At 42.7% G+C, this 49,819-nt stretch carries 36 protein-coding genes and 1 pseudogene; 22 read left to right on the top strand and 15 right to left on the bottom strand.

Going from position 1 to position 49,819, the window contains the following annotated elements:
- Nucleotides 1–170: 170 nt before the first annotated feature.
- From CHA01nite_RS16865 to CHA01nite_RS16855, 3 genes are all read right to left on the bottom strand, one after another.
- Nucleotides 171–818, bottom strand: coding sequence for a hypothetical protein (locus tag CHA01nite_RS16865; protein WP_146943507.1), 648 nt, complete (start codon nucleotides 816–818; stop codon nucleotides 171–173).
- Between the two features lie 317 nt (nucleotides 819–1,135).
- Nucleotides 1,136–1,879 (bottom strand): glycerophosphodiester phosphodiesterase, encoded by a 744-nt coding sequence (locus tag CHA01nite_RS16860; RefSeq protein WP_146943504.1) that lies wholly within the window; start codon nucleotides 1,877–1,879, stop codon nucleotides 1,136–1,138.
- Nucleotides 1,880–2,054: 175 nt separating this feature from the next.
- Nucleotides 2,055–5,156 carry a TonB-dependent receptor gene (locus tag CHA01nite_RS16855; protein ID WP_146943502.1) on the bottom strand — a complete coding sequence of 1,034 codons (3,102 nt, stop codon included), beginning with the start codon at nucleotides 5,154–5,156 and terminating at the stop codon, nucleotides 2,055–2,057.
- Nucleotides 5,157–5,394: 238 nt separating this feature from the next.
- Between CHA01nite_RS16855 and ligA the strand changes: the two genes are divergently transcribed.
- The 6 genes from ligA to CHA01nite_RS16825 all read left to right on the top strand — a co-directional run bounded on the left by ligA (nucleotide 5,395) and on the right by CHA01nite_RS16825 (nucleotide 16,070).
- Complete coding sequence (gene ligA / locus CHA01nite_RS16850) at nucleotides 5,395–7,401, top strand: NAD-dependent DNA ligase LigA (protein WP_146943500.1); 2,007 nt, start codon at nucleotides 5,395–5,397, stop codon at nucleotides 7,399–7,401.
- Nucleotides 7,402–7,496: 95 nt separating this feature from the next.
- Nucleotides 7,497–9,962: a DUF7619 domain-containing protein gene (locus CHA01nite_RS16845; RefSeq protein ID WP_146943498.1), complete on the top strand. Its 2,466-nt coding sequence runs from the start codon at nucleotides 7,497–7,499 to the stop codon at nucleotides 9,960–9,962.
- A 125-nt stretch (nucleotides 9,963–10,087) separates the two neighbouring features.
- On the top strand, nucleotides 10,088–10,732 hold the full coding sequence (locus CHA01nite_RS16840; protein WP_146943496.1) for an MgtC/SapB family protein: 645 nt from the start codon (nucleotides 10,088–10,090) through the stop codon (nucleotides 10,730–10,732).
- A gap of 953 nt (nucleotides 10,733–11,685) precedes the next feature.
- The gene (locus CHA01nite_RS16835; RefSeq protein ID WP_146943494.1) at nucleotides 11,686–13,824 is read left to right on the top strand and encodes a S46 family peptidase; all 2,139 of its coding nucleotides are present in this window, start codon (nucleotides 11,686–11,688) and stop codon (nucleotides 13,822–13,824) included.
- 183 nt (nucleotides 13,825–14,007) lie between these two features.
- Complete coding sequence (locus CHA01nite_RS16830) at nucleotides 14,008–14,994, top strand: polysaccharide deacetylase family protein (RefSeq protein WP_146943492.1); 987 nt, start codon at nucleotides 14,008–14,010, stop codon at nucleotides 14,992–14,994.
- Nucleotides 14,991–16,070, top strand: a complete 1,080-nt coding sequence (locus CHA01nite_RS16825) for a GNAT family N-acetyltransferase (protein WP_146943490.1) — start codon at nucleotides 14,991–14,993, stop codon at nucleotides 16,068–16,070. The genes CHA01nite_RS16830 and CHA01nite_RS16825 overlap by 4 nt, the downstream gene beginning before the upstream one ends.
- A gap of 30 nt (nucleotides 16,071–16,100) precedes the next feature.
- Here the strand turns inward: CHA01nite_RS16825 and CHA01nite_RS16820 are convergent, their stop codons facing one another.
- Complete coding sequence (locus tag CHA01nite_RS16820) at nucleotides 16,101–18,968, bottom strand: M16 family metallopeptidase (protein WP_146943488.1); 2,868 nt, start codon at nucleotides 18,966–18,968, stop codon at nucleotides 16,101–16,103.
- 278 nt (nucleotides 18,969–19,246) lie between these two features.
- On the opposite strand from CHA01nite_RS16820, the gene CHA01nite_RS16815 reads away from it, so the two are divergent.
- The 16 genes from CHA01nite_RS16815 to CHA01nite_RS16740 all read left to right on the top strand — a co-directional run bounded on the left by CHA01nite_RS16815 (nucleotide 19,247) and on the right by CHA01nite_RS16740 (nucleotide 36,295).
- Nucleotides 19,247–20,572: a sigma-54-dependent transcriptional regulator gene (locus CHA01nite_RS16815; RefSeq protein ID WP_146943486.1), complete on the top strand. Its 1,326-nt coding sequence runs from the start codon at nucleotides 19,247–19,249 to the stop codon at nucleotides 20,570–20,572.
- 693 nt (nucleotides 20,573–21,265) lie between these two features.
- A complete protein-coding gene (kdpA, locus tag CHA01nite_RS16805) occupies nucleotides 21,266–22,960 on the top strand; it encodes a potassium-transporting ATPase subunit KdpA (RefSeq protein WP_146943484.1) in 1,695 nt (564 codons plus the stop codon).
- A 76-nt stretch (nucleotides 22,961–23,036) separates the two neighbouring features.
- Nucleotides 23,037–25,076 carry a potassium-transporting ATPase subunit KdpB gene (gene kdpB / locus CHA01nite_RS16800; protein ID WP_146943482.1) on the top strand — a complete coding sequence of 680 codons (2,040 nt, stop codon included), beginning with the start codon at nucleotides 23,037–23,039 and terminating at the stop codon, nucleotides 25,074–25,076.
- A 294-nt stretch (nucleotides 25,077–25,370) separates the two neighbouring features.
- On the top strand, nucleotides 25,371–25,919 hold the full coding sequence (locus CHA01nite_RS16795) for a potassium-transporting ATPase subunit C (protein ID WP_146943480.1): 549 nt from the start codon (nucleotides 25,371–25,373) through the stop codon (nucleotides 25,917–25,919).
- A gap of 351 nt (nucleotides 25,920–26,270) precedes the next feature.
- Nucleotides 26,271–27,356 (top strand): porin, encoded by a 1,086-nt coding sequence (locus CHA01nite_RS16790; RefSeq protein ID WP_146943478.1) that lies wholly within the window; start codon nucleotides 26,271–26,273, stop codon nucleotides 27,354–27,356.
- A gap of 203 nt (nucleotides 27,357–27,559) precedes the next feature.
- Nucleotides 27,560–28,669 carry a sensor protein KdpD gene (locus CHA01nite_RS16785; RefSeq protein WP_146943476.1) on the top strand — a complete coding sequence of 370 codons (1,110 nt, stop codon included), beginning with the start codon at nucleotides 27,560–27,562 and terminating at the stop codon, nucleotides 28,667–28,669.
- A 6-nt stretch (nucleotides 28,670–28,675) separates the two neighbouring features.
- Nucleotides 28,676–30,391 carry a HAMP domain-containing sensor histidine kinase gene (locus CHA01nite_RS16780; RefSeq protein ID WP_146943474.1) on the top strand — a complete coding sequence of 572 codons (1,716 nt, stop codon included), beginning with the start codon at nucleotides 28,676–28,678 and terminating at the stop codon, nucleotides 30,389–30,391.
- A gap of 29 nt (nucleotides 30,392–30,420) precedes the next feature.
- The gene (locus CHA01nite_RS16775) at nucleotides 30,421–31,290 is read left to right on the top strand and encodes a hypothetical protein (RefSeq protein ID WP_146943472.1); all 870 of its coding nucleotides are present in this window, start codon (nucleotides 30,421–30,423) and stop codon (nucleotides 31,288–31,290) included.
- 58 nt (nucleotides 31,291–31,348) lie between these two features.
- A complete protein-coding gene (locus CHA01nite_RS16770; RefSeq protein WP_146943470.1) occupies nucleotides 31,349–31,996 on the top strand; it encodes a hypothetical protein in 648 nt (215 codons plus the stop codon).
- A gap of 18 nt (nucleotides 31,997–32,014) precedes the next feature.
- Nucleotides 32,015–32,578, top strand: coding sequence for an STM3941 family protein (locus CHA01nite_RS20560; protein ID WP_307725999.1), 564 nt, complete (start codon nucleotides 32,015–32,017; stop codon nucleotides 32,576–32,578).
- Complete coding sequence (locus CHA01nite_RS16765; protein ID WP_146943468.1) at nucleotides 32,529–33,086, top strand: YdeI/OmpD-associated family protein; 558 nt, start codon at nucleotides 32,529–32,531, stop codon at nucleotides 33,084–33,086. Before CHA01nite_RS20560 ends, CHA01nite_RS16765 begins: the two co-directional genes overlap by 50 nt.
- 2 nt (nucleotides 33,087–33,088) lie before the next feature.
- On the top strand, nucleotides 33,089–33,481 hold the full coding sequence (locus CHA01nite_RS16760; RefSeq protein WP_146943466.1) for a hypothetical protein: 393 nt from the start codon (nucleotides 33,089–33,091) through the stop codon (nucleotides 33,479–33,481).
- 26 nt (nucleotides 33,482–33,507) lie between these two features.
- Nucleotides 33,508–34,257: a DUF6000 family protein gene (locus CHA01nite_RS16755; RefSeq protein WP_146943464.1), complete on the top strand. Its 750-nt coding sequence runs from the start codon at nucleotides 33,508–33,510 to the stop codon at nucleotides 34,255–34,257.
- Between the two features lie 169 nt (nucleotides 34,258–34,426).
- Nucleotides 34,427–34,819: an immunity 22 family protein gene (locus tag CHA01nite_RS16750; protein ID WP_146943462.1), complete on the top strand. Its 393-nt coding sequence runs from the start codon at nucleotides 34,427–34,429 to the stop codon at nucleotides 34,817–34,819.
- A gap of 78 nt (nucleotides 34,820–34,897) precedes the next feature.
- Nucleotides 34,898–35,632, top strand: a complete 735-nt coding sequence (locus CHA01nite_RS16745; RefSeq protein ID WP_146943460.1) for a protein phosphatase 2C domain-containing protein — start codon at nucleotides 34,898–34,900, stop codon at nucleotides 35,630–35,632.
- Nucleotides 35,633–35,638: 6 nt separating this feature from the next.
- Nucleotides 35,639–36,295 carry a hypothetical protein gene (locus CHA01nite_RS16740; RefSeq protein ID WP_146943458.1) on the top strand — a complete coding sequence of 219 codons (657 nt, stop codon included), beginning with the start codon at nucleotides 35,639–35,641 and terminating at the stop codon, nucleotides 36,293–36,295.
- A gap of 288 nt (nucleotides 36,296–36,583) precedes the next feature.
- Here CHA01nite_RS16740 and CHA01nite_RS16735 read toward each other — a convergent pair whose 3' ends face one another.
- The 11 genes and pseudogenes from CHA01nite_RS16735 to CHA01nite_RS20555 form a co-directional block, all read right to left on the bottom strand.
- Nucleotides 36,584–37,378 (bottom strand): hypothetical protein, encoded by a 795-nt coding sequence (locus CHA01nite_RS16735; protein WP_146943456.1) that lies wholly within the window; start codon nucleotides 37,376–37,378, stop codon nucleotides 36,584–36,586.
- A gap of 165 nt (nucleotides 37,379–37,543) precedes the next feature.
- Entirely contained in the window at nucleotides 37,544–40,381 is a 2,838-nt protein-coding gene (gene polA, locus CHA01nite_RS16730) for a DNA polymerase I (RefSeq protein ID WP_146943454.1), read from the bottom strand.
- 308 nt (nucleotides 40,382–40,689) lie between these two features.
- The gene (locus CHA01nite_RS16725; protein WP_228458440.1) at nucleotides 40,690–41,121 is read right to left on the bottom strand and encodes a hypothetical protein; all 432 of its coding nucleotides are present in this window, start codon (nucleotides 41,119–41,121) and stop codon (nucleotides 40,690–40,692) included.
- Nucleotides 41,122–41,509: 388 nt separating this feature from the next.
- A complete protein-coding gene (locus CHA01nite_RS16720; protein WP_146943452.1) occupies nucleotides 41,510–41,860 on the bottom strand; it encodes an immunity 51 family protein in 351 nt (116 codons plus the stop codon).
- Between the two features lie 110 nt (nucleotides 41,861–41,970).
- Nucleotides 41,971–43,242 carry a DUF4280 domain-containing protein gene (locus tag CHA01nite_RS16715; RefSeq protein ID WP_146943450.1) on the bottom strand — a complete coding sequence of 424 codons (1,272 nt, stop codon included), beginning with the start codon at nucleotides 43,240–43,242 and terminating at the stop codon, nucleotides 41,971–41,973.
- A gap of 26 nt (nucleotides 43,243–43,268) precedes the next feature.
- On the bottom strand, nucleotides 43,269–43,793 hold the full coding sequence (locus CHA01nite_RS16710) for a hypothetical protein (RefSeq protein WP_146943448.1): 525 nt from the start codon (nucleotides 43,791–43,793) through the stop codon (nucleotides 43,269–43,271).
- A complete protein-coding gene (locus CHA01nite_RS16705; RefSeq protein WP_170234759.1) occupies nucleotides 43,790–44,830 on the bottom strand; it encodes a LysM peptidoglycan-binding domain-containing protein in 1,041 nt (346 codons plus the stop codon). The genes CHA01nite_RS16710 and CHA01nite_RS16705 overlap by 4 nt, the downstream gene beginning before the upstream one ends.
- An 8-nt stretch (nucleotides 44,831–44,838) precedes the next feature.
- On the bottom strand, nucleotides 44,839–46,995 hold the full coding sequence (locus tag CHA01nite_RS16700) for a type VI secretion system Vgr family protein (protein ID WP_146943444.1): 2,157 nt from the start codon (nucleotides 46,993–46,995) through the stop codon (nucleotides 44,839–44,841).
- Between the two features lie 215 nt (nucleotides 46,996–47,210).
- The gene (gene tssD / locus CHA01nite_RS16695) at nucleotides 47,211–47,624 is read right to left on the bottom strand and encodes a type VI secretion system tube protein TssD (protein ID WP_174771836.1); all 414 of its coding nucleotides are present in this window, start codon (nucleotides 47,622–47,624) and stop codon (nucleotides 47,211–47,213) included.
- 1,094 nt (nucleotides 47,625–48,718) lie between these two features.
- Complete coding sequence (locus CHA01nite_RS16690; RefSeq protein ID WP_146943440.1) at nucleotides 48,719–49,048, bottom strand: hypothetical protein; 330 nt, start codon at nucleotides 49,046–49,048, stop codon at nucleotides 48,719–48,721.
- A 1-nt stretch (nucleotide 49,049) separates the two neighbouring features.
- Nucleotides 49,050–49,819: pseudogene (locus CHA01nite_RS20555) on the bottom strand (hypothetical protein); the annotation flags it as partial.

Here is a 49,819-nt window from a genome sequence, read left to right as displayed (position 1 = left end):
ATTAATACTATAATCTTTAGTTGACCTATTTGAGTAAAGCAATATAATAACCATAACAAGAAACGGAAAAAGACTACCTTTTCAGATAGTCCTAATGTTCTAAATATTTAATTATTTGTCATATTTAAAAGTTGAAGTAAATAAATTTACAAAAACGTAAAAATTGTGAATTACTTATTTTCTTCAATCACCTTACCGGTCTTTTCATCATATATAAAACCTTTTGGGAGTTTAGATAATTCTTTAGAAAAAAAGGTATTAATATCTATTTTTGTCTTAGGAATTTCTATTTTATCCAAAATATTACTATTATTCTTTGATAATGACTCTACAAATTGATTAGGATAAAAATTATTATTAAAAAAAACAGTGCCCTGAATATAATATTCTGTTTTTTCCATAGGTTTAAGTGGTTTTGTAGGAAGCCCAAAAGCTTTTAACTTTAAAATTTTCGTGCTCTTAGGAGATATCATAATTTTGCATTCGATATATTTTAAAAAATAGAAAGCCTGCTTAGAATCAATATTGTATTTCTTCATAGTGTTCTCTATTAATTGTTGATTAATATCATTATTAATGTTATAAGCATCATATGTTTTACCTACAAAAGTATCATATCCAATCGGTCTTTCACTATTCCATAATTCAAACTTTGTATATAAAGAGTTTTCATAAATCAGAATCTTTTGGTTAGTAGTATTTTTATATTTCAGAAGTAAATAACCTTGAGGCTCATTAATACTAATAATTTGTATTTCTTGAGCATAAGCTGTCGCTGCTCTAATAGCAAACATGAAAAAAAAAAGTAGTGATCTCATTATCTAAAATTCATAAGTGATTTAAAAAAATATTCAGGATAATATGTAGTAAAAGCAGGAGAGAACTTCAAATTTTCGCCAACCATAATATCTGATTGAAGATGAGCAAAAAATTCTGTAACATTTTGAGCCATTTTCATTGCCTTATCTCCAAATCCAGTATTGACATAATAAAAATATAATGCTTTTGTAAAACCTTTTACAGCATGTATATAAAGCAAAAAAGCGAAGCAAAAATGTTTCTGCTTCGGTTTAATTAATCTATTTTTTACCTATAATATGTATTGGATTTTTAGGACGTGACATTAAAAAGCGGATTATTTTTTAAGCTGATCCGGAATATTGGTCGTGATGAATCCAATCCCCTGCTTTTTCAGTTCGTCTGCAGTGGCCACATCATTTACCGTCCAGGCATTGGTGATCAGTCCCAAAGCTTTTGCATCGGCAATCCAGGTCGGGTTTTTCTGGAAAATGCTGAAATGGTAATCCAGGCCGTCCAGTCCCTCGTCTTTGATCTGCTGCGGAGAAAGCTCCCCTTTCAGGTACTGTACTTTAAAAGAAGGCTCCAGCTTCTTGATTTCCTTACAGATGTTCAGGCTGAAAGAGATGAATTCGCATTGGGATCCCAATTTCATGTCCTTAATCATTTTAATCGTCTTTGCCGTCAGCTCGTCTTCTTTTTCCTTGGTCTTATCCGGCTTTATTTCAACGATCAGTTTCAGGGCCTTGTCTTTTTTCCCCTGCTTCAGGTAATCTTTTAAAGTAGGAAAATCTTCGCCATTGGATAATTTCACCTGTTCAAGCGTTTTGAAATCCGTTTCGGATATTTCCATTTTGGCGTGGTGTTCATCATGGTTGATGACCAGGATGCCGTCTTTCGTCATCCGTACATCGAATTCGGAGCCATAGATTTTTAACTTCTGTGCATTCTCCAGCGACTTCAGGGAGTTTTCCGTTGTCGGCGGCTGGGTCTGCCAGTACCCTCTGTGGGCGATAACCCGGGTTTGTGCCTTCATAACCACTGTGCTTAAAACTGCTAACCCTAAGATAAAATTTTTCATAATATAAATTAAATATTAAACTCGAAAGCTTTTCAACTTTCAGATAAAGGTATATAAATTTATGTGAATGGTGAATTTTGCTTCGCAAGCCAATGGTGAATTTGATTAATTTACTTTTTAAAATTTCATTGTTAAACATTCATCATTCACTATTGACCATTCACCATTCACATGATCAGAACGTGTACTTTGCTCCGATCTGGATCTGGTACGGGTTTCCGCTCAACGGCTCCAGACCGCTGGTATTCAGGTTGTATTTAAACTGCCTGGTTGTCTGGTCGAACCCGGTGATCCTGTACAATGACATATTGCTGTAGGATTTGTTTACGCCCCATTCTTTGTTCAGCAGGTTTGCCACGTTGAAAATATCCACCGAAAGTTCAAAGGCTCCAATTTTGTCAAATTTGATTTTTTTTGCGACACGCACGTCCCAGACTCCGTAGAATCCGTTCTTTCCGCCGTTTCTTTCCGCAATCTTATTGTTGTAATCGGTGATGTAATTTTTAAGTGCCGTTCCTACTTCAGGGTTGTCGATCAGCGTCTGGGTGAGGTTCGGGAAAATGTAGGCCAGGTCATTGGAATCCACGAAATCCCCGTTTACATTTCCGCCGGCCAGTACGGAGAAACGCGTACCGCCCATTCCGGCATAGCGGATTCCCAAGATGAACCCGGCAATTGTAGGTGAGTTTCCATAGATCACCACCTTATTCCTGAACTGGTTATCGGAATACGACATTCTCAGGTTTCTCGGATCGCCGGCTACCGGTGTGGATAAAGTGGCCGAATTGGCGACGTTCCCATTATAGGACGTATTGTCTCTGATATCCGCCCAGGTATAACTTGCCGTAATTTCCCCGTCTTTCCAGTAGCGGTAGCTGGTATCTGCCACAAAAGAAAACTGGGTGACTTTTCCGTCACTCACCAATTCCAGAACCCTTCCGAAGTTTTTGTTGATCCTTCCCTCCTTCCAGTTCAGGGTTCCATTAGCGGCGATGGTTGTTGCGGGAACATATACGCCTCTTCCACCTTCGTTATCCAGTGTAAAACTCGGATTGGCCACCATATTCCGGTCGTAATAAAAATAGTTGTTTCTTCCCAGAGCCATGTAAGCCCCGAGGCCAGCCCTGAATCTTTCGTTAAAGAAGTGGGTGTATGATACATTTGCTTTGTAAACCACCGGGATTTTAGCATCTTTCCCTGTATAGTTAATCGTTGGAAGCTGGTTCTGGGCCAATGTAGGAACCGTGCTGTAATCATTTCTATAGCTATTGAAATCCGGAACAGGAACATCTTTACCGGTCACATCCACCGTTGCCAGATGCCTGCCATCAAACACCAGGTTATTGATGATCATATAATTGTTGATATCTGATGAAAATATCCCGGCGCCGAATTTCAGGAAGTCTTTGTTTCCTTCGTTGATATTCCAATCGAACTGGAATCTCGGCTGAATAATGAATGATTTGATCTGGTTATCTGTCCTGATTCCCATTTCATCATACAGCTTCTGGTTTAATCCCGCTTTCGGATAACCGCCGTAGTCCAATCGCAGGCCGGCCATTAAATCCAGGCCTCTGGCTACTTTCGTCTGGATCTGCCCGTATACCCCCAGGTTATAAATATTCGATTTTACGGACGGATCGTCCATCAGAGGAACCTCCCTGTAAAAACGGTACGCGATCCGGTTGTCGAAATTATACAGGTTATCGCCGTTCTGTGCCGGATTTTCCCGGAAATGAAACCTTCCGTTCACCTCGCTTCCGTATACCGATCTGGCCATGGTGTACATGAGGTCTGCCCCGAAAGTGTATTTGATTTTATCGGTATTGTAATATAAATTGTCTACCAGCTGGAACACATTGTTTCTGAAGCTTTCCTGAGCGAAACGGTGCCCTCCGATCTGAATAGTGGTTGCCTTGTCGCTTCCGTCAATTTTACTTACGATATTTTCAACGATGGCTCTAGGTACCGGATGCCCGAGCTGATCGTTCTGGTAGCTATCCTGGGACGTATAAAGATACTGCGCCTTCAGCTCGTTGGTTATATTAGGCTTCAGATTCGACCGTAAAGTAAGCAACAAACTGTTATCCAGGTTTTTATCATTTCCATACGATTCATAAGCGGTGATGGCCGTATTGTCTGCCAATCCGATTTTATTTAAATCATACGTAAAGTTATTTCTTAAAGTCAGTAAGTTTTTATCGTTGATCTGCCAGTCCAGGCGTAAAAAGGCGGCATCGGAATTCCTTATCTTATCGAAGCTTCCGAACTGAGGGCTGTTGGAAACGCCGTATTTTGCCCTTGCCACATCCAGGAATTTATTCAGAGTTGCTGTGGTGGTATTTAACCTTAATTCATCCTCGTGCGACTGGATGTCGGCAATCTGTAACGGCCGGGAATCCAGCTGATGATCCCACGCCGCGAAGAAGTGCAGTTTGTTTTTAATGATCGGTCCGCCCAAGGAGAAACCGAACTGTGAAGTCGAGAAATCAACGTTCCTTTTGTTTCCGCGGATGTCATACGGGCTGGAAAGCCAGTTGGTCCTTAAATATTCCCATGCACTCCCGGAAAACCTGTTGGTCCCGGATTTCGTTACGGCACTGATGGTTCCGCCCCCGCTTCTCCCCAGTGTAACGTCATATTGGTTGGTAGTCACCTTGAACTCCCGTACCGCTTCGATTGAAATGGAAAACGGGGCGCCGCTCCGGCTTGTGGTTGCACCGGCGGAAGTCGGGTTTTTGGCCGTCATCCCGTCGATAGTAAAGTTGGTGGAAGAACCCAGCTGTCCCGAGATGCTTCCGTTTTTACCGCTTAAAGGGGATAATTCCGCAAGATTGGTGAAATTCCTCCCGTTTACCGGTAGTATCCCGATATTTTTTGTCGTGATGGCGGTTGCCGCTCCTAAATTTCCTATTTTATTCTTCAGGTTTCCCACGACAACGACTTCTTCGATGGACTTTTCATTGGCAAGATCCATATTTACCGTTACCTGGTCGCCGAAGTTGACGTTGTAGCCTTCCCTCTTCTCATCATTTACGATCACAGTGTAAGGTCCGCCCAGAGGAATTTCCTTGAAGATGTACTCACCTCTGGAATTGGTTTCCGTTTCCGTTTTAAAGCCGGTGGATTCATTTACGATCGTTACTTTTACTTTTTCCTGCGGGGCTTTCCCAATGCCGGTTACCTTCCCGGTGATCGAAGCCTGCGTGGTCTGCGCATAAGCCAAAGTCCCGAAACTGAGGAACAACAATCCCAATACAATTTTTACTCTTTTCATATTTTTCAAATTAGCTGCATGCAAAGGTACCCTCCCTTACAGATCCCTCTGTTTAAGGGAGTTTTAACATTTTTTAAACTTTATCGGAATATTATGTTAAGTAAATTTTAACACCGGATTTATCCGGTAGATAGTCAGCCCGTTAAAATATGTTACGGTTTTTTAATTTTCTCAGAATGAGTAATTGTCGTATTTTTTACATCGGATTTAGCTATTTTTGCTGAAAAGATAGAAACCGATGTCCGAAAATATCCAACAGAAAATAGAAGACCTCCGTAAAGAACTTCATCAGCACAATGAAAATTATTATCTCCTCGATATGCCGACGATTTCAGATTATGATTTCGATATGCTGCTGGAGGAACTTCGCGACCTGGAAGCCAAATATCCTGAATTTTACGACGAAAACTCTCCTACGGTACGCGTAGGCGGCGGCATTACCAAAGTATTCCCGACCATCCGTCATCAGTTCAGAATGTATTCCCTGGACAATTCCTATGATTTTGACGATCTTGAAGACTGGGAAAAGAGAATCATCAAAACCACCGACGGTCCGGTGGAATTCGTTGCCGAGCTGAAATACGACGGGGCCTCGATCTCCATCCTGTACGAAAACGGAAAGCTGGTACAGGCGGTCACCCGCGGCGACGGTTTCCAGGGGGATGAAATTACGGGGAATGTCCGCACGATTTCCGATATCCCGCTGAAGCTGAAAGGCGACTTTCCGCAGCAGTTTTTTATGCGGGGCGAAATTTATCTCACCCGGAAAAATTTTGATAAGATCAATAAACAGCGTGAAGAGGACGGCCTGGATCCGTTCATGAATCCACGGAATACCGCCAGCGGCAGCCTGAAGATGCAGGACAGCGGCGAGGTGCGTAAACGCGGACTGTCTTCGGTGCTGTACCAGTATATTTCAGAAGAAGTTCCTGCCGAATCGCACTGGGAGCTTCTTGAAAAGGCCAAATCCTGGGGCTTTAAAACCTCCCGGGAGGCCAGATTGTGCAAGACCATGGCCGAAGTACAGGAATTTATCACCTTCTGGGATCTGGAAAGACACAACCTGCCGTTTGAAATCGACGGGATCGTGCTGAAAGTAAATTCTTTGAAACAGCAAAGGCAGCTTGGCTACACGGCAAAATCCCCGCGATGGGCCATGGCTTATAAATTCAAAGCCGAAAAAGTGGAAACCCAACTGGATAAAGTAACCTATCAGGTCGGGAGAACGGGAGCGATCACTCCGGTGGCCAATCTAAAGCCTGTCCTGTTGGCCGGAACTATTGTCAAGCGGGCGTCGCTGCACAACGAGGACATCATCAAAAAGCTGGATCTGCATGAGCATGATTTTGTGTACGTTGAAAAAGGCGGCGAGATCATCCCGAAAATCGTTGCCGTGAACCCGGAAAAAAGAACGGAGGACAGCAAAGAAGTCGAATACATCAGAAACTGTCCGGAATGCGGCACCGAGCTGGTAAAAATCGAGGACCAGGCGATCCATTTCTGCCCGAACGAACTGCACTGCCCGCCGCAGGTGGTCGGAAGAATGATCCATTATGTTTCCCGGAAGGCGTTGAACATCGAAAACCTCGGAAGCGAAACCATCGAGCAATTATACCGGGAACGCCTGATCGAAAACCCCGCCGACTTCTATGCCCTGACCAAAGAACAGCTTCTGCCGTTGGAAAGGATGGCGGAGCGATCGGCCCAGAATATTATTTCAGGAATCGAAAACTCGAAAGAAATCCCTTTTGAAAAAGTGTTATACGGTATCGGCATCAAGCATGTAGGGGAAACCGTTGCCAAAAAGCTGGTGAAAAACTTCCCGACCATCGACGAGCTGAAAAATGCCACCGTTGAGGAACTTTGCCAGGTGGAAGATATCGGCACCAAAATCGCCGTCAGCCTTTACGATTTCCTCCATAATTCCGAAAACATCCTGATGCTCGAACGGCTGAAATCTTACGGCGTTCAGCTCGAAAAAGGGGAAAGCACCAATGAAGTCCTGTCGAACATTCTGGACGGGAAAACGTTTCTCTTCACCGGTAAATTATCTTTGTTCACCCGGGAAGCTGCAGAAGAAATGGTGGAAAAGCACGGCGGAAAGAATATTTCGGCCGTTTCAAAAAACCTGAACTATCTGGTGGTGGGCGAAAAGGCCGGCAGCAAGCTGAAGAAAGCGCAGAGCATCGGAACCATCGGGATCCTCGATGAGCAGCAGTTTCTGGATCTGATAGAAAAACAATAGATCTTAAAAATATTTATAGATAAACCATTGGAATTCGTTTTCAATGGTTTATTTTTGTTTTTTTTTTAAATCAATAACAACTAAACTGATAATCCATGAGAAAAAATCTTCTGATCATTTTCCTGATGATATTTGCCGTATTTCAGGCACAGATCGTGAATATTCCGGATGCCGCCTTCAAAGCAAAGCTGCTTTCTGCAGATGTCACTAATTCTATTGCCACCGGAATTTCCAGTGGAGGACTCAATATAAAAATTGACGCCAATAATAATGGTGAAATTGAAGTTTCCGAAGCCCAGCAGGTAAATATTCTGAGGCTTTATGGCGGAGGAATAACGGATGTTACAGGAATAGCGGCTTTTTCAAATTTAGGAATGCTTGATATATCCGGGAACAATATGACCTCCCTGAATTTAAGTTCCAATACCAGTCTTGGGGAATTAAGCATCGATGCAAGTAATCAGCTGACTTCCGTGAATCTCACCAACTGTAATTCATTAGTCCGGATTTTTTGTAATTCTCTGAGTCTTACTTCATTGAATCTGGAAAATAAACCTCAGCTGAAATATGTTTATATCTTTAGTCCACTTACTACTTTCAGTGTATCCGGATCTACGCAGATTATCGAACTGAATGTTGAAAATACACAGCTTACAACATTTGATGCATCAAACCTGCAAAAGATTTTCGTGTTTTATGTCAGAAATAATCCTTTGCTTTCAAATATCAATTTTACCAATGCGAATATGGAAATTATTGATATCAGTAAAAATAATCTGTCATCAGTAAGCATTCAGAATCAGAGTTTTCTCCGTGCTGTAGACTGTTCACAGAACCACCTTACAGGTTTTTATGCTCCCGGTTGCCCGGATATGAGAATAATCACGTGCTATAACAATCTGTTAACCGGTTTAAATCTTTCGGCCTATCCGCTTTTAAATACACTGGATTGTCATAATAATATGATCCCGAGTCTCGACTTATCCCAGAATCCTGAATTTTACAGTATTAATTGTGCTACCAACGGAATGACTTTTCTGAATCTGAAAAATGGCAGATCCCAACAGAATAATTCCACAAGCGTAGGCTATAATCCGAATCTTGTGATCTGTTGTGATGAGAGCGAACGTACCATGCTGCAAAATATGATCAGCGGCAATCCTTCTTTTTTCCCAAATTATCAGGTAACCTCTTACTGCTCTTTTACACCGGGAGGAACTTTCTATACCATTCAGGGAAACACAAAATATGACAGCAACAATAACGGTTGTGATGTAAATGATCCCAACAAGTCATTTCAAAAATTTAATATAACAAACGGAACCCAATCTGGAAGCTCCATCGGCAACGGCTCAGGAAATTATTCCATTCCTGTAGGCGCAGGAACTCATACCGTAACGCCGGTTCTTGAGAATCCTTCTTATTTCAATATTTTACCTTCCACGATTACCGTTACTTTCCCAACACAGTCCAGCCCTTTCACCCAAAACTTCTGCTTAACGGCAAACGGGACACATCATGACCTTGAAGCGGTAATCATTCCGGTTACGGCGGCAAGTCCCGGCTTTAACGCAAAATACAGAATCGTTTATAAAAATAAAGGGACCGGCACACAATCCGGAACGGTTTCATTTAATTATAATGATAATGTGACTGATTATTTATCTTCAACAGTATCCCCCAATTCACAATCAACAGGATTGCTGAACTGGAATTTTGCAAATCTGCTTCCTCTTGAGACCAGGGAAATTACAGTGACTTTAAAATTAAATACCCCGACACAAAATCCTGCAGTGAACGGAGGAGACATTCTACATTATACGGCACAGGTAAACGGAGCAGTTGATGAAACCCCTTCGGACAACATTTTTACCCTGAATCATACCGTAGTCAATTCTTTTGATCCGAATGACAAAACCTGTCTGGAAGGAACAACCATTGCCCAGGCCCAGGCCGGAGATTATGTTCATTATGTCATCCGGTTTGAAAACACGGGAACGGCCAATGCGCAGAATATTGTCGTGAAAGATGAAATCAACACTTCGAAATTCGATTTATCCACCCTCATCCCTTTAAGTGCAAGCCACAACTTTGTGGCAAGGGTTACCAGTCCGAATGTCGTGGAATTTATCTTTGAAAATATTCAGCTTCCTTTTGATGATGCGAACAATGACGGATATGTTTCATTTAAAATCAAAACAAAATCGACACTGAACGTCGGAGACAGCTTCAGCAATCTGGCAAAAATTTATTTCGATTATAACGCACCGATTACCACAAATACCTATACGACAACCGTACAGAATATACTCGCTACAGCAGAAACCGGTAAGGAAAACATCAGGGTTTCCATTTATCCGAATCCGGTAAAGGATGTCCTGAATATTCAGTCAAGAAATGAGATCATAAAAGCTGAAATCTACGATGCCGCAGGAAGGGTCGTGATGGCTGTTCCGGTGAAAGGAAACGCCATCGGTGTTTCCAGGCTTGCCAAAGGAAATTATCTCATTAAATTATCTTCAAAGGATAAAACATCCACTCAGAAATTTATCAAAAATTAAATTTCAATTCATTAATTTTAAAGACTGTCTCTCGTAAGGCAGTCTTTCTTTTTTCCAAAGATAATTACAGTCATAAAAACATCTCTCTTTTTCATGTAACTTTAGGTTAAAAGAAGATTTTAACAATGGAATTTCTAAATGACCACTCGATTCAGAACGAATTGCTGCTTATTTTCATTTCCGTGGTTCTCGGAATCCTTATCGGTGCGGAGCGCGAATACCGGAACAAATCGGCGGGGCTGCGCACATTTATCCTCATCTGTTTCGGATCCTGCCTGTTTACCGTTCTGTCGATCAAAATCGGCATTGATGATCCCGACCGGATCGCTGCCAACATCATTACCGGCATCGGATTTCTGGGAGCCGGCGTTATTTTTAAAGAGAATAATAAGATCGACGGCATCACCACGGCAACAACGATCTGGGCAACAGCATCCATCGGGATGGCCGTGGGTTCGGGCTATGTCTATCTTGCTGTCCTGGGCACCCTCCTGGTACTGGTGATTTTAAGCTCCCTCACTTATTTTGAAAAGCTGATCGACCGCGAACATAAAGTCCGGGAATATAAAATAACGGTTGCCGGTTATCACGACTTCGCTTATTGTGAGAAAATGTTCAGGGAGAACCATCTGAGGTTTATCATTTCCAAACAGAAATATACCGGTGGCAATCTTACCGGTTTATGGATTGTTACCGGGAAAAGCATCCATCATCACGTCTTACTGGAAAATTTAATCAGGGACGAGAGGATCATCAGCTACGAATTCTAAGCGCTGAAGCTTTCTTTATTAAATACCTCTTACATTTGGCTCAATGTTTAAGGTTTAAAGTTTAAAGTTTAAAGTTTAATAAAGATAAAACTTCTACGGAGTTCGTTGCTTCGGCATCCTGACGATCCGCTACACCGATATTACTCCTACGGAGCAAAGTAAATCACTGAACAACCAACTTGATATGAATTCAGTATGTCCATTTAACATAAAATTAACGTGAATCCGACTGTATTTAATTTACAGTCAGATATTTAATTAATCCAAAAGATCCTTCGTAGGATAAATCAATGATTCATACTTCCCGACAGGATTTTATCCTAGCCTGTAACAAGCCGTCCTTCCAGGACTTTAAGACTATACCAGTTTGATTGTTTTCAATTTATATTCAGTCTCTTATTTAATTAAAAATAAAATTAAGGCGATTTTTATTCAGAATTTCAGATAGAATGACTTTTGACAGAATGATAAAAGATGCGGTTTGATCATCATGAACTTTGATCCTTTTTTGAAAGAAGAAACTTCCGGCATCCGGCATCCCTCTTCCAGCCTTTTCATCCGAATTTTACTTCGGGTTTACGTTAAATACTTAAAAATAAGAAAGCCCGATAGTCAGGGTTTTGAACAGGCCTTTTTTTGCCGAAGCAGCTTGGTGAACCTTAAATCAGCCTGCCTTAAAAAATCATGAGCCTTTCTGTTCAAAAGTATTAAACGGAGTTGTTCCCGTTGAATCATAATTATAAATATTCCGATCAGGGCTGCTGCAAACTTCACCATTCACTATTGACCATTCACCATTAAAGCTTCCGGCCTCCATCATCCCTCCTCCAGCCTTCTGCTCCGAATTCTATATCGGTTTTACCGGGCCCGTAAACTTTAAATCCAAAACTTTAAACCTGAAACTTTAATTTAAACCTGAGATTTTCTTCGTAAATTGGGACAAAATTTTGATTATGACAAAAAAGATACTCTTATCTGTATTTCTTTTGCCGGCGGTAATGACGTTTGCACAGCAATACGGCGGAATGTGGATTCCGACAGAGCTTAATGAAAAGGAGATGAAAGATTTAGGAATGAAGATTTCTGCCAAAGACATTTTCAATCCGCAGAAGCCCAGCATCAAGGATGCCGTGGTACAGTTCAACGGCGGATGTACGGCCGAAATTATTTCGCCGAAGGGCCTTCTGCTCACCAACCACCACTGCGGATACGGGCAGATCCAGGCGCATTCAACCGTTGAAAACGACCTTCTGTCCAACGGGTTCTGGGCCAAAAATATGACGGGTGAACTGTCGAATCCGGGACTAACCGTAGATTTTATTGTAGACATCAAAGAAGTCACCCCTCAGATCCTGCAGGGAACGGACAATCTTCAGGAACCGGAACTGGCCAAACAGATTGCAAAAAATATCGAGGTTTATAAAAATGCCCAGAAAACCGAGCCGTACCAGTCGGTTTCCGTAAAATCCATGTACTATGGGAATAAGTTTTATGCGTACACGATAGAAACCTTCAAAGACATTCGTCTGGTAGGGGCACCACCGCAAAGCATCGGGAAATTCGGTTCCGACACGGACAACTGGGTATGGCCGAGACACACGGGGGATTTCTCCATGTTCAGGATTTATGCCGATAAAAACAACAAGCCGGCGGAATATTCCAAAGATAACGTACCGTATGTTCCGAAGCACTACCTTCCGGTTTCCATCAAAGATAAAAATGAAAATGATTTCACCTTTGTTTTCGGATTCCCAGGCAGAACCACGGAATACCTTCCTGCGATTGCCGTTGAAAAAATCATGACGGAAATCGATCCTGCAAGAATTGCGGTACGGGATGTTGCGCTGAAAACACTGGACGAAAAAATGCGTACCGATGCGGCAACACGGATCCAGTATGCTTCAAAATATGCTTCGGTAGCCAACTATTGGAAAAAGTGGATCGGCGAAGCGGAAGGATTGAAAAAATCCAATGCCGTGCAGAAAAAAGTAATGTACGAAGGGACTCTGGCGGCCAAAAACCCGGAGATCAAATCCACCATCGACCAGATGAACAGGTTGTACGCCGAGCAGGCACCTTATGCCTTAAACAATGCCTATTATTCTGAAACCGTCAGAAATGCGGAAACGCTGATGCTGGCCAACCTGTACTACGGGTATATTACTGCAGTGGAAGCCGGAAGAGCCGACGAAAAAAGCACGGCGGCCTTCAAAAACAGGCTGACTTCTTTCTATAAAGATTACAATGCGGAACTGGATGCCAAAGTGACTGCCAAACTGCTGGCCCTTTACGCCAAAAAAACGGCACCGCAATTCCTGCCGGCAGGATTCGATAAATATAAAAACGAAGCTCAGAATATCCAGGCCATCGAGGAGGTTTCTAAAAACTCGGTGATTACGGGAAGAAGCGAAGTAAACGGTGCTTCATTAAGCAAGGATATTGATAAAGCATTCTCCAACCAGGACAAGCTGATCAAATCCATCAAAAAAGATCCGGCTTACCAGCTGTATGTAACCATGAGAGACACATACATGACAAAAGCGGATCCACAGTTCACAGGTCTGCAGACGAAGATCGACGCCTTACAGAAAACCTATATGGCGCAGCAGATCAAAACGGATAAAGACCGTAAATTCTTCCCGGATGCCAACTCTACCCTGCGTGTAGCCTACGGAAAAGTAAAAGGTTCTTCCCCGAGAGACGCCGTTTCCTACAACTACCAGACGCACCTGGCGGGGGTAATGGAAAAATATGTTCCGGGCGATTACGAATTCGATGTTCCGAAAAAGCTGATTGACCTGTACAGCAAAAAAGATTTCGGCCTGTATAAAGACAAAACGGGTGACGTTCCGGTAGGATTTACCGCGACCAACCACACCACCGGCGGAAACTCCGGAAGCCCGGCGCTAGATGCCTACGGAAACCTGGTGGGGCTGAACTTCGACCGTCAGTGGGAAGGTACGATGAGCGACATCAATTACGATCCGCGATTCAGCCGGAACATTATGGTGGATACCAAGTACATTCTTTTCATCATTGATAAATTTGCCGATTCCAAATGGCTGGTAGATGAAATGAAGATCGTGAAATAATATCCCGAGAATGGGGTTGAACTCCGTCCCTATTGATATAAAACCAAAAGAAAGTCCTGAAATTCAATTCAGGGCTTTTTATTTTTCGGCGATCTTATCTATGTCTGTTAACTACGCTGTTTCAGAAAGAAGCTGTTGATTTATGCAGGATTTAACCGGATTCTTTTTAATTTTGAATCATCAATGAAAAAACACGTCATCAATTTTTTATCGGGATTCGAAAAAGAAAATATTGGGGAAACATTTCCCTTAGGCTATTGCCTGCCGGTCTACCACTGTGTTTCGGATGAAAGCCTGCCCCACCTTAAAAATATCATTCCGTATAAAAACACCAGGCAGTTTGTGCAGGACCTGGATTTCTTAGCCCGGCACTTCCAGTTTGTCAACTGGGATGAATTCAAAGAATTCGTCAACGGAAGTTTCCAACCCCAAAAAAAAATTGCCCTGCTGACTTTTGACGACGGTTTGAGGGAATTTTACGATACCGTGATGCCGATCCTGGAACGGAAAGGAATCTACGCCATTAATTTCATTAATCCGGCTTTCATTGACAATACCGGTCTGATGTTCCGGTGCAAGGCAAGTCTTCTGGCTGAAAAAGTAAAGTCAGACAAAAACATCCATCCTGATCTTTTCAGTATTCTGCCATCAAAAGAAGATCCCGTTCGGCAAATTTTAAAGACCGGTTATTTAAAACAGAGCCTTCTCAACCGGCTGGCAGAGCTTCTGGAAATTGATTTCAATGAATTTTTACGGAAGCATCAACCGTATATGACACTTGGTCAGCTAAAAGGTGCTGCACAAAAGGGATTCGGGATCTCTTCCCACAGCTGGGATCATCCTTTATACCATGAATTATCCGTCGGCAAGCAGCTGGAGACCACCGGCAAAACGTTTGGTTACCTGAAACAGCATGGTTTTTTGTATGAAAGTTTTGCTTTTCCTTTTACCGATTTCGGGGTGAAAAAAGATTTTTTTGATCAAATGTTTCAGAATGAAGAGGTTTTCTGTACGTTCGGATGTGCAGGCATCAAGCTCGACAGTGTGGAAAGGAACTTCCAGAGAATTCCCATGGAAAATGGTGAACCGGCCGAAACAATCCTGAAAAAAGAGATGGCTTATTTCAGATTAAAAAAGCTGCTGAATAAAAATAAAATCGAAAGGCTATGATCCGTCTGAAAACATTCAATAAAAAACAGCTTGAAGCATTTGTATCATCCGGCGATTACAAACAATATGATTTCCTTCCGATCACCCGCCACCGTGCCGTTTCCCATATCAGCAACCCGAAGGCAAACGAAGATCAGACGTTGCTTATTCTTGCTTTTGATGATGATAAATTAGCAGGTTACCTGGGCTGCTTTCCTGATCATTTTATGACGGACGGAAAAGCTTTCTGCTATGCCTGGCTCAGCACCCTGTTCATCAGCAACGAATTCCGAGGAAAAAAAATTGCCCAAAGCCTTTTGAATAAAGCTTTTAAAGAATATCAGGGAAATATTGCCATCACGGAATTTACGAAAGAAGCGGAAAGTTTATACAACAAAATCGGTGTTTTCCGGTACATAAAGCCCAAACACGGGAAAAAATATTATTTCAGGACGGATCTGGCGCAGATTATTCCGTCCAAAAAACCTCAGACAAAGCCTCTGAAGTCTATCTTCCGGCTGGCAGATTCGGTAATCAATACTTTAATTTCGGTAAAAAGCAGCTTCGTTCAAAACCCGGGATTCCGGTTTGAGATCCTGGATCAGGTTGATCAGGAAAGCAAAATTTTCCTCTCCAATTTTAAAAGCAACCGGAATGCGGAAGAGATCAACGGGATCATCAGCCATCCGTGGGTTCTGGAAGGCGGATCTCAAGATGAAAAGTACCTGTTTTCAAGCTATTCGGAGCAGTTCCGGTATTTCTGGATCAAAATTTTCAGTGAAAACAATGAGCTGGTTACCTGTTCGCTCCTGCTCTTACGGGATGGACATTTAAAAATCCCTTATGTATTTTCAAAAGCAGTACCGGACCGGTTGATCGATTTTCTCGGTTATTTTATCCTGAAAAATAAAGTGATTACACTGACCAGCTATCAGACTGACGTAAATCGCCGGATCGAAAATTCAAAGAAATTCCCGGCCATCCACAAACGGGATATCGAAAGAAGGTATATGTTCCACCGGGACCTCATCGCCCATCTTCCCGGATCCTTCGATCCCGGATTCCAGGACGGCGACGGCGACTGTGCAATGACGTAAAACAAAAGAGGCTTTTTCAAGCCTCTTTTTTTAATGTCCGAAAATATCCTTCAGACTTACTTCTTTAAAGGTTCCCATCTGGCCGACGGCTTCCCTGTTCAGGTTTTCTTTCTTCCCGATAATGGCGGTATTGAAATCTACCGGTTTGATGTAGTGTGTATAAAATGCTTTTAAATCCTCGAATTTCAGGCTTTCGATCTGATGGTAAATGTCTTTCCTGAAATCGTGGTGAATGTTCAGCTTTCTCAGTCTTAAGGTATTGAAGAAAATATTGGTTCTCGTTACCCGTTGGGAAGCGATCTGCTTCAGGGCCGAATTCCTTGCATTTTCAAACTGCACCGTTACTTCCGGCAGCTCGGCCATGAGTTCCGTCATGGTATCCACGGCAATCTGAAGCTTGTCCGGCTGTGTTCCCACGTAAGTCGTGATGTAATCGGGATGGTTGAGTTCAGAATTGGCCGCGTAGGAAACATACGCAGAATACGCCAGGCTCTTGCTCTCCCGGATTTCCTGGAAAACGATCGATGAAAGGCCGCGCCCGAAATATTCGTTAAAAACATTGATTTTTCCGAAGTTCTCCGGATTAACGTCTTTTCCTCTTCCCACTTTGCTCATTTCCATCTGCACCATATCGTAATCGGTAAAGTAGACATTCCCTCCGGTTTCCGGCTCAGGATACTTCCTGGGTTCCGGGATCCGAAGCGTTTCCGGCTCCGTATATTTGCCGATATAAGCCATGAAAGCTTCTGAATTCCGGCCGTAGAAAAAGATTTCATAAGGAAAGCTGAATAATTTTTTTACCCGGCCGGTAAACACCTCAACATGGCTGCTTTCAAGTTCTTCTTTTGAAATCACATCCGTAAAGCGCGAAAAGGCTCCCAGCTTCGTATAGTTTGTCAGGGCCGTCATAATCCTGCCTTTATCCTTCTTCATCGCTGCACGGTTTTCCAGCACGGTCTGCACGAAATCTCTGTAAATTTCCTGGTCGGGCTGTACCTCTTCCATCCAATGACGGAGCAGTGCAATGCCTGTTTCGATATTTTCTTCCAGTCCTGTTAAAGAAATCAGAAGCTGGTCGTTCGTGGTTTTGAAATCATTGGTTATCCCGATTTTAAAGAACTCCTTCTTCAGTTCTTCAGGAGCATACCGTTCTGTTCCCAGGTATTGCAACACCTGCATGGAAATTCCCAGATCACGGTCGTTATCGCTGCCGAAAGGGAAAATGAAGTGGACCTGGGCAATATCGTTGTACCTGTTTTTAACGAAGCTTATTTTTTTTCCTTTTACCGCATCGGTCTTAATTTCTTTCTGGTAATCGATAAATTCAGGCTGAATATCTTCCGTTTTCTCCGCCAGGATTTCCTTCAGGAACTCCGATTGGGCTTCGCGGTTTATTTTAACCGGCGTGATGCCCGGATTTTCCACCCGGATCAGTTTCTCGTTGATGCCTTTTTCTTTGTAAACGATAACATAATTATCTTTAAAAAATTCATTGGCAAAAGCCACCACATCCTCTTTTGTAAACTGTGCGTAGTCGTCCAGCTCATTCAGTTCCTGTTCCCAGGTTCTGCCTTTGATGTAGGTATCGTAAAGATTGGTGGCGAGTCCGTCCGCTGTTTCCAGGGACTTCATGCGCTGCACCCTGAAATCGTTGATGATGGCAGGAAGCATCCAATCCGGGAATTCCCCTTTTTTCACCAGTTCCACCTGTTCCAGTACCAGGTCTTTCGCCTCATCCAGCGTCTGGGTTTCTTTAGGAACGGCAACTATGGAAAAATAGCCGTACTCTTTCAGCCCTACCGAATACGCCTGTCCCCAAAGCAGTTTCTGGGTCTGGTTGATATTTAAATCCAGTAACCCCGCTTCACCCCTGTTGCTTAAAATATTGGCCACAATATCGGCCAGTATGGCTTCCCGGGTTCCGTAGCTTTCCGTTCTCCAGGCCAGCTGGACGCGCGGTGTCGTCGGGCTTTTTACCGTCCTTGTACTCATTCCGGTCAACGGCTGTTCCGCAACGGGTGTTTTCTCCGGCAGTTCCCGGTAAGGAATTGTCCCGAAATACCGGTCCACCAGCTGAATGGTTTCCTCAAAGTCAAGATCCCCTACCAGCACCATGGCGTAATTGTTGGGAACGTAATATTCATCAAAATATTTATGGATGGCCTTCATGGAAGGATTTTTCAGGTGCTCCGCTTTCCCAAGGGTGGTTTGCTGCCCGTTGGCGTGTGTCGGGAAAAGGGCATCCATCATTTCGTACTGTACCAGCCTCGAATCATTATCCTGTGCCCTGTTGAACTCTTCATAAACCGATTCCAGTTCCGTATGAAAAAGCCGCAACGTCAGTTCCGAAAAGCGTTCCTTTTCGATCTTCAGCCATTTCTCCAGCTCATTGTTCGGAACATTATTCTTGTAGACGGTTTCATCAAACCAGGTATGGGCATTGGTACCCGTAGCACCAAGTGACGAAATCGCCTTATCGTATTCATTCGCAATGGCATACTGGCTGGCTTCCTGGGAAACCTCATCGATTTTACGGTAAATATCTTTCTTTTTCTCCGGATCCTGTTCTGCTTTATGGGCTTCATATAAGTCTGAAATCCTGTTCAGCAGTTCGCTTTCCTTCTCCCAGTTCCGGGTTCCGAGCCTTGAAGTTCCTTTGAACATCATGTGCTCCAGATAATGCGCCAACCCGGTGTTATCGGCAGGGTCGTTGTTGCTTCCCGTTCTTACCGGGATGTAAGTCTGTATTCTCGGCGCGTCTGCATTTTGGGCAAGGAATACCTTTAATCCGTTTTTTAAAGTATAAATCCTTACTTTATTTTCGTCATGGGAAACTGTGATATATTCGTAATTGTTTTTATCTGTATGAATTTCTTCCTTAAATCTTTTTTCGATCATAAATTTCATTTTGCACCCTTACAATTCAGAGTGAATACAAAGGTAAGCAATCGTGAAATAAGAATGCCTGATTTCCTTATTATAACGTCTATAGTTTTGATTTATATTAAAATTAAATAACAGATTCCGCAGAGTTAAATGCTGCCTAAAAAAACGAAGGGATTCGGCAGAATCCAAACAATTCCGGTAAGCGAAGAACGCAATCTTTCCTTCTTGGATTTCTTCATCTGAATCCGGAATAAATTCGATAAGTTTGTACCGGTTTACAAAATCGCACCATGCACGGAAACATTCTGATCATCGATGACGAGATCAAGCTCCTGAAATTATTGGGGATGATCCTTTCCCAGGAAAATTTTAACGTCAAACAAGCCTCCACCGCCCGCTCGGCCCTGACGATGCTGGAACAGCACGACTTCGATATCGTCCTGAGCGATGTCCGGCTGCCCGATGCCTTCGGGGTTGACCTGGTAAAATCCATCAAGGCCAAATACCCGCATCTGGAAATTATCCTGATGACGGCTTTCGGGAATATCACCGATGCCGTTCAGGCCATGAAGAACGGAGCCTACGATTACCTGGTGAAGGGTGATGACAACGATAAAATTATTCCGCTGGCCTACAAAGCCATGGAAAAGGCGAAAGACAACCGCTCTAAAACCGTTCATAAAAGTACCGCTGCAAAGGGTTTTGAAAGCATTATCGGAAATTCCCCGCTGATCCTCCAGGCGAAAAGGCTGGCGGAAAAAGTAGCCTTAACGGATGCTACCGTCCTGCTGACCGGTGAAACGGGAACCGGAAAAGAAGTTTTTGCCAATGCCCTCCACGAAGGCAGCGACCGGAAAAAGAACAGCTTTGTTGCCATCAACTGCTCCGCCTTCAGCAAAGATATTCTCGAAAGCGAACTGTTCGGGCATAAAGCCGGGGCATTTACCGGAGCCGTCAAGGACAAAAAAGGACTGATTGAAGAAGCCGACGGCGGAACCCTGTTCCTGGACGAAATCGGTGAAATGCCAATTGAGCTGCAGGCCAAATTGCTGCGGGTCCTGGAAACCAGAGAATTTATCAAAATGGGAGAAACCAAAGTCTCCAGATCCGACTTCCGGCTGATCGCTGCCACCAACCGCGATCTGGAAGAAGAAATAAAACAGGGGCATTTCCGGGAAGACCTTTATTTCAGGCTCAATATTTTTGAAATCCGGCTTCCGGCACTCCGTGAACGAAAAGAAGACCTGAAAGCCCTGGCTAAAAATTTCGTGAACGTTTTCGCCCAAAAGCTTCATCTCGACTCTATTCAGGTAAGCCCGGATTATTATAAAACCCTGGAGAAAAATGACTGGAAAGGAAATATCCGTGAGTTGAGAAACACCGTAGAACGCAGCCTCATCCTGATGAACGGAAATATCCTGGATGCCGAAAGCCTTCCTCATTATTCCGAAAGAACACCGGCGGAAAAAGACTCCCTGAGCATCCGCTCCCTGGAAAAAGAACACATCCATAAAGTTCTGGAATATACCAAAGGCAACAAGGCGGAAGCTGCCCGGCTGCTTGAAATCGGGATTGCGACGCTGTACCGTAAGCTGGAAGAATACCATCTGAGATAGGATAAGGATAAGGTTGAGATTCTAAAAGGCATATATGATCTGTAGAAATCCGTGGAATCCGTAGAAAATTTTACCGCAAAAGTCACAGAAGATATTGATGCAGCTTAATAAAGTTAAATGTGATATGCTCAACAAGAACACAGAAGTTAAAAAAAACTTTGATTTTTACGTCCTGCTAATGAATGAAACGACGACCGGTGGCTGAACCGTGCCGAAGCCACTGTGATGGAATCTCAGCACTTTTTAATCTACCTATCCTCTCATTTTAATAACGGGCCTATCATTTTGATAGGCTTTTCTGTTTCCATACCCTTCCCCAATACAACACAACTATCTAATATTCAATAAATTAAATTAAAATTAATCCTATTGGACCTTTTTTTGGCATTACCGGTTCAGAATAAAATATTTAAAAATGACCATTCCAAAAAAAATGTCCCGCAAACCTGAGCACGCCAAACTGAGCCTGCTGATGAGGTCTTATGCAGTTTTCACTTTATTAACCCTAATTGTTGCGCTATGATGCTGACCGGTTTAATCGCACTGAGTGCCGCACTGTTCTGGATCTCGTATAAATCCGTTGATTTTTTTGATAAAATATAAAACCATGTGGAGTTTATTTTTCCTTTCCGTCCTTGCCTTCGGGTACATCTGCTACGTCCTGATAAAACCCGAAAAATTTTAACCTGAATCATGAATACAGAAATTTTAGGCCTTGTGGTCATGTTTGCTCTGACTTTGGTAATCGGTATTTTCCTCGGAAAATATATTGCTGATGTATACGGCTATAAAAAAACCTTTTTGGATAAAATTTTCCAGCCGGTTGAACATCTCATTTATAAGATTTCAGGCATCAACCCGGCTCAACAGATGACCTGGAAACAGAATATGTTTGCCATGCTGGCCATCAACCTGGTCTGGTTCATCCTTGGATTCTTCATCCTGATGAACCAGTCCTGGCTTCCCCTGAATCCCGACGGAAACCCGGATATGTCGCCGGACCTGGCCTTCAATACGGCTGTTTCGTTCCTGGTGAACTGTAACCTGCAGCATTATTCCGGTGAAACGGGCGTCAGCTATCTCAGCCAGCTGTATCTGATGTTCCTTCAGTTTGTAACGGCGGCTACGGGAATGGCGGCCATGGCTGTGCTGTTCAGAGCTTTTAAAGACAAAACCACCACAGAACTGGGGAATTTCTACGATTTTTTTACGAAATCCATAACCCGGATCCTCATCCCGATCAGCATTATCGTGGCTTTCATTCTCTCAGCCAACGGAAGCCCGATGACGTTTGAAGGCAAAGACCACATCACAACGCTGGAAGGGCAGAAAGCCGACGTTTCCAGAGGTCCGGCGGCGGCTTTCATTGCCATCAAACATTTAGGAACCAACGGAGGCGGATTTTTCGGAGCCAATTCGGCGCATCCGCTGGAGAACCCGAATTACCTGACGAATATGACGGAAATGGTGACCCAGATGATCATCCCTTTTGCCCTGGTGTTCGCGCTTGGATTTTATTTAAAGAAAAGAAAGCTTTCCTGGACCATCTTTACCGTGATGACCATCGGTTTCCTGGCCCTGACCGTTCCGAACGTTATTAACGAAACCAACGGGAATCCGCTGATTACCCAAATGGGCACCGACCCCCATCTTGGAGCCATGGAAGGTAAGGAAATCCGCTTCGGAAGTGCGGCCTCCGGTTACTGGAGCATTGCCACCACGGTGATTTCAACAGGTTCCGTAAATGCGATGCATGACAGTACGATGCCGCTTTCCGGGATGAACCAGCTGCTGGCCATGATGATCAACTGCTTTTACGGCGGCTGCGGCGTCGGGATCCTGAACTATTTTATCTTCATCATCCTGGCCGTATTCATGAGCGGACTGATGGTCGGAAGGACCCCGGAATTTTTAGGCAAGAAGATCGAAGCCAAAGAAATGAAGATTGCCATGATTGTGGCTTTGTTCCACCCGTTTTTAATTCTGGCAGGAACTGCTTTAACGGCTTATCTTCCTGAATTCGGGGCAAAGACCTTAAACAATCCCGGATTCCATGGCTTCAGCGAAATGCTGTACGAGTTCACTTCTTCTTCTGCCAACAACGGATCCGGATTTGAAGGGCTGGGCGACAACACCCCGTGGTGGAACATTTCCACCGGAATTGTCCTGCTGCTTTCCAGATTCATCCCGATCATCGGTCCTGTTGCCATCGCCGGACTGCTGGCCCAGAAAAAGTACATCCCGGAAAGTGCAGGAACCCTGAAAACGGATACCGCTACTTTCGGATTCATGACCCTGGCCGTCATTCTTCTGATTGCCGCACTTTCCTTCTTCCCGGCCCTTACGCTGGGACCGATTGCAGAACAATTACAGTATTTTTCAAAATAAATTAAAATAAGAAAACCGTTAAGATCTTTTTACATCCATCTTAAGGTTTCAGATAAAAATAAAATCATTCAAAGCAATGAAAAATCAATCACAGACATTGTTTCAGAAAGATCTGGTTAACGAAGCCATCCGACAGTCTTTCGTTAAGCTGAATCCGAAAATCATGTTTAAAAATCCGGTCATGTTCCTGGTGGAAATCGGAACGGCGGTGATGCTTACCGTAAGCCTCTTCAGTCTTACCGGAGACCGATCTCAGGGAAGCTTCGCTTATAATTTTCTGGTCTTCATCATTCTGTTTTTCACGGTCCTTTTCGCCAATTTTGCCGAAGCCATCGCCGAAGCAAGAGGAAAAGCCCAGGCCGATACACTGAGAAAGACGCGTGAGGAAACGCCGGCAAAAGTAATCACTGAAAACAGACAGGGGTTCCAAATCGAAACCGTCCTTAGAAAATCAGCCGACATGAAGCTTGGTGATATCTTCCTTTGCGAAGCCGGAGACCAGATCCCGATGGATGGGGAAATCATCGAAGGGCTGGCCACCATCGACGAATCGGCCATCACCGGTGAAAGCGCTCCCGTAATCCGGGAAGCCGGCGGTGACAAAAGTTCCGTGACCGGCGGTACCAAAGTCCTCTCCGACCGCATCAAAGTGAAAGTTACCACCCGCCCGGGAGAATCTTTCCTCGACAAGATGATTGCGCTGGTAGAAGGCGCGTCAAGACAGAAAACACCCAACGAAATCGCACTCACTATATTATTGGCCGGTTTTACGCTGACGTTCATCATCGTAACCGTTACCCTGAAACCTTTTGCAGATTATGCGCAGACGCCGATCACCATCGCAGCATTTATTTCACTTTTCGTTTGTCTGATCCCGACAACGATCGGCGGTCTGCTCTCTGCTATCGGAATTGCGGGAATGGACCGTGCCCTGAGGGCTAATGTGATCACCAAAAGCGGTAAAGCCGTAGAAACCGCCGGCGATATCGATGTTCTGCTATTGGATAAAACGGGAACGATCACGATCGGGAACCGTAAGGCCACGCAGTTTCACCCTTCCCATACGGTTGAGATAAACGACTTCATCAAAGCTTCTGCTCTGAGCTCAGTTGCCGATGAAACCCCGGAAGGAAAATCCATCATCGAACTCAGCCAGCTGAAATCCGAAGATCTATTGGTTCCCCATCCCACTTACATCGATTTCACGGCAGAAACCCGGACTTCAGGCATCGATTTTGAAAACACAAGAATCCGTAAAGGAGCGTATGATACGATTAAAAAACTGACGGAGAAAGCAGGAAATATTTTCCCGCAGGAAACCCAGGAAGCCGTCACCAAAATTTCCGAAAACGGAGGAACGCCGCTCGTAGTTTCCGTGAATGAGAAAGTATGGGGCGTGATCGAACTTCAGGACATCATCAAAACCGGGATCCAGGAACGTTTCCAGCGGCTCAGAAAGATGGGTGTGAAAACCGTGATGGTCACCGGTGACAATCCTTTAACCGCAAAATTCATTGCTGAAAAAGCCGGTGTGGACGATTTCATCGCCGAAGCGAAACCGGAAGACAAAATGAACTACATCAAAAAAGAACAGCAGGAAGGAAAACTGGTGGCGATGATGGGAGACGGAACTAATGACGCGCCCGCCCTTGCCCAGGCCGATGTGGGGGTCGCCATGAACAGCGGAACCCAGGCAGCCAAAGAAGCCGGAAATATGGTGGATCTGGATAACGATCCGACGAAACTGATCGAAATCGTGGAAATCGGGAAGCAGCTGCTGATGACCCGTGGAACACTGACTACCTTCAGTATTGCGAATGACGTTGCCAAGTATTTTGCCATCATCCCGGCATTGTTCATTACCTTCATCCCGGCTCTTCAGAAGCTGAATATCATGAACCTCCACAGCCCTGAATCTGCTATTTTATCAGCAATTATTTTTAATGCGATAATCATTCCGATCCTGATTCCGCTCGCTTTAAAGGGGGTTGCTTACAAACCGATCGGTGCCAGTGCCCTGTTAAGAAGAAACCTGCTGATTTACGGTTTAGGAGGGATTATCGCTCCGTTTATCGGCATCAAGCTTATTGATCTGGTGATCAGTCTGTTTTTTTAATAAAGCCGGAAGAGGGAGGCTGGGTGCCGGAAGTTTGATTGCATGCCGTTTAATTTAAAAGAGCTGGAAGAGGGATGCCGGATGCTGGAAGTTGATAATATGCCGTTTTAATTTATTAAAAGATAAAAGGCTTCCGCATCTCAATTATAACTGAAGTGGCTTCCATCATTCCGCTCCCAGCACCCATCCTTTAAAACTTAAGAATACCTGAAGTTGATAATGGAACTCCTTTAACACCCATCATCCCGCTTCCAGCTCCCATCCTTTCACCCACAACAACAAAAATTTACTCCAATGAAAAATTATATTTTATCCGCTTTTCGACTGACTTTGGTTATGCTGGTCATTGTCGGAATTTATTCAGGCATTGTCTATGCAGGGTCCAAAGTCTTACCGACTCAGGGAAATGCCGAAATCATCAACTATAAAGGGCAGAAGTTTTACGCCAACATCGGCCAGGAATTCAAATCCCCGGAATATTTCCACGGCCGCCCTTCTTCGGTAAATTACAACGCCGCCGGGAGTGCCGGGAGCAATAAAGGACCGAGTAATGAAGAGTACCTGCAAACGGTTCAGAAAAGGATCGACACCCTGAAAATGCAGAATCCTGAAATGCAGAATGTAAAAGTTCCCGTAGAGCTGGTGACCGCCAGCGGAAGCGGACTGGATCCTGACATCTCACCTGAAGGAGCCTTGTACCAGGCCAGAAGAATTTCGAAACAAAGAAATATCCCGTTGGATAAAATCGAAAACCTTATTGCCGGACAAACGGAAACCTCAGCTTTCGGTCCTTCAAAAGTGAATGTCCTGAAACTGAATATTGCACTGAACGAGTTGAAGTAAGTAGTTGCCGTATTTATTTTATAATCGATCTTGTCTTAAAGGTGAAAAGACTAAATATTTTAAGGCATTACCTAGCTGTTTTTTAACGCAAATTTTTCAATTGGCGAGGCATAATATGAGGAGGCAAAAAAAAAGATCAGCAGGCTGATCTGATGAAGCGCACATATTATTCCTTTGCTTCATCAGCAGCTTTGCCGCCCTGCTTTGCTCCCTTTAAAATATGCGGAAACAAGTATCAGCTTTTGCGTCAATTACCAATAGAACGGATCTGAAAAATAAACTTTTCAAACCATTTAAATTAATTTAAATTAATCCAATTATGTACAGTATTTGCTGTACTTCCATCAACCCATGAAAAAATATATAGTTGCCGCCATCCTGTGCGGGATTTTCTTCCCGAAGGCACAGTCGGCAGATTCCGTAAAAACGAATAACAAAATCACCTTTTCCGCTTATGCCGAAATATTTTATACCTATGATTTCAACGAACCGTCAAATCATATCCGCCAGAATTTCCTGTACTCATACAACCGCCATAATGAGGTGAACCTGAATCTCGGATTGATAAAAGGTTCTTATCAGGATGATCATTTCCGGGCCAACCTGGCTTTAATGGCCGGAACCTATGCCCAGGACAATATGGCGGCGGAGCAGGACGCCTTGCGTTACGTGAACGAAGCCAATATCGGCGTGAAGCTTTCCAAAACGAAAAACCTCTGGATCGATGCCGGGATCATGCCGTCGCACATCGGCTGGGAAAGCGCTATCGGGAAAGACAACATCAACCTGACCCGGAGCCTGGCTGCCGAAAATTCACCGTATTTTGAAACCGGCGCCAAGATTTCCTATACTTCGGATAACGGCAAATGGTTCCTGAGCGGACTGATACTCAACGGATGGCAGCGGATTGCCAAACCGGAAGGCAACCAGACCGTTTCCTTCGGCCATCAGCTGACCTATAAACCGAATGACAAAATTACCCTGAACAGCAGTTCCTTCATCGGAAACGATAAGGCAAAAGCCGAAAAAAGAATGCGCTATTTCCATGATCTTTTCGGAAGCTTCCAGCTGACGGATCGGTTTTCCACCACCATCGGATTTGATATCGGTGCCGAACAGAAAGAGAAAGGCAGCAAAAGCTACAACCTCTGGTATTCCCCGAATATCCTGTTGAAATACCAGCTGGACGACCGTTGGGCACTGGCCGGAAGACTTGAGTATTACAACGATAAAAACGGAGTGATCATCAGTACCAAAACCCCGAACGGATTTCAGACTTTCGGCTATTCCCTGAACGTGGATTATGCAGTTTCCAAAAACGTTGTGTTCCGTACGGAAGCGAGAAGTTTCAGTTCCAAGGATGCCATTTTCATGAAAAATGAGGCGCTTCAAAACAACAACTTTTTTATAACGACGAGTTTGGCGGCCTGGTTTTGATAGGCTGGATGATGGGTGCTGGATGCCGGAAGTCAATAACCGTATGTTTATTAAGCCACAAATTTCCAGAGGTGATTGCGTGACTTCGGTTCCGCTTAGCTAACCATTTCTTTAAAGCTGCTTTCTAAGAGCTTCCATCTCCCGGCACCTATCTTCCAGAATGTAATTCAATGAAAAAATTCCAACTCAAAAAAATAAAATCCATGTCAGCAGCCACTGATTTTTTAGCACTGATCCAAAAGTCCCGGAAGGGGAAATTTAAAATTTACATCGGGATGAGTGCCGGTGTGGGAAAGACTTTCCGGATGTTGCAGGAAGCGCATGCCCTTTTGCGGAATGGCATCGACGTTAAAATCGGCTATATTGAAACCCACGGCCGTGAAGAGACCGTCGCTTTAACGGACGGCATTCCGGAAATCCCGAGGAGATCCTCTTTCTATAAAGGCAAAAACCTGGAGGAAATGGATCTTCAGACGATCATCAATACGCATCCCGAAGTGGTCCTGGTGGATGAGCTGGCACACACCAACATCGAAGGTTCCAAAAACAAAAAACGATGGCAGGACGTCCTGGAAATCCTCGACAACGGGATCAATGTGATCAGTGCCATGAACATCCAGCATATCGAAAGCCTGAACGAAGAAGTAAAAAAAATTACCGGCATCGAAGTTTCGGAACGGGTTCCCGATAAAATCCTCGCTTTGGCCGATGAGGTGGTGAATATCGATCTAACCGCCGATGAACTGCTGACCCGGCTTAAAGAAGGAAAGATTTACAAAAAAGAAAAAATCCAGACCGCCCTGAACCATTTTTTCCAGAGCGGGCACATCCTTCAGCTCCGGGAGCTTGCTTTAAAGGAAGTTGCCACCCATGTGGAAAGGAAAGTGGAGACCGAAATCAAGACCGAAAGCTTTAAGCCCGTCAAATTCCTGGCCTGCATCAGCAGCAACGAAAGAGTCGCCAGAAATATCATCCGTAAAACCGCGAGGCTGGCCAGCTATTACAACAGTCCGTGGACAGTGCTGTACATTCAGAAGCCCTCTGAAAATCCTGAAAAAATCGCCCTGAACAAGCAGCGTTTTTTGATTAATAATTTTAATTTAGCACAGGAATTGGGCGCCAAGGTCGTGCGGCTGAAAGACAGCAGCATCCACAACGGCATTCTGAATTATGTAACGGAACATCATATGACGACCGTCTGTATCGGGAAGCCTCATGAAAACCTTTTGCAGCGGATCTTTGGGTACAGCTGGGTGTATACGCTGATGAACCGGCTGAATGAAAGACAGATCGATATTATTATTTTATCTTAAAAGAGAATGAAGCTTAAAACAAAACTCACCCTCGGCGTAGGTCTTTTATTCGTGCTGATCGTTCTGCTTTCAGTGATCGGTTCGGTATACATCAATAAATTAAAATCGGATACGGAAAAGATCCTTACCGCCAATTACAACAGCATCGAATTTTCCAAAAACATGCTGCTGGCCCTCGACAAAATACAGAATGACAGTGCGGTAGCCATTAAGGATTTTCAGAAGAATTCGGTACTGCAGGAAAAAAACCTGACGGAATTCGGGGAAAAGGAAGCCACCCAGAACCTGAACCTGCATTTTAAAAACTATCTCCTGCAGCCAACGGGTGAAAAGGAAAAGCTGATCCGCGAAGACCTGGTGACCATTATGTCGCTGAACATGAAGGGGATCGAACGGAAAAGCGATATCGCCATCATCACTGCGGGAAATGCCACTTTCTGGATTGTCAGCCTCGGAACCGTCTGCTTCCTGATCGCTTTCATCCTCCTGTTCAACCTTCCGCGGACTATTGCCGAGCCGATCAGTCAGCTCACTTCCGGTATCCGCCAGATTGCCAACAAAAATTACAATGAAAGGGTCTATTTTAAAGGCAGTGAGGAATTCAGCGATCTTGCCAACTCTTTTAACGTAATGGCGGAAAAGCTTCAGGAATACGAGAGCAGCAGCCTTTCGGAACAGCTGATGGACAAAAAGCGCATCGAAACCCTGGTGAACAATATGCATGACGCCGTGATCGGCCTGGATGAAAACAATTTCATCTACATGATTAATGATGAAGCCCTGAAAATCACCGGACTGAATAAAGATGACATTATCGGGAAAACCGCACATGAAGTCGCCATCACCAATGACCTGATCAGGGAATTGCTGAAAAATGCAGACCATGCGAGCGAAGAACCCATTAAAATCGTTTCGGACAACAAAGAGAATTATTTCGACCAGGACATCATTCCGATCAATATCGTGAAAACCGGCGAAAGGGAGAAAAAATACATCGGCCGGGTGATCCTCCTCAGGAATATCACGCCTTTCAAAGAGCTGGATTTTGCCAAGACCAATTTCATCGCTACCATTTCCCACGAGCTCAAAACACCGATTTCAGCCATTAAAATGGGGGTCCAGCTGCTGGAAAACCAGAAATTCGGCGACCTGAACGGTCAGCAGAAAGAACTGCTGAGAAGCATCAATGAGGACGGGCAGAGGCTGCTGGATATTACCGGCGAGCTGCTGAATTTATCCCAGGTGGAAACCGGGAACATCCGCCTGACGATCGAAAAATGCCGGCCGAAAGAAATGGTTGCCGCCGCCATTAAAAATGTGGAAAAACTGGCCGAACAGAAAAACATTTCCATCATACCTCACTTTCTTATTGATGACCAGGATCTTGTCCTGGCCGATTTCGATAAAACCGTATGGGTAATAAACAATTTCCTGAGCAACGCCATCAAACATTCCTTCCAGGATGAAAACATCCGGATTGCCGTGGAAAAAGCGGGATCGAAAATCAGATTCAGCATTACCGATACCGGCAGAGGGATCGATGAAAAATACCACCGCCAGGTTTTTGACCGTTATTTCCAGGTACCGGGCGAACACCAGAACGGTACCGGACTGGGACTGGCCATCTCCAAGAATTTCATCGAAAAGCAGCACGGCGAAATCGGCGTGAAAAGTTCACCGAATCAGGGAAGTACTTTTTATTTCCTGCTGCCTTTGGTTTAGATAATTTTATATTTTTGTAAAAAATATCCATGGGGACGATACCTGAAGACTTCACTGAATTTTTATATTGGGTAAAAGATACCTCGGAAAAGTGTTGGGCTGATGATTCCAATACTGATGACTGGAGCTATAAAGCCCGTTGGCAGGGCCTTACGGAAGATCAGATCGAGCAAATTGAGCAGAGATACCAAATCAGCTTTACTCCGGAGCACAGGGCATTTTTAAAAATCCTGCATACTTTAGACAGAAAAGAAAAAATAGAATATACCGATGGTTTTGGAGAGGAAGCAGAACAGATTATTGAAGAAACCTCTTTCTTTATCAACTGGCTGGAAGATGATGAAGAAATCAGGCAAAAATTGGGATGGCCTTTCCGGGAGGTCCTTCGTGATGTCCTAAATGAAAAACAACCGTTCTGGAAACATTCGTGGGGAAATAGGCCGGAAACGAGAGAAGAGGTCAAAAAAGTATTTGCTGACATATATAAACATTCTCCACCGCTTATTCCTATAAACTCTCATCGTTTTTTGGTAAGCGATCTTAATCTAAAGTACAGACCTGTACTATCTATCTGGGGTACAGACACCATTGTGTATGGATGGACACTCAGAACATACATTCTGAATGAGATCGGACAGCAATATCTAGGGACCACAGAACCGGTATTTAATGAGGAGGAGCAGAAATTCTATCCTGAATCTACAGCTGAAGCCAGAAAAATCCATGAGGACGATTATAAATATGATGCGTCTAAAACCATTCCTTTCTGGCAGGAAATTATCCTGTCCTATAATACCGGATGGTCAAGTTTCGGAATGCAAAGTCCTCCCAATCCTTATCTTGAGTCTTTAAAAAAGAGTAGTTCTACAAATGTTGATGGAAATAATAATGAAGATTAAAATGCTGAAACTTTCCGTATCAGAAAAATACTTAAATTAGACGATCTTATTAAAACCTATGTTAACGGACCTGGCCCAACAACTAGCCGACTTCTGCGAAAAATTTAAACTCAGAGAAAAAGCTTTTGAAAGTTTCGAAGAGCTTTTTCTCAAAAACAATGAAGATGACAGCCATCTCAGCGGATATAAAAAGAGTGAATTAAAACCGATTTTCGATGGCCATCGATTCAATATCCGGCATTCATTTCTTCCGCCTACAGTTGATACAAAAATCAGTCTGTACACTGAAAACGCTCTTGTTCCGGTAGGTTATTATATCTTAGAGACCGATTACAACGGAGAAATCGTTGATGACTTTTTTGTCATTGAAAAGGAGAAATATGTGGACTCGATTAATATGGCCAGTCATTTTCAACATATAAATGAGAGCCTGCCGGCCGGCTATTTGAAGAGAAACCATATCCAATATCCGTTGGTCTCCTATCTTTCTCTGGCGGGAACCTTATTTATGAGTAAAAAGTATGAATCATCAGGCCGTTTTGTGCTCCGCGCTTATGTAAATCTTGAAGAGACAGGAGAAGCGTATTTTGAACAGGATTTCCTTAAAAAGACCAAAAGGTTTTTGAAAATGATGAAAAATTATTACATTGAAAAACAGTTGATTTCCCCTGAGCTAAAGGCTGATTTTGAAAGATGGGGAAAATAATAGCCCAAGTTAATTTATATGATGAGTGAAATCCATTTCTATTCAAACAAATTCAAAATTATGATTCTTCTGATCCTATCATTTGCTTTTGTTTATCTATTTATTCATTTTTATGAGAAAGTCATACATAAAAGCCTGTTTATCATCATGATGAGTCATATTGGATTTGTCATTCTTTCTTTTGGAATCCTCTATTTTCTACTGCTTCTATTTCGTATAAAACCATTACTTACCATTAATAATACTGAAATTATTATTTTTCATCCTCTCAGAAAAAAAATGATAATTCCTTTTAAAGATGTAGCCGGCTTCTATATAAGTACGAATTCTCATAAAGGAATCAAAAATTCAGATCAGGTAAATATTATAATGAAAGCTACAATACCAAGAGGAAATAAAATGATTAAAACTTCTCCTCCACCTTTTGAATATTTAAATTATACAATAGCCGCTGATCTACTGAATATTAAAACGAAAAAATTAATTACAATTCTAAATTCATATCTGGAAACAGCAATCATCTATCGTAAAAATGAAACCCACCTTCTTCCCCACTCCTCAGGAATTCCGCCGATGGCTTGAGAAAAACCATCAGACCGAAAGAGAACTGCTGGTCGGCTTTTATAAGGTCGGCACCGGAAAACCTTCAATGACCTGGCCGGAATCGGTGGACCAGGCCTTATGTTTCGGGTGGATCGACGGCGTAAGAAGATCGATTGATGAAGAAAGCTACAGCATCCGTTTTACGCCCAGGAAGCCGACGAGCATCTGGAGTGCCGTCAATATCCGGAAAATGAAAGAGCTGACCAAAGCCGGACTGATGACTGAAGCCGGGCAGAAGGCTTTTAAACTTCGGAAAGAAGAAAAATCAGCAGTTTATTCCCATGAAAAAGAGCTTGCTGTCCTGGATCCGTCATTTGAAAAACAATTTAAGGCCCATAAAAAAGCCTGGGATTTTTTCACCACTCAGGCACCATCTTACCAAAAAGTGATGCTGCACTGGATCATGAGCGCCAAACAGGAAAAAACCAGAGCTTCAAGACTGGAGAAGACGATCCGGGAAAGTGAAATGGGGAAAAGAATAATCTGAGAATGATTGAAAGTTTGAGTATTCTCTCCGTTTTATTGGGGCTTCCCAATATTTATTTCTTTCTGTTCTTTAGAAGGGATAGAAAACACCAAAGGGCCTCTGTTTTCTTTTCCGCCATCTTCGGACTCAGTATTTTACTGGAAATTATTGTGGCTGTAAAAAATTCAGACTTTTCAATCGACTCTCTTTTTGAAAGCATTGTATTTGTTTTCCTCATCAGTATTCTGATTCCGGGATATTTTTTTATGCTTTTCGGAATTAATTCATTGCTGGAACATATTACTATCGTCCGCGGCTACTTTACCTATTCTGTTATTTTTTCGGTGCTAACTGTCAGCTTATCAATACTCTATTATTTTATCAGTGTTATGATCCTTACACTCAATTATTTTTGATATTTTTAGTAATTTAAACGAGACGGATGGAGAATGATTTACATAAAAAGATAAAATTGCACACAGCGGGTGCTACCGTTAGACATGCTTCCGCTTTTGATCACCTGGAAACTTACCGGAACGATTTTGAGCTCAGCAAAGAATTTATCGATCAATGGGTACTTCCGCTCTATATGAATATCAGGAATATGCATGACCGGTCATGGGCAGATTACCTTATTCAGCACAAAGAAGACATTACCGAAGACGTTACGCTGGCACTTTTAGGAGATTTTAACTGGCGGACAAGGACGGTCGGTGCCTATCTCTCCGCTTTGAAAGGATACCGCCATCAGGTTGATCTGATCGGAACCCATTTGCTGAAAAGTGAAGTCTGTTACGCCGGAGACTTATATGCGGTTGTCCTGGCTTATTACAATGAGCCTGAAACAGTTGCCTATTTAAACCGTTACCTGGACTATTACCTGCAGAAGCCCGAACTTTATTTTGACCAGGAAGCAGTGCTGGAAACTATTGCTTATCTGGATACAGTTAATAGCACATCCCATCTCTCCCGGCACTTAAACCAATGGAATGCCATGCTCGAAAGCAGAGGTGAACTTTCACGAATCAGAAATATCCAGGTTGCCGGAATTATGGAAGAGCAGGAAGGCAAGGGTCACGCTCAAAAACTTTTAAAAAGCCTGAACCATATTATTGTAAATCCTGAGCTCAATACCAAAGCTGTAGCAGAACAGATTCAATTTTTAACAGAGCTGAAAGCCTTCTTTGATTAATAAAATCATTAATTTAAAGCTTTAAATAAAGCACTGACAGATGTAACCGGTTAAACCTCATAGGTTTTTGAAAACCTATGAGGTTTGAGGGTGATATCATTTTTAATCGACTGGTTTTTTCCCGGGATTGTCATACCTTTGAACTTTAAGTTAAAAGCAACCGACAGATATGGAAACATTAGATTTTTGGGTAGGGAATTTTCAGAGTGAGGAAGATTTTTATGATTTTGTGGAGGAAGACGAAAACTATTATCTCCTTGAAGAATCCGACGATATCCATATTTCGAAATTTGCCGCTTCACAGGATACCGTGTGGCTGGACCACGATTTTGTAGAATACGGTTTTGAAGACGGAAATCGTACTCTTTACGAAAAATTTGCCGATTATTCCTTTGCCGAGCAATGGCTCCCGATCCTGGTGAACAGGCTGAATGAAATCAACCTGAAATTTGAGGTGAACTGCATCATTTTCTTAAACCGCGGACAGGTTCCGAAACCGGTTTCCGTAGAGGACGACTTTTTTTCGCTGGCTTATGTGGGCGGGATTGAATTCAGTGCGTAAATCCATCCCTTAAAATATCTCTCATAAATATTTGAGATTAATGATCCGAACCAGCAAATTGTGTATTTTTGCTGTACCATGAATATCTACTCTGCACTGCAAATCGGCGACTATCACCTCAACCATTGTGAAGATTTCCTGATTACCAAATCTATTGGAAGTCATAAAATACTCTGTGCGGTTATGGATGGCTGTTCTACAGCTATGGAAAGCCAGTTTGCTTCTGCTCTTACCGGAAAAATCCTCCGGAAAATCGCTCTTGGGAAAAATTATGAAGAAATGTACCGGACAGACAACCGGAATACGATTGAAGAAGAACTGAAAGACATTCTCAAACAGCTCTTCACTGAAATCCTTAAAGTAAAAAATATCTTGCTTCTGGATGAAAAAGAACTGCTGACGACGCTAATCCTTCTTCTGTACGACCAGAAAGAAAATCAGGGAATTGTTTTGTGCATCGGAGACGGATTGGTCTGTATCAACGGAAAGATCACTGAATTTGAAAACGGAAATAAGCCTGATTATTTTACTTATCATCTGAAGGAAGATTTCGAAGACTGGTATCAAAATCAGACCCAGATCATTATTTTTGATGATCTTCAAGACATTTCTATTGCCACCGATGGCATCAGTACATTCTTTAAAGTGAAAAAAGCAGATACAGAAGAAAGTATTGATCCTATGAATTATATTTGTATAGATCATGAATATCACGATTCCGGGGAAATGCTGTTCCGGAAACTGAAAAAACTGGAACACCGGTACGGCATGAAACCGACGGATGATCTGGCTGTGATAAGAATAATAAAATAAACATCCATGAAAACATTTACCCTTACAGGCGGCGCGAGGATCGGAAGAGCCAATGCCACCTACCCTTTTGCCAATCTTTATGTAGATGAAAATATGCTGAAAATAAATGCCTCCCTCGTAGGAAATCTTATTTTTCAGCCACAGGATATAATCTCAATAAAACCTTATGCTTCGGTTCCGATAATAGGAAAAGGAATCAAGATCCTGCACCGGGTTGAAAATTACAGTCCGCATGTTGTTTTCTGGACCATGACCGATCCTGAGACCGTTATCGGTGAAATTGAAAAGACGGGATTTCTGGAAAAAACAAAATTCCCTTTATCCGAAAAAGATCTACATATCATTCAGCAGCAAAGACAGGGCGGATTTCCGTTGAAGCCGTGGGTGAAAGTTCTTTTTCCCATTGTCTGGAATGTCCTTTTCCTTTATGATTTTATCCCTTTCTTTTTGGGTAAGAATGAAGGAAATACTTTTGGTTTCGGAGTCTGTTCAGCCTTATGCCTGCTTTTCACTACCGCTTTGCTTACCCTGATTTCGGAAGGTTTCCGGAAACTGATTTTAAAAGAGGGCAAAACACTGGACGATGTAAAAAAGTCTGCGGTTTTCATCGTATTGATTAGCGGCGTCTTGTTTGCTGCTTTCCTTACTTTTGCTTTATCTTAAATCAGCGGAATGGCGAAAAACACTAATAATCATCAGGGTGAATATCTGTGAAGATATATCAGATGAAATTTCCGAATGTAAGCTAGCTTTGCTTACAGTTGTAAGCTCTATTTTACCGGTTCATAAAAATATGGAGGCCTTATTCCCATAGGAGGAATTACAAAAGTGCCTTTATTTGAAAAATAAGTTGAAAACCCGTTTTCTTTGTTTACTAGGTTCGAGTAAAAAATGACTTTTGCAGATTTTACTTTACCTGATTTATTCTGGATGGTATCAATTTCAAAAGATTCAAATGTAAACGGTTCGTCCGGAAAATCGTAGTAGGTAATCTTTTTTTTTATCAAAGTCAATATAGGCATTATTAGCTTTATCCCTGAATAGTTTCTGTTTTTGAAAATAATTTTCGATATCCCCTTTATTATCAAACGGAATAAAAGCTGCTTTGGGATTCGCAAACATATCATCACTGACGGAGTCGGTACTTAATCCGAGAAGGGTAAGCTTATTTCCTTCAAGTTTAAAATAAAAATGATAAGTATTAGTCTGACCTTTTGATATCCCTACCGCAGAAAAATTGCAGGATGTTTCGAGCTGTCTGTTTTTTTTAAAGAACGATTCAGGATGCGAGGTGTAGGTATTGTCAAAATCTTTTAAAGAAAACTCCCCGTCATTCTGCCTGATAAAAAATCCGGTTTTGAAAAATTCAAAATCCCCTAAATATTCGGGAGAATCGGTACTATTTATATTCTCAAAAATATCCTGGCTAAACCGATCAATTTCGTCTTTTATGGTTGAACTGATCATGAGAATCGGGTAAGGTCCGTCATGAAAAAAAAGCATCATTCCCAATTCCGGATCAATGTACCGGTCTATGTTTTCGGCCTTATGAGAATTAAAATCCCTAACAAAATCTGTGAAAGCAATAAGGGAATCTTCTTTAATATTTTCTTTTGCTTCCTTTATGGGTCTTTCTATTGCAACAATGGTCTCTTCAGGCTTTTTTTTCCTTAAATTAAAAAATAAAGCAGCTAAAACTATAATAATAAGCGATGTAATGAAAATGTATAATTTTGTTCTTTTCATGGTTGCAGTTTACTTCTTTCCAATGTTAATATGTGATCATCACAGCAAGAAAAAAAGCTCCGGTAAAATCAGCAATATCTTTACGATCAAAAACAATATTTAAATAGTTAATCTGTAATTAGCTTTGCCAAGTTTACCCGAGCATCGGATTATTTAATTTGGTGGTTAATGCGCTTCCAACCAGTTCTCTCCTACTCCTACTTCTACCAGTAACGGAACCTGGGTTTCAATGGCATTTTCCATTTCCATTTTGATGATGTTGACGGCCAGTTCTACCTCTTCTGCGGGAGATTCGAAAACCAATTCGTCATGAACCTGCAGCAGCATGCGGGTCTGGAGTTTTTCTTTTTCAAATTCTTTCTGGATCTTGATCATGGCCACTTTCACGACGTCGGCTGCACTTCCCTGGATCGGAGCGTTGACAGCATTTCTTTCGGCATGGGCACGGACTACAAAATTACCGGAATTGATGTCTTTCAGGTGGCGTTTTCTTCCCAGAATGGTTTCTACATATCCGATTTCCTTGGCTTTTTTTACCTGGTCTGCCATATAGGCCTTCAGCTTGGAATAGGTTTCGAAATAGGCTTCAATCATCTGCTTGGCTTCGCTTCTGGATAAACCGGTCTGCTCTGCCAAAGCAAAGGCGCCCTGACCGTACAGAATCCCGAAGTTAACGGTCTTGGCCTGGCTTCTCTGGATTTTGGATACTTCCTCCAACGGAATATTAAAGAGTTTCGCTGCGGTGGAAGCATGAATGTCTTCGCCATCCTGGAATGCTTTGATCATGTTGTCTTCGCCGGAAATCTCAGCAATCAGACGCAGTTCGATCTGGGAATAATCGGCAGAAATAATCTTTTTCCCCTCACCGGCAACAAATGCTCCCCGGATCTGCTGCCCTCTCAACGTACGGATCGGGATGTTCTGCAGGTTCGGGTTGACACTCGCCAGACGGCCTGTGGCGGCGGTGGTCTGTGAAAAATTGGTATGAACGCGGTTATCCGTTTTTTCAATCTGTGACGGTAAGGCATCCACGTAAGTTGATTTCAGTTTCTGATACGTTCTGTATTCTAAAATGTGCTGGATGATCTCGTGCTTGCCTGACAGTTTCTGAAGGATGTCTTCCGATGTTGCGTATTGTCCGGTTTTGGTTTTCTTGGCCTTCGGATCCAGCTGAAGTTTTTCGAAGAGCACTTCACCGAGCTGCTTCGGAGAATTGACGTTGAATTCTTCCCCGGAAAGCTCAAAGATCTTGGCTTCCAGTTGTCTCAGGTCGTTTTCCAGATCGATGCTTTCCTGAGCCAGCCATTTTTCATCCAGGGAAATGCCGGCGAGTTCCATTTTCGCAAGGACTTCCATCAGCGGCATCTCGATATTGAAGAACAGGTCTTCGAGGTTTTCCTTTTTCAGCTGAGGAGCGAAAAGTTCGTACAGCTGAAAAGTGACGTCGGCATCTTCCGCGGCATAATCGGTCTGGGTTCTCAGGTCCGCATCCCGGAAAGTCCCCTGGTTTTTGCCTTTTTTCCCGATAATGGTCTCGATGGAGACCGGTTTATAGTTTAAATAGATCTCAGAAAGGTAATCCATTCCATGTCTTCCGTCCGGATTCAGGAGGTAGTGGGCGATCATCGTATCGAACATGGCTCCCTTCACCGTAATATCGTATCTTCTTAAAATTTTATAATCGAATTTTAAATTGTGGGCTACCTTAAGCAGGTCTTCCTTTTCAAAGAACGGCCTGAAAATTTCCAGCGTCTGCAACACTTCTCCCTGGTCTTCGGAAAGCGGAACGTAATACGCCAGTCCTTTTTTATAGGAAAAGCTCATTCCCACCAGCTCGGCTTCCAGTTCGTTCAGTGAAGTGGTTTCGGTATCAAAGCATACGACCCTTTGCTGCAGAAGGTTTTTAACAAGCATTTTCTGGGCTTTCGGATTGTCCACAAACTGATACAGGTGATCATTATGCTCAATAGTTGATTTCGTTCCGGCGGCCTGGTCCATTTCTTCATAGGTAGCGAAAAGATCGAGCTGACCGACGGCTTGTGCCACTTTCTGCTGGGGCGCGGTTTCGACAACGTCGGCTTCTTTTATCGCATTTACATTTCCGGTAACCGCCGGCGCAAAAGCCCTGTACAGATTATCATAAAGCCTCCTGAATTCAATTTCGTCGAAGATTTCTTTTACTTTTTCAAAATCCGGGGTTTCCAGGTCATACTGTTCCTGATGGAATTCCACAGGCGCATCGCAGATAATGGTTGCCAGTTTTTTGGATAAAATTCCACGCTCTGCCGAAGCCTCTACTTTTTCCTTCAGTTTTCCTTTCAGTTCGTGGGTATTGGCCAGCAGGTTTTCAATGCTTCCGTATTCTTTCAGGAATTTCATGGCGGTCTTTTCACCTACCCCTTCCAGTCCGGGGATATTATCGGAGGAATCTCCCATCATCGCCAGATAATCGATTACCTGTTTCGGATCATCGATTTCATATTTGGCCTTGATTTCTTCCACCCCGATAATCTGGATGTCGCCTCCTTTATAACCGGGTTTGTAAATTTTAATTTTCCCGGTCACCAGCTGGCCGAAATCTTTATCCGGTGTTACCATGAAAATGGTGTAGCCTTCTTTTTCAGCTTTGCAGGCAATGGTTCCGATGACGTCATCTGCTTCATAACCGGGTACTCCCAGATGAGGAACATGCATGGCATCCAATATCCGGTGTATATAAGGAATTGCAATTTTTATCGCTTCCGGGGTCTCGCTCCGGTTGGCTTTGTAATCGGAGAAATCGTCGGTTCTGATGCTGGCCTGGCCTACATCGAACACTACAGCAAGGTGGGTAGGCTTTTCTTTCCGTATCAATTCAATCAGAGAATTCATAAAACCGAAAATAGCAGTTGTTTCCAACCCTGTACTTGTAAACCTCTGATTTTTATACATGGCATGAAAACCCCTGAAAATCATTGCATAGGCATCGATGAGGAAAAGCCTTTTATCCTGTGTTGCGTCCATATTTTCCATAAAGAACAAAGATAAGGAATTAGTTTCCGTTTTATCAAATGAAACCTGAGATTCGGAAATCTTGTACCGGATAAATTCAGGATTTTGGTAGATGGGGGTGGTGCACTGGAAACATCGGGTTATACCAGATGCTGAGATAAACCGCCCCTTTTGGCCTTGCCGATGTTAAGGGTAAAAATTTGTCCAATAATGCAGTTGTCCTGAAAAAGGGAACAGTCAGGTAAAATCAGCTATTGATTTTTTAAGGTTTTTATTAATGATTTGGTGTCGGTCTCTTTATTCAGGTGTATTTTGTTTTATCAGCAGTCATGGTTTTCATAATTGATTTTCTCCAGAGTTTCCCTATAGCTTTCCGCCTGTTTCGCATTGATTGCCTGATTATTAAGGATGACCGGCAGTTGCTTTTTTCCGTCGGGGCTGATCCACAGGCCTTTTAAGCCGGTACCTTCTTTCCGTACGATCATCAGACCCGTAAAACCATCCTCTACCATGGCATACTGGTTTTTATTGTTTTTGGAAATGCTGAGCTGCAGCCAGTTGCTGACTTTATTATACCGGTAGATTCCACTGTAAAAGGGATCTCCGCCACATCCGTTTTCTTCTTCCTGAAGGTAGAGCGTTACCTGCATTTTACCGTCCACGGTTCCGGTATAGAGAAAGGATTGCGTCTGTGCCTGCATCACGGCAAACAGTCCTGAAAGGGTGATGAGTAAAAGAATTGTTCTGGTCATCTTAAATTTTTATTAAAAATAAGAAATTCTGCCGTTTCCGGAAAGTTCGGTTTATTCAGCAGAGGATCTTCCGTCATAGCCCGGATTGAACGGCCTGTCTGAGCTCTTTTTACGGAAGGATGAGGCCGGGGGTAAAAAAGCGAGTAGTGAAAGCCGGAAAAAGCTCCTGAAAATAGGTATTGGTGGATGGTGAATAGTGGATGGTCAATGGTTAATGGTTAATGGTTAATGGTTAATGGTTAATGGCGAATAGCCAGAACCAATAGCTGATAGCCACTAGCCAGTAGCCAGTAGCCAGTAGCCAGTAGCCAGTAGCAAAATTAATGTTTAAATTGCCAGGGTTCCTTCCATTAAAAAAGACCCCGGATGAGGTCTTTGATATGACTGATTAATCGATTTCCGCTTTCAAGAAGAGATCCTGGATCTGCAATTCGTTTTCACACGTTTCCTTAAACCCGGTGATAAACTCTTTTAATTTGTCCGGATTTTCAGAATAGGCGCAGAACATATCGGCTTCGGGATCGAATCTGATGTCTTCCGCAAGATCCGGCCGTTTTTCTTCGAGGAACACTTTCGCGAGCGAGGCCCAGTCGTATCCGTTTCCTTCGAATCCTTCATCTTTCCGCCACTCGAAAATTTCGGGCTTATAGGTTCCGGCATTTAAACATACTGAAAAAGTCTTGTCTGAGGCTACCCAGAAAAAGGGCTTGATGGCCGTTTCAAAATTGTAGGCTTCCATACTTTTAAGTTTGATTTAGTTTAGGTGAATTAAAGATACGGAATTTCTTTTTTTGTCCGGAATTTTATAACATTTATTAACTTTAAGGAAGATACCGATCATTTCTACAATCATTCCTTTGCTTTTGCTCTGACACTGATTCCTGACGTGTCGTCCTTTACCGCATTTTCCGCAAGTTTCCTTCTCGCATTCTCAGAAAAATATCCCCCGACTAGAGGAACAAAGAACAAGGCAATGGAAGCTCCTTTCGTAAGCAGTGAATTCTCATTGGAAGGGGACCATCTGTTCTTTTTGATTTCGCTTTCAAGATGGGCAATGGCTTTATCCCTCATTTGCGGCCTCAGCCTGATGGGTTTTGAATTCGGGCTTCTCTTGATTTCGTTAAAGACATCAGGTCTTTTCTCCTGAATACTTTTTACCAAAGCCCTTGCACGGGGGCTGTTTCTCAGCTGTACTTTATTCATTTTAGAAAGCTGATCAAACTGTGCCTTCAACGCTTTATCCTGAATAATAATTCGACCTGTACGGTACAGCTGTACGACATTGGCCAGATCTTTAATACTTGGCGGTGCTCCCGATAATGCCGTATTTTTCGTGGTTTCATAAGTTTCTTTTTCAACAGTTGCCGGATCAGACAGATCTTTTTCCTCAGCTTTGTTCATTCGCTGGTAAATTTCATTATCTGCATACCCGCTGTTTCCTCTCATCATTCTGCTCTGAGCCGTGGTCATCGCGTAGGTTGCCCCCATCCCCCCTATCGTAAACAGAGCTCCGGATTTCGTAAACACGCCTTTTATAGCTTTGAGGAATCCGCCTCCTTTTCCCATAAAGAAGCCGGTGGCTACGGCTGCAGCAGTGGTAACGGCAGTTTCTTTCATGTTTTCGTAAGCGATCGCTTTTGCGGCCTGAACCGCAACATCATAGCTGATGATCGGCTGAAGAACCCCGCCATTGTCACAGGAAAGCATGGAAGCTTCGGTAATGGCCTTTTGCCGATCGAAGCTGACATTGGATTTTTCATTGATCCACTTTCCTGCCTTTAAAGGTCCCGTGCAATCATGAGTGATGACGGCGATGGCTGCAGAAGCGACAAGGACCGCTGCACAGACGCCTGCAACTACCCATCCGATGGGATTGGAAGCCAGAATAAGCCCTACCACAAGCCCGCCGATAGCCATCCACATGTTCATCGGTTTTTTGCATATGAATTTTTCTCTTACATTTTTGTCGCTGACCGTAAGAAAAATAAAATTTTTGTCGCCTTTATACAGAACCGTAAACTGCTTCCGGTCATATCGGGTAGCAATCAGTTTCTGCGGTCCTGTATTTTGCTGGAATGTACACACGGCCCAGGTATCCTGGGGAATATAAGCCTTACTCATATCGGTTAAAGATTACCTGTTATTCATTAAAAACCATACTGAATATAATAATAGAGTTTATACATGGCAGCACAAATCAATAAACCTGCAAAAGGCATGATCAGGTGGCCGTACTGCAAATAATAATCATACGAGATTTTTTCTTCAGGAATATGATTTACCTTTAAAAATTCAGTAATGTGCTCTCTTTTGTTTTTATCTATATAAATAGATTTGTCGCCGCTTCCGGTACGCATTCTTAACACAATTAATTCGTTAAGAGGCAGTGAGATATAATAACTCTTTATCTCCGACAGACGGATTTCAGCGCTATTGACCGTGATTTTATCTTTGCAGAAATTTACTTCCACCGCTTTTTTCTTTAACTGACCGAGGATGAAAGCGTAAGTGGCCCCAACTACCGATATATACAGGATGAAACGATACTTTTCAAAATAAGAACAGACAAAAATCACAACCGCAAAAAGAGGCAGCCACAGATAAGCTGTCCTGATGACCGTCTGATGATCATATCCTCTGGCTGAAAATGCTTTATTGATAACAGTATTCATAATTCAACTCTTCGCAGTTCAAACTTGGTGATCGATTCATAATTGTTTTTTACCTGTTCCTTGATAGAGGCTGTAGCATCCATCAAAAGTCCCGAAGCTTTTTCTACGGTATAGGTGATACGATAGATCAAATTAAATTCGGTAAAGGAATATTTAATAACAGGCTGATACATTTCTTCATATAGTCTGACTATTTTATCATGATCCAGCCTGTTCTTATCTAAAGTTCCCGTAAGCCGGTAGGTTATGGTATTTCCCTGATCGGAAACAACAGTTCGCGATACCTCAATTGCCAGCAGAATATTCGGGAATAGTTGAGACTGTTGCAGGATGGAAAAATAATCATTCTTTTTCATCTGGCTTTTGAGTAAAATATGATAAAGCATATTTTTGGCAAGGACTTTACCCAGTTTTTCAGAATCGGAGAACTCTCTGTTTCCGTTTTCAATAAAATCACGGATCGTTTCCGGATCCCTGTTTTCCATTTCCTTATAAAATGGAATTTCAGGAGCTTTCCGAAGAATAAATTCCCGCCATTTTTCCGACAGCTCTTCCCTGTTGATGATATCCTTTATTTCACCATCTTCACTTTGGGTATAAACCACGATATCTCTGATCATTTCTATTTCCCTGATCAGATGAAATGCAGCTTCCATTTCCTGTGGCTGAATGGAATTCACGTAATCTTCAAGCTTTAACATGAATAAAATGTCGTCATCCTGTTTTCTGGAACTAAAAAGGTATTCCGTTTTGGTCTGAGCGGAAAAACTGGGTTTTCCCTCAATGGCAATAATATTGTTCAGTTCACACCGGTACCGCGCTCTTTTTGTAAAAGCTATACCGGAAGTCCGGAATTGCCGGGAAGGGTCGACCTCTAAAAAAATATATTGAAGATGAATCGGTATCTTATCGCCGATGATTACATTGGTAAGCCCGCAATTCTGATTATGGATATCTATTAAATCCTGAACGGCCATTTCATATTTTTCAGCAATCGAATGTAAGGTGTCCTCCTTCTGTATTTCGTATCTGATCATTTCCATAATTAATTGATGTCTACCTGCGATCCTGTAATTTCAGTTTTCCCTTCAAATACAGCCTTGGCGCTTCCGGAACCTTTTACCGTTGCTGAGGATTGCCCCGTAACTTCTATATCTTTACTGTAAACCACGATTTTATCTCCGGTAATTTGAATGTAACTTTCTCCTACTTTAAGCGTTACCTTGGTTGCTCCGTTCAGATCGATTACTCCGTTTTTATCCATCGTCAGCACACTCTGCCCTTCTCCAACATCCGTACAGTGTTTGGCTCCTGCATGCACGGTATTGTTGTTTCCTACGGTTACGGTTTTATCATTGTTGGCATTGGTAACGGCGTTACCTGCTCCGTCAAATTTCATATTCACTCCGCCCTGATCGGTAAGGAATACCGAACCTTCGCCGTCATTCAGCTCCAGCTTATTGCCGCTCCGGGTGCTCAGGCTTTTAACATTGTTTCCGGATCCGCCGCCTGCACCTACCTGGCCATGAAACATGCCGCCCATGACAAACGGCCGGTCGGGATGCTGGTGTACAAAACTGACAATTACCTGATCGCCAACTTCCGGAATGGCCATAAATCCTCTGTTTTTGCTGACTTTATCGCTGGCTCCCGCGTCCGGGGTCATCACGCGGATAAATTCTGTAGTCAGCGCACCGTTCTGCCAGTCGAACTGAACCTGAACCCTTCCCTGATTCAGCGGGTCGGCATTGGAAACCACTTTTGCAAACTGGGGTTCCGCCCTCGGAATTTCAAATTCGGGACGCGGAATGTACTCGCAGTCTGCGGCAATGGCTTCAAAGGTTCCGGTATAATAACCGCGGGCATCCACATCGTGGCATACTTCCGTCATCAGGATTTTGGTGAAATAGGAAGTATCGTTGGTATCCTGTTTCCTCATTTCAAGGTCTACCGGACAGCCGGGATACAGAAAAGGAACTGTTGTTGTACCTGAAGTAATGAAGACTTCTGAGGCTTTACTGCCCGCAGTGCCTTTCTGTGATGCATCCACATCAATAAATGAAGAGGCTTTTATGGGGGCCACCCTCAAAGAAGGCGTAGTAAATGTTTTTTCTGAAATTTCGTAAGCCCGTCGGGCAATGTCTGAAGCATGGGTGATTTTTGAGCTTCCGGTGGTTAATTTTTCATTTTTGCTGCTGTTGTAACCATAAAAACTCGGATTGACGTGTTGGGCTTTCATCCTGACTTTTACATCATTTACGCTGCTTCCATAGATCAGCTGAACCGGTTTTTCCTGTGGTGGAAGTTTGCCGAAGTGCAGGACTTCGCCGTCATAGTAGAATTGTTCGCCATAGGCTTCTGCGATCCGGGCCAGGTAATTATAGTGTGTCTCCTCATACTGCGAGCTGTAAGAAACATTTCCGTGCCGGGCATCAACCCTGAAGTCGAATTTCCCATTTCCAAGACCTTCTTTAATGATATGATCGGCAATACTGTTGAGGCTGATTTCCTGAGCACCTCCAAAGCTTTGGATATGGGGAGCTGCATCCAGAAGAACGGTCGGGCTATATCCTGTCAGGACAATATTTCCGAGACTTCCCTGATCCTGGCTGAATCCGACTTCAGTAATGACTCCTACAAAATTTCTTTCAGGACCTTCTTCAAGATCTTTATACTTAAAAATAACCGTAATTCTTTTGCCTAAGAAATTCTGGGCTTCTTCGAGATGATGATTTTCTGTACTTCCCAAAGAATCATGGGCCAGCATCAGGCTGAATTCGTGATGCCGGGTAGCACTCTGCTTCAGCTGGAAATGTTTGAAATGCTTAATCACGTTTCCTTCCACCACGATGTCCAGCTGCACCACCCGGTTGAGGCCCTGCAGCAGGCTTCCGGGAATTGCTTTGGCATTATGTATTTTGGAAACAGGCTGCTGAGACCAGACTTTATCTTCCATCAAATCCGGAGTATTAGGCTGTAGTTTCTGATTCATCAGCATTCCGGATGTTTCTCCTTCAACTTCAGTGTAGGTCTGCACCGGTGTGAGTTCCTGCGCCGTCTTCTGAATCTTCCGTTCCGTATTTTTCTGAATTTTTTCTGTCGCCTTATGCACCGCCGCTTCCTTTCCCGGTTCAAAAGGCGTCCTGATGAAAGAATTTACCGGAGAAAAAGGATTTTCCGGATCATTGCCATCCTTAAACATGTCTTATAATTTTAATTGATTCGATGTGTTTTATTCACTGCTAAACCGATCCGGAGAATTCCCGGTTCAATTTTATTTATCATCTTTCAATAGTGATGACCTTAATAGATCAAACTGAAAAATGAAAACGATCTGATTTAAAAAAAAACAGAATAGCTACTCTGATGAGCTATGCTATTCTGTAACCAATTTTATTTACTAAGATGATTGTAGGTTTAGTTGCTGCTACCTCCCGGCCACAGACCCTGATAATTTGAATTTCCGTAATCGATGGTTTCGGCACTTACCACAAAACTAACCAACATACTGTTTTCGTCTACAGCATCAAAGTCTACTTCATGCTGGATGACATATCCGTTATGCCAGGTAAGGGTAATCAGCGTACCTTCTTCATGGGATTTGTTGAAAGTAATTTCACCTGTGGTAGGTTTGTATTTTCCGTTCAGTAAACTTTCTAAGATATCTGATTTTTCAGTAGCTTCTACGGTAAGTTTGATCAGTGCATTGGAAGGATCTGAAGCTACCCTGCCCGAAACATCGGTAGATCTCGATACGCTGTAATTCAGCTTTAGTAATTTTTGTCCTTCTCCGCCGTTGAATTTTAAGATTCCTCTTGAATTTGCTGCCATAATGGTAAATTTTAATCGTTAATATTTTGTGATTTGGTTGATTTGTTGAGTCAAAGATATACCTCTTATTTTTAACCCGAAAGTATTTAAACCATAAATCCATCTTTTGTAGTAGTTCTACGATTTGATGTCGTAATTCTACGACAATAGAAATAAAATAAAAATAAACAATTGACTAGCAATAAATTACATTATTAAAATATTAAAAAAACATCTATTATTTTACACAAATGAGAGAAATATTATGATTGATTTAAGATATTTTTAATAATTGTTAACTTATTTAAAAATTAAAAACGGAGAAAAAAAATTCCGGAAGAGCAAGGTTTCCGGATTATTGCTGGGTTAAACCTATAAAGATCATCTCGATAATGAAATTTTTCTTAATCATTTAAATCTTAATTTTTCAACCATAATAATCTCCGGCTATCATTTTATGTCGCAGCATATCTGTTAAACGATGAATAAGGAGAATCCGAAGGATAATATGGTACTGTGTCAATTTCCCCATTTTCAGAGTAACCAAAGTGTTTCCTATTCGTAACTGTATTACTATATTCAGACTTCCTTTATAACCATAAGAGTATACTGTTCCCCATACGATTTTAGGATCTCATGGCCTATTTCATGAGCGGTAGTAAACTTGAATTCTATGTCCTCTTTATTTTTAAAAGTATAATCCCACTGATCATCGGCATATTTAATATATCTCATATTATAACATACGGCTTCCCTTGAAATCAGATTACCTACCCATTATATAGGATTCAAGGTTGCGGATCCAGGGTTTCCTGACCTTATCCAGCTTTCGTTTGTGTTATATACCAGGCTTACATCATCCATAGAATAATCCTGAGTATTCACCACATTTACATAAACTTCAAAAGCTTCGCCTGTTATATTGACATTCTTTGCAGCTCTGCAAAACTTCCGGTTCTTGCTTTGATGGGTGGTTTTCCGGGAATCAATTCACTTGTCGGAATCTTATCCCACGGACAGCTTTCTACCCACCGGGTTTCATCCCTGGCGCGGGCAAGATGGGATGAACGTTAATCAGTTTTAAAATATTAAAAACCACAAATTTGAAAAACTTTTTACTTTTTAATAAACAAAGTATCTTTCTTTCCTTCAATAAAGGAATATTCTATTTTCTCACCATGCTGGCTCCAAACTGTTCTTATAGTGTCTATCGGTTGGTCATTTGAAAATATAATCAAATTTCTAATTGAGTTTTTTTGCATTTTCAGTTTAAAATAACCCTCAGAATTGGTATATACGCACTCGGCACCATACTCTTCACAAACTTTAATCTTCGCAAGCGGCTTTTTATTACTGCTGAAAATATACCCTTCGTAATAATCAGGTACCGGCGTACAGGCGTTTATAAATAATATCAAAAATATATTTAAAAAATTTCCAGTCATGTTATTTGATTTTTATTTTTGTTAGCCATAATAGACTTAGAACATCTTTCTCTGCAGCTGCCATTCTTTTCCTTTCTAAAATAGGAATATAATTATTATAATAAGGCATAATGTCAATTTCCCCCGATGTTGGATAATTGGTAGAAAGATCACTGTTGCTTTGAGTTACAACATTTACACTTCCCTTGTGACCATAGGAGTATGAGGTTCCACCATATGATTTTAATATTTCGTGGCCAACTTCATGCGCAGAAGTTTCTTTAAAGCCAATATCTTCGTTATTCTCAGTTTCATAATTCCATCTTTTTGAATATTTAATATACCCAACATTATAACAAATCGCTTCTCGTGATACTAAGTTTCCAATCCATGAAATGGGATTCAAGGTTGCGGATCCAGGGTTTCCTGACCTCATCCAGCTTCCGTTTGTGTTATATACCAGGCTTACATCATCCATAGCATGATCTTGTGTATTCACCGCATCTACATAAACTTCAAAAGCTTCGCCTGTTATATTAACATTCTTTGCAGCAGCATGGTTTTTATTTCTACCCCAGTGATAATTCAAGCCATCAATAGCCAGTTTTTCCAGCTCTGCAAAACTTCTGGTTCTTGCTTTGATGGGTGGTTTTCCGGGGATCAATTCACTTGTCGGAATCTTATCCCACGGGCAGCTTTCCACCCACTTGGTTTCATCCCTGGCGCCGGCAAGATGGGATGAACATTCCAGCCCTTCCGCTCCGCCGTCTTTCAGGTTTACCCGAAGCGTAG

Source organism: Chryseobacterium hagamense (genome assembly GCF_007991455.1).
In the GTDB taxonomy this organism is placed as follows: Bacteria; Bacteroidota; Bacteroidia; order Flavobacteriales; family Weeksellaceae; genus Chryseobacterium; species Chryseobacterium hagamense.
Note: the sequence above shows the minus strand (reverse complement) of the source record. Positions and strands in the feature narration are given on the sequence as shown.

Excerpts from the sequence above, each read along its gene's own strand:
- CHA01nite_RS16860 (WP_146943504.1), bottom strand. The coding sequence starts at position 1,879 with ATGAAAAATTTTATCTTAGGGTTAGCAGTTTTAAGCACAGTGGTTATG.
- CHA01nite_RS16760 (WP_146943466.1), top strand. The coding sequence starts at position 33,089 with ATGATTGAAAGTTTGAGTATTCTCTCCGTTTTATTGGGGCTTCCCAAT.
- CHA01nite_RS16780 (WP_146943474.1), top strand. The coding sequence starts at position 28,676 with ATGAAGCTTAAAACAAAACTCACCCTCGGCGTAGGTCTTTTATTCGTG.
- CHA01nite_RS16825 (WP_146943490.1), top strand. The coding sequence starts at position 14,991 with ATGATCCGTCTGAAAACATTCAATAAAAAACAGCTTGAAGCATTTGTA.
- CHA01nite_RS16715 (WP_146943450.1), bottom strand. The coding sequence starts at position 43,242 with ATGAGTAAGGCTTATATTCCCCAGGATACCTGGGCCGTGTGTACATTC.
- CHA01nite_RS16835 (WP_146943494.1), top strand. The coding sequence starts at position 11,686 with ATGACAAAAAAGATACTCTTATCTGTATTTCTTTTGCCGGCGGTAATG.
- CHA01nite_RS16745 (WP_146943460.1), top strand. The coding sequence starts at position 34,898 with ATGAATATCTACTCTGCACTGCAAATCGGCGACTATCACCTCAACCAT.
- CHA01nite_RS16830 (WP_146943492.1), top strand. The coding sequence starts at position 14,008 with ATGAAAAAACACGTCATCAATTTTTTATCGGGATTCGAAAAAGAAAAT.
- polA (WP_146943454.1), bottom strand. The coding sequence starts at position 40,381 with ATGGACGCAACACAGGATAAAAGGCTTTTCCTCATCGATGCCTATGCA.
- CHA01nite_RS16735 (WP_146943456.1), bottom strand. The coding sequence starts at position 37,378 with ATGAAAAGAACAAAATTATACATTTTCATTACATCGCTTATTATTATA.
- CHA01nite_RS16720 (WP_146943452.1), bottom strand. The coding sequence starts at position 41,860 with ATGGAAGCCTACAATTTTGAAACGGCCATCAAGCCCTTTTTCTGGGTA.
- CHA01nite_RS20560 (WP_307725999.1), top strand. The coding sequence starts at position 32,015 with ATGATGAGTGAAATCCATTTCTATTCAAACAAATTCAAAATTATGATT.
- CHA01nite_RS16710 (WP_146943448.1), bottom strand. The coding sequence starts at position 43,793 with ATGAATACTGTTATCAATAAAGCATTTTCAGCCAGAGGATATGATCAT.
- kdpB (WP_146943482.1), top strand. The coding sequence starts at position 23,037 with ATGAAAAATCAATCACAGACATTGTTTCAGAAAGATCTGGTTAACGAA.
- CHA01nite_RS16790 (WP_146943478.1), top strand. The coding sequence starts at position 26,271 with ATGAAAAAATATATAGTTGCCGCCATCCTGTGCGGGATTTTCTTCCCG.
- CHA01nite_RS16725 (WP_228458440.1), bottom strand. The coding sequence starts at position 41,121 with ATGACCAGAACAATTCTTTTACTCATCACCCTTTCAGGACTGTTTGCC.
- CHA01nite_RS16705 (WP_170234759.1), bottom strand. The coding sequence starts at position 44,830 with ATGATCAGATACGAAATACAGAAGGAGGACACCTTACATTCGATTGCT.
- CHA01nite_RS16755 (WP_146943464.1), top strand. The coding sequence starts at position 33,508 with ATGGAGAATGATTTACATAAAAAGATAAAATTGCACACAGCGGGTGCT.
- CHA01nite_RS16785 (WP_146943476.1), top strand. The coding sequence starts at position 27,560 with ATGTCAGCAGCCACTGATTTTTTAGCACTGATCCAAAAGTCCCGGAAG.
- CHA01nite_RS16740 (WP_146943458.1), top strand. The coding sequence starts at position 35,639 with ATGAAAACATTTACCCTTACAGGCGGCGCGAGGATCGGAAGAGCCAAT.
- CHA01nite_RS16765 (WP_146943468.1), top strand. The coding sequence starts at position 32,529 with ATGAAACCCACCTTCTTCCCCACTCCTCAGGAATTCCGCCGATGGCTT.
- CHA01nite_RS16820 (WP_146943488.1), bottom strand. The coding sequence starts at position 18,968 with ATGATCGAAAAAAGATTTAAGGAAGAAATTCATACAGATAAAAACAAT.
- CHA01nite_RS16855 (WP_146943502.1), bottom strand. The coding sequence starts at position 5,156 with ATGAAAAGAGTAAAAATTGTATTGGGATTGTTGTTCCTCAGTTTCGGG.
- CHA01nite_RS16795 (WP_146943480.1), top strand. The coding sequence starts at position 25,371 with ATGAAAAATTATATTTTATCCGCTTTTCGACTGACTTTGGTTATGCTG.
- CHA01nite_RS16815 (WP_146943486.1), top strand. The coding sequence starts at position 19,247 with ATGCACGGAAACATTCTGATCATCGATGACGAGATCAAGCTCCTGAAA.
- CHA01nite_RS16770 (WP_146943470.1), top strand. The coding sequence starts at position 31,349 with ATGTTAACGGACCTGGCCCAACAACTAGCCGACTTCTGCGAAAAATTT.
- kdpA (WP_146943484.1), top strand. The coding sequence starts at position 21,266 with ATGAATACAGAAATTTTAGGCCTTGTGGTCATGTTTGCTCTGACTTTG.
- tssD (WP_174771836.1), bottom strand. The coding sequence starts at position 47,624 with ATGGCAGCAAATTCAAGAGGAATCTTAAAATTCAACGGCGGAGAAGGA.
- ligA (WP_146943500.1), top strand. The coding sequence starts at position 5,395 with ATGTCCGAAAATATCCAACAGAAAATAGAAGACCTCCGTAAAGAACTT.
- CHA01nite_RS16775 (WP_146943472.1), top strand. The coding sequence starts at position 30,421 with ATGGGGACGATACCTGAAGACTTCACTGAATTTTTATATTGGGTAAAA.
- CHA01nite_RS16750 (WP_146943462.1), top strand. The coding sequence starts at position 34,427 with ATGGAAACATTAGATTTTTGGGTAGGGAATTTTCAGAGTGAGGAAGAT.
- CHA01nite_RS16690 (WP_146943440.1), bottom strand. The coding sequence starts at position 49,048 with ATGACTGGAAATTTTTTAAATATATTTTTGATATTATTTATAAACGCC.
- CHA01nite_RS16845 (WP_146943498.1), top strand. The coding sequence starts at position 7,497 with ATGAGAAAAAATCTTCTGATCATTTTCCTGATGATATTTGCCGTATTT.
- CHA01nite_RS16700 (WP_146943444.1), bottom strand. The coding sequence starts at position 46,995 with ATGTTTAAGGATGGCAATGATCCGGAAAATCCTTTTTCTCCGGTAAAT.
- CHA01nite_RS16840 (WP_146943496.1), top strand. The coding sequence starts at position 10,088 with ATGGAATTTCTAAATGACCACTCGATTCAGAACGAATTGCTGCTTATT.
- CHA01nite_RS16865 (WP_146943507.1), bottom strand. The coding sequence starts at position 818 with ATGAGATCACTACTTTTTTTTTTCATGTTTGCTATTAGAGCAGCGACA.